Annotated in this window: 47 protein-coding genes, 1 tRNA gene and 1 pseudogene (1 of these 49 cut by a window edge); 24 read left to right on the top strand and 25 right to left on the bottom strand. The window is 72.9% G+C overall.

Translation table 11 applies throughout. The features are described from left to right. On the top strand, positions 1 to 477 hold the 3' end of the coding sequence (locus ACH4F6_RS25725) for a carbohydrate kinase family protein (protein ID WP_397962691.1). It extends 633 nt beyond the left edge of the window; 477 of the gene's 1,110 nt are visible here — the last part of the coding sequence; the start codon falls outside the window, past its left edge; the stop codon is at positions 475 to 477. A 230-nt stretch (positions 478 to 707) separates the two neighbouring features. Here the strand turns inward: ACH4F6_RS25725 and ACH4F6_RS25720 are convergent, their stop codons facing one another. Continuing rightward, entirely contained in the window at positions 708 to 1,502 is a 795-nt protein-coding gene (locus ACH4F6_RS25720; protein ID WP_397962690.1) for a methyltransferase, read from the bottom strand. Between the two features lie 290 nt (positions 1,503 to 1,792). Between ACH4F6_RS25720 and ACH4F6_RS25715 the strand changes: the two genes are divergently transcribed. Then, entirely contained in the window at positions 1,793 to 2,920 is a 1,128-nt protein-coding gene (locus ACH4F6_RS25715; protein ID WP_397962689.1) for a magnesium and cobalt transport protein CorA, read from the top strand. 12 nt (positions 2,921 to 2,932) lie between these two features. Here ACH4F6_RS25715 and ACH4F6_RS25710 read toward each other — a convergent pair whose 3' ends face one another. The 3 genes from ACH4F6_RS25710 to ACH4F6_RS25700 all read right to left on the bottom strand — a co-directional run bounded on the left by ACH4F6_RS25710 (position 2,933) and on the right by ACH4F6_RS25700 (position 4,434). Beyond that, entirely contained in the window at positions 2,933 to 3,367 is a 435-nt protein-coding gene (locus tag ACH4F6_RS25710) for a CBS domain-containing protein (protein ID WP_397962688.1), read from the bottom strand. A 68-nt stretch (positions 3,368 to 3,435) separates the two neighbouring features. Then, positions 3,436 to 3,756, bottom strand: a complete 321-nt coding sequence (locus ACH4F6_RS25705; protein ID WP_397962687.1) for a hypothetical protein — start codon at positions 3,754 to 3,756, stop codon at positions 3,436 to 3,438. Positions 3,757 to 3,792: 36 nt separating this feature from the next. Continuing rightward, positions 3,793 to 4,434 carry a uridine kinase gene (locus ACH4F6_RS25700; protein ID WP_397962686.1) on the bottom strand — a complete coding sequence of 214 codons (642 nt, stop codon included), beginning with the start codon at positions 4,432 to 4,434 and terminating at the stop codon, positions 3,793 to 3,795. Between the two features lie 143 nt (positions 4,435 to 4,577). Here ACH4F6_RS25700 and ACH4F6_RS25695 point away from each other — a divergent pair, with 143 nt between their 5' ends. Continuing rightward, a complete protein-coding gene (locus ACH4F6_RS25695; protein WP_397962685.1) occupies positions 4,578 to 5,282 on the top strand; it encodes a DUF2293 domain-containing protein in 705 nt (234 codons plus the stop codon). A 278-nt stretch (positions 5,283 to 5,560) separates the two neighbouring features. Further along, on the top strand, positions 5,561 to 7,048 hold the full coding sequence (locus ACH4F6_RS25690) for a glutamate synthase subunit beta (protein ID WP_397962684.1): 1,488 nt from the start codon (positions 5,561 to 5,563) through the stop codon (positions 7,046 to 7,048). 224 nt (positions 7,049 to 7,272) lie between these two features. Here the strand turns inward: ACH4F6_RS25690 and ACH4F6_RS25685 are convergent, their stop codons facing one another. Beyond that, entirely contained in the window at positions 7,273 to 7,839 is a 567-nt protein-coding gene (locus ACH4F6_RS25685; protein WP_397962683.1) for a carboxymuconolactone decarboxylase family protein, read from the bottom strand. Positions 7,840 to 7,886: 47 nt separating this feature from the next. Between ACH4F6_RS25685 and ACH4F6_RS25680 the strand changes: the two genes are divergently transcribed. Then, positions 7,887 to 9,332: a PLP-dependent aminotransferase family protein gene (locus ACH4F6_RS25680; RefSeq protein ID WP_397962682.1), complete on the top strand. Its 1,446-nt coding sequence runs from the start codon at positions 7,887 to 7,889 to the stop codon at positions 9,330 to 9,332. Positions 9,333 to 9,675: 343 nt separating this feature from the next. Here the strand turns inward: ACH4F6_RS25680 and ACH4F6_RS25675 are convergent, their stop codons facing one another. The 3 genes from ACH4F6_RS25675 to ACH4F6_RS25665 form a co-directional block, all read right to left on the bottom strand. Then, the gene (locus ACH4F6_RS25675; RefSeq protein WP_397962681.1) at positions 9,676 to 10,488 is read right to left on the bottom strand and encodes an SAM-dependent methyltransferase; all 813 of its coding nucleotides are present in this window, start codon (positions 10,486 to 10,488) and stop codon (positions 9,676 to 9,678) included. 91 nt (positions 10,489 to 10,579) lie between these two features. Beyond that, on the bottom strand, positions 10,580 to 10,834 hold the full coding sequence (locus tag ACH4F6_RS25670) for a DUF397 domain-containing protein (protein ID WP_397962680.1): 255 nt from the start codon (positions 10,832 to 10,834) through the stop codon (positions 10,580 to 10,582). Then, positions 10,835 to 11,695: a helix-turn-helix transcriptional regulator gene (locus ACH4F6_RS25665; RefSeq protein ID WP_397962679.1), complete on the bottom strand. Its 861-nt coding sequence runs from the start codon at positions 11,693 to 11,695 to the stop codon at positions 10,835 to 10,837. A 261-nt stretch (positions 11,696 to 11,956) separates the two neighbouring features. Between ACH4F6_RS25665 and ACH4F6_RS25660 the strand changes: the two are divergent. The 3 genes and pseudogenes from ACH4F6_RS25660 to ACH4F6_RS25650 all read left to right on the top strand — a co-directional run. Next, positions 11,957 to 12,559 (top strand): annotated as a pseudogene (locus ACH4F6_RS25660) (ATP-binding protein); the annotation flags it as partial. Between the two features lie 470 nt (positions 12,560 to 13,029). Further along, positions 13,030 to 13,467 (top strand): hypothetical protein, encoded by a 438-nt coding sequence (locus ACH4F6_RS25655; RefSeq protein ID WP_397962678.1) that lies wholly within the window; start codon positions 13,030 to 13,032, stop codon positions 13,465 to 13,467. 438 nt (positions 13,468 to 13,905) lie between these two features. Further along, positions 13,906 to 15,879 (top strand): ABC transporter ATP-binding protein, encoded by a 1,974-nt coding sequence (locus ACH4F6_RS25650; protein WP_397962882.1) that lies wholly within the window; start codon positions 13,906 to 13,908, stop codon positions 15,877 to 15,879. Between the two features lie 57 nt (positions 15,880 to 15,936). On the opposite strand, the gene ACH4F6_RS25645 is transcribed toward ACH4F6_RS25650, so the two are convergent. The 4 genes from ACH4F6_RS25645 to ACH4F6_RS25630 all read right to left on the bottom strand — a co-directional run bounded on the left by ACH4F6_RS25645 (position 15,937) and on the right by ACH4F6_RS25630 (position 20,189). Beyond that, entirely contained in the window at positions 15,937 to 16,113 is a 177-nt protein-coding gene (locus ACH4F6_RS25645) for a hypothetical protein (protein ID WP_397962677.1), read from the bottom strand. Positions 16,114 to 16,403: 290 nt separating this feature from the next. Next, complete coding sequence (locus ACH4F6_RS25640) at positions 16,404 to 18,284, bottom strand: FUSC family protein (protein WP_397962676.1); 1,881 nt, start codon at positions 18,282 to 18,284, stop codon at positions 16,404 to 16,406. A gap of 203 nt (positions 18,285 to 18,487) precedes the next feature. Continuing rightward, entirely contained in the window at positions 18,488 to 19,309 is an 822-nt protein-coding gene (locus tag ACH4F6_RS25635) for a nucleotidyltransferase domain-containing protein (protein WP_397962675.1), read from the bottom strand. A 184-nt stretch (positions 19,310 to 19,493) separates the two neighbouring features. Next, a complete protein-coding gene (locus tag ACH4F6_RS25630) occupies positions 19,494 to 20,189 on the bottom strand; it encodes a uracil-DNA glycosylase (RefSeq protein ID WP_397962674.1) in 696 nt (231 codons plus the stop codon). Between the two features lie 166 nt (positions 20,190 to 20,355). Between ACH4F6_RS25630 and ACH4F6_RS25625 the strand changes: the two genes are divergently transcribed. Beyond that, positions 20,356 to 20,622, top strand: coding sequence for a DUF6343 family protein (locus ACH4F6_RS25625; RefSeq protein ID WP_397962673.1), 267 nt, complete (start codon positions 20,356 to 20,358; stop codon positions 20,620 to 20,622). 18 nt (positions 20,623 to 20,640) lie between these two features. Here ACH4F6_RS25625 and ACH4F6_RS25620 read toward each other — a convergent pair whose 3' ends face one another. The 4 genes from ACH4F6_RS25620 to rpsA all read right to left on the bottom strand — a co-directional run bounded on the left by ACH4F6_RS25620 (position 20,641) and on the right by rpsA (position 24,437). Continuing rightward, a complete protein-coding gene (locus ACH4F6_RS25620; protein WP_397962672.1) occupies positions 20,641 to 21,021 on the bottom strand; it encodes a tetratricopeptide repeat protein in 381 nt (126 codons plus the stop codon). Between the two features lie 50 nt (positions 21,022 to 21,071). After that, a complete protein-coding gene (gene coaE / locus ACH4F6_RS25615) occupies positions 21,072 to 21,701 on the bottom strand; it encodes a dephospho-CoA kinase (protein ID WP_397962671.1) in 630 nt (209 codons plus the stop codon). Positions 21,702 to 21,756: 55 nt separating this feature from the next. Then, on the bottom strand, positions 21,757 to 22,695 hold the full coding sequence (locus tag ACH4F6_RS25610) for a PAC2 family protein (protein ID WP_397962670.1): 939 nt from the start codon (positions 22,693 to 22,695) through the stop codon (positions 21,757 to 21,759). Between the two features lie 251 nt (positions 22,696 to 22,946). Next, the gene (gene rpsA, locus ACH4F6_RS25605) at positions 22,947 to 24,437 is read right to left on the bottom strand and encodes a 30S ribosomal protein S1 (RefSeq protein WP_097255253.1); all 1,491 of its coding nucleotides are present in this window, start codon (positions 24,435 to 24,437) and stop codon (positions 22,947 to 22,949) included. A gap of 381 nt (positions 24,438 to 24,818) precedes the next feature. Here rpsA and ACH4F6_RS25600 point away from each other — a divergent pair, with 381 nt between their 5' ends. Together ACH4F6_RS25600 and hrpB are read left to right on the top strand one after the other, a co-directional pair. After that, positions 24,819 to 25,682 carry a class I SAM-dependent methyltransferase gene (locus ACH4F6_RS25600; RefSeq protein WP_397962881.1) on the top strand — a complete coding sequence of 288 codons (864 nt, stop codon included), beginning with the start codon at positions 24,819 to 24,821 and terminating at the stop codon, positions 25,680 to 25,682. 116 nt (positions 25,683 to 25,798) lie between these two features. Next, positions 25,799 to 28,354 carry an ATP-dependent helicase HrpB gene (hrpB, locus tag ACH4F6_RS25595; protein WP_397962669.1) on the top strand — a complete coding sequence of 852 codons (2,556 nt, stop codon included), beginning with the start codon at positions 25,799 to 25,801 and terminating at the stop codon, positions 28,352 to 28,354. Between the two features lie 178 nt (positions 28,355 to 28,532). Here the strand turns inward: hrpB and ACH4F6_RS25590 are convergent, their stop codons facing one another. Then, positions 28,533 to 30,302 carry a lytic transglycosylase domain-containing protein gene (locus ACH4F6_RS25590; RefSeq protein ID WP_397962668.1) on the bottom strand — a complete coding sequence of 590 codons (1,770 nt, stop codon included), beginning with the start codon at positions 30,300 to 30,302 and terminating at the stop codon, positions 28,533 to 28,535. A gap of 338 nt (positions 30,303 to 30,640) precedes the next feature. Here ACH4F6_RS25590 and ACH4F6_RS25585 point away from each other — a divergent pair, with 338 nt between their 5' ends. After that, positions 30,641 to 31,480 carry a DUF4184 family protein gene (locus ACH4F6_RS25585; RefSeq protein ID WP_397962667.1) on the top strand — a complete coding sequence of 280 codons (840 nt, stop codon included), beginning with the start codon at positions 30,641 to 30,643 and terminating at the stop codon, positions 31,478 to 31,480. Here the strand turns inward: ACH4F6_RS25585 and ACH4F6_RS25580 are convergent. Together ACH4F6_RS25580 and polA are read right to left on the bottom strand one after the other, a co-directional pair. After that, on the bottom strand, positions 31,467 to 31,814 hold the full coding sequence (locus ACH4F6_RS25580) for a hypothetical protein (protein ID WP_397962666.1): 348 nt from the start codon (positions 31,812 to 31,814) through the stop codon (positions 31,467 to 31,469). The genes ACH4F6_RS25585 and ACH4F6_RS25580 overlap by 14 nt on opposite strands. Positions 31,815 to 32,007: 193 nt before the next feature. Next, a complete protein-coding gene (polA, locus tag ACH4F6_RS25575) occupies positions 32,008 to 34,734 on the bottom strand; it encodes a DNA polymerase I (protein WP_397962665.1) in 2,727 nt (908 codons plus the stop codon). 245 nt (positions 34,735 to 34,979) lie between these two features. Between polA and ACH4F6_RS25570 the strand changes: the two genes are divergently transcribed. The 9 genes from ACH4F6_RS25570 (at position 34,980) to ACH4F6_RS25530 (ending at position 45,009) form a co-directional block, all read left to right on the top strand. Then, on the top strand, positions 34,980 to 37,259 hold the full coding sequence (locus ACH4F6_RS25570; RefSeq protein WP_397962664.1) for an FdhF/YdeP family oxidoreductase: 2,280 nt from the start codon (positions 34,980 to 34,982) through the stop codon (positions 37,257 to 37,259). Positions 37,260 to 37,323: 64 nt separating this feature from the next. Continuing rightward, positions 37,324 to 37,812, top strand: a complete 489-nt coding sequence (locus ACH4F6_RS25565; RefSeq protein WP_397962663.1) for a hotdog fold thioesterase — start codon at positions 37,324 to 37,326, stop codon at positions 37,810 to 37,812. A gap of 120 nt (positions 37,813 to 37,932) precedes the next feature. Further along, positions 37,933 to 38,364 (top strand): hypothetical protein, encoded by a 432-nt coding sequence (locus tag ACH4F6_RS25560; RefSeq protein ID WP_397962662.1) that lies wholly within the window; start codon positions 37,933 to 37,935, stop codon positions 38,362 to 38,364. Positions 38,365 to 38,600: 236 nt separating this feature from the next. After that, on the top strand, positions 38,601 to 39,083 hold the full coding sequence (locus tag ACH4F6_RS25555; protein ID WP_397962661.1) for a hypothetical protein: 483 nt from the start codon (positions 38,601 to 38,603) through the stop codon (positions 39,081 to 39,083). A 186-nt stretch (positions 39,084 to 39,269) separates the two neighbouring features. Further along, the gene (locus ACH4F6_RS25550; protein ID WP_397962660.1) at positions 39,270 to 40,502 is read left to right on the top strand and encodes a branched-chain amino acid ABC transporter substrate-binding protein; all 1,233 of its coding nucleotides are present in this window, start codon (positions 39,270 to 39,272) and stop codon (positions 40,500 to 40,502) included. Positions 40,503 to 40,613: 111 nt separating this feature from the next. After that, a complete protein-coding gene (locus tag ACH4F6_RS25545; RefSeq protein WP_397962659.1) occupies positions 40,614 to 41,546 on the top strand; it encodes a branched-chain amino acid ABC transporter permease in 933 nt (310 codons plus the stop codon). Positions 41,547 to 41,551: 5 nt separating this feature from the next. Then, entirely contained in the window at positions 41,552 to 43,378 is a 1,827-nt protein-coding gene (locus ACH4F6_RS25540; protein WP_397962658.1) for a branched-chain amino acid ABC transporter permease, read from the top strand. Between the two features lie 6 nt (positions 43,379 to 43,384). After that, complete coding sequence (locus ACH4F6_RS25535) at positions 43,385 to 44,296, top strand: ABC transporter ATP-binding protein (protein WP_397962657.1); 912 nt, start codon at positions 43,385 to 43,387, stop codon at positions 44,294 to 44,296. After that, entirely contained in the window at positions 44,293 to 45,009 is a 717-nt protein-coding gene (locus ACH4F6_RS25530) for an ABC transporter ATP-binding protein (RefSeq protein ID WP_397962656.1), read from the top strand. The genes ACH4F6_RS25535 and ACH4F6_RS25530 overlap by 4 nt, the downstream gene beginning before the upstream one ends. An 86-nt stretch (positions 45,010 to 45,095) precedes the next feature. Here the strand turns inward: ACH4F6_RS25530 and ACH4F6_RS25525 are convergent, their stop codons facing one another. Next, positions 45,096 to 45,752: an ANTAR domain-containing response regulator gene (locus tag ACH4F6_RS25525; RefSeq protein ID WP_397962655.1), complete on the bottom strand. Its 657-nt coding sequence runs from the start codon at positions 45,750 to 45,752 to the stop codon at positions 45,096 to 45,098. Positions 45,753 to 45,851: 99 nt separating this feature from the next. On the opposite strand from ACH4F6_RS25525, the gene ACH4F6_RS25520 reads away from it, so the two are divergent. Together ACH4F6_RS25520 and ACH4F6_RS25515 are read left to right on the top strand one after the other, a co-directional pair. Beyond that, positions 45,852 to 45,926, top strand: a tRNA-Leu gene (locus ACH4F6_RS25520). 105 nt (positions 45,927 to 46,031) lie between these two features. Beyond that, on the top strand, positions 46,032 to 46,817 hold the full coding sequence (locus tag ACH4F6_RS25515) for a helix-turn-helix domain-containing protein (protein ID WP_397962654.1): 786 nt from the start codon (positions 46,032 to 46,034) through the stop codon (positions 46,815 to 46,817). 1 nt (position 46,818) lies between these two features. Here the strand turns inward: ACH4F6_RS25515 and pyk are convergent, their stop codons facing one another. Then, on the bottom strand, positions 46,819 to 48,249 hold the full coding sequence (gene pyk, locus ACH4F6_RS25510; RefSeq protein ID WP_397962653.1) for a pyruvate kinase: 1,431 nt from the start codon (positions 48,247 to 48,249) through the stop codon (positions 46,819 to 46,821). Between the two features lie 436 nt (positions 48,250 to 48,685). On the opposite strand from pyk, the gene ACH4F6_RS25505 reads away from it, so the two are divergent. Further along, entirely contained in the window at positions 48,686 to 50,491 is a 1,806-nt protein-coding gene (locus tag ACH4F6_RS25505) for a bifunctional metallophosphatase/5'-nucleotidase (RefSeq protein ID WP_397962652.1), read from the top strand. Here the strand turns inward: ACH4F6_RS25505 and ACH4F6_RS25500 are convergent. The 4 genes from ACH4F6_RS25500 to ACH4F6_RS25485 all read right to left on the bottom strand — a co-directional run bounded on the left by ACH4F6_RS25500 (position 50,488) and on the right by ACH4F6_RS25485 (position 56,637). Further along, positions 50,488 to 51,936 carry a lysine N(6)-hydroxylase/L-ornithine N(5)-oxygenase family protein gene (locus ACH4F6_RS25500; RefSeq protein ID WP_397962651.1) on the bottom strand — a complete coding sequence of 483 codons (1,449 nt, stop codon included), beginning with the start codon at positions 51,934 to 51,936 and terminating at the stop codon, positions 50,488 to 50,490. The genes ACH4F6_RS25505 and ACH4F6_RS25500 overlap by 4 nt on opposite strands. Continuing rightward, positions 51,933 to 53,291: a pyridoxal phosphate-dependent decarboxylase family protein gene (locus tag ACH4F6_RS25495; RefSeq protein ID WP_397962650.1), complete on the bottom strand. Its 1,359-nt coding sequence runs from the start codon at positions 53,289 to 53,291 to the stop codon at positions 51,933 to 51,935. The genes ACH4F6_RS25500 and ACH4F6_RS25495 overlap by 4 nt, the downstream gene beginning before the upstream one ends. Positions 53,292 to 53,650: 359 nt before the next feature. Beyond that, positions 53,651 to 56,131 (bottom strand): aminopeptidase N, encoded by a 2,481-nt coding sequence (pepN, locus tag ACH4F6_RS25490; protein WP_397962649.1) that lies wholly within the window; start codon positions 56,129 to 56,131, stop codon positions 53,651 to 53,653. A gap of 164 nt (positions 56,132 to 56,295) precedes the next feature. Continuing rightward, the gene (locus ACH4F6_RS25485) at positions 56,296 to 56,637 is read right to left on the bottom strand and encodes a chorismate mutase (RefSeq protein ID WP_397962648.1); all 342 of its coding nucleotides are present in this window, start codon (positions 56,635 to 56,637) and stop codon (positions 56,296 to 56,298) included. Between the last annotated feature and the right edge of the window lie 205 nt (positions 56,638 to 56,842).

Here is a 56,842-nt window from a genome sequence, read left to right as displayed (position 1 = left end):
AGCCGCGACGAGGCCTGTCTGCTGACCGGGCTGCCGGACGGGGCGGACGCGGCGGCCGCGCTGAGCCGCCACGTTCCGCTGGTGGTGGCCAAGCAGGGCGCGGACGGCGCGCTGGTGGCCCGCGACGGCGCCGTGACCGGCCGGGTCCCCGCCGTTGCCGCGACGCCCCGGGACACCACGGGCGCCGGTGACGCTTTCACGGGCGCGTTCCTCGCCGCCCTGCTCGCGGGCGCCGGGCCCGGCGTCGCGGCGGCCGAGGGCTGCCGGGCGGGCGCGCGGGCGGTGGAACGGGTGGGCGGCAGACCGTCCGCGGCCGCGGACGCGGAGGTGCCGGCGGCGGACTTGTCCACGCCGACCGGCGGCAGCGGGGCGACGACGGCGCGGCCGAGGCCCGGCGACCGCACGGCACCGGTGACCGGGCCGGCGGCCGGCGCCGGCCGCCCGGCGCCGAGGACGGACCCCCGTCCCGCGGGCTGAGCCCGCCGGACGGCGGCACTCCTCGGACGGCCGGGGAACGACGCGGCGGCCGCGGCGACACGGCCGGTCCCGGACCACGACGTCACCGGGTGCCGGGCGACGACGTGCCCCCGGATGTCCGCGGGCGGCTGCACGCCGGCGGAGGGTGTCGACGCGACGGGCCCCTCCCGCTCGAGCGGAGCGGGGAGGGCAAGGTGCGCCGGCCCCGCGTCGGCTCCGGACGACGGGCCCTAGTTCTTGCGCCCCCACGCCGAGATCATCGGCGCCGTCGCGAGGTCCATGCCGCCGGAGGCGACGTTGGCGAGGTGCCGGTCGATGTCCTCGTCGGTCGCCAGTCCGGCGGCCACGAGGTCGCCGCGGATCTGTCGGACCGTCGCGGATTCCAGGGCGGCGCAGGCCGGCGAGGCGACCGGGAAGTAGGCGTCGGCCTCGACGCGGAGCAGTCCGGCTTCGCGGAGCAGACGCGGGAGCCTGCGGCCGTAGGAGAGGTCGGCGCCCCGGTCGGCGAGGAGCTTGCGGAAGCCGTGCCGGAGCCGGTTCGCCAGTTGCTGTTCGGGGCCGTGCTCCTCGGGGCACGGCAGCGGCTGCAGGGCGGGGTCGGCGTCCTCGACGAGGAGCCGTCCGCCGGAACGCAGCGCACCGGCCATCGAGCGCAGCGCCCTTTCCCGGTCCGGTACGTGGACCAGGACGAGCCGGGCGTGCACCAGGTCGAAGCCCTCTCCCGGCGGCTCCTCGGCGCCGACGTCGTGGACGCGCACCTCGACCGGCGGGCGGGCGGCCGGGGCCAGCCGCGAGGTGTCGATGTCGGTCGCGACGACCTTGCCGGTCGGCCCGACCTTCTTCGCCAGCCAGGACACCACGGAGGTGCCGCCCGCACCGACCTCCCAGCAGCGCCAGCCGGGTCCGACGCCGAGGCCTTCGAGGTGCCGGAACGTCGTGGGGTCGAAGAGGTCGGCGAAGGCGTCGAAGCGTTCTCCCGCCTCGTCCCGCCGGTTGTCGAGGAGGTACCCGTCGGATCGCGTCATGTCACGATCATCCCAGTTCTCCCTTTTCTCGCAGGGGGGTGACGCGGCCGGTGCGCCCTCACCGCGGGCGGTCGGGGGAACCGGCCCGGCGGGAGAGGGCGTCGAAGGAGCCGGACGCGGAAGACATGGAGGCTCCTGTCGCGGGCAGACCCCAGTCAGGCCGTCCACAGGCGGGAACAAAGCGGAAGGCGCCCTTCCCACAGGCTGCCGCACGGCGTGCGCGGGCCTGGCAGACTGGCGCGCCGGGGTGCGGGAACGCGCCACGAGGAGATCCACCCGAGGAGATCCAGATGACCATGGCGGGGAATCTGCGGAAGGTCACCGGCCTGAGCACGGTCGGCGGCCTGCGCAAGATGGCGCGGCTGGCCCGTCGGCGGACGCGGGTCGACCTGAGCCATCCCGCGCGCTCCCCGCTGGGTTCCTCCGTGGTGAGCTGCGTGTCGTACCAGGACGGGGCACGGGCCCCGGTCGGCGGGGATCTGACCGACACGGTGGAGCGGGTGCGCAAGAGCGGCCAGGGCTTCGTCTGGCTCGGCCTGCACGAGCCGACGAACGAGGAGTTCGCGGGCGTCGCCGAGCTGTTCGACCTGCATCCGCTGGCGGTGGAGGACGCGGTCGAGGCCCATCAGCGTCCGAAGGTGGAGCGGTACGGCGAGACGCTGTTCGCGGTGTTCAAGACGGTCTGCTACGTCGAGCACGACCAGCTCACGGCGACGAGCGAGGTGGTCGACACCGGCGAGATCATGGTGTTCGTCGGCCGGGACTTCGTCATCTCGGTGCGGCACGGCCGCCACGGGTCGCTCGGTCCGCTGCGCGAGGAGCTGGAGTCGGACTCCGCGCAGCTCGCCAAGGGCCCGTCGGCGGTCCTGCACGCGATCGCGGACCATGTCGTCGACGAGTACCTCAACGTCCTGGAAGCCGTGCAGGCGGACATCGACCAGGTCGAGATGGACGTCTTCACGCAGAGCGGCGCACGGGCCGACCCGGGGCGCATCTACCAGCTCAAGCGTGAACTCCTGGAGCTGAAGCGGGCGGTGGTGCCGCTCGGACGCCCCCTGCTGGACCTCGCCGACCGGCCGATGCGGGTGGTCGACACGCAGATACAGGCGTACTTCCGGGACGTCTCCGACCACCTCATCCGGGCCACCGAGCAGATCGCGGCGTTCGACGAACTGCTCAACTCGATCCTTCAGGCGCACCTCGCGCAGGTCACGGTCGCGCAGAACGAGGACATGCGGAAGATCACCGCCTGGGCCGCGATCGTCGCCGTGCCGACGATGGTCTGCGGGGTGTACGGCATGAACTTCGACCACATGCCGGAGCTCCACTGGAGATACGGCTACGGCATGGTCATCGGGGTGATATCCGTCGCCTGCCTGGTGCTGTACCGCGGTTTCCGGCGCAACGGCTGGCTCTGAACGGCCGCGCCGTCAGTGCCGGGCGGTGCCGGTCCTGGCGTAGACGCCCTGGGCCCATGCGGCCATCTGGTCCTCGCTCAGGTGCCGGGCGAGGTCGGCCTCGCTGATCATGCCCACCAGGCGCTTGTTCTCGATCACCGGCAGCCGGCGGATCTGGTGCTCCTCCATCTCGTGGATCACCTCGTCGATGTCGGCTCCGGCGTCGATCCAGCGCGGTGTGCCCTGGGCCAGCTGACCGGCGGTGATCTTGGCGGGGTCGTGGCCCATGGCCACACAGCCCACCACGATGTCCCGGTCGGTGAGGATGCCGCAGAGCCGCTCGTTCGTGTCGCTGATGGGCAGGGCGCCGACGTTGAGTTCGCGCATCAACTGGGCGGCGCGGTCGAGTGTTTCGTGGGCGGGGATCCACTGGGCGCCCCGGTGCATGATCTCTCCGGCGGTGGTCATGGGGTACCTCCCGGTGCCGGCCTGCCGGCGCGACGCCGAGCGCGCCGCCGTCCCGGCCGCCTGCGGTCTCACATCCCGGTGTCCTTCATTTTCGTCGGGCGGGCCGGGGGACGCACCTTCGCGGCCGGCCCTCTCGTCCCGGGCGTCCTCTCACGCCGAGAAGCCCACGGCCTCCGCGGCACGACGCGGATGATCACACGCGCCTCGTCGTCCCGCTCCGCGGGCGGATCGACGCCGAGGCGCTCGTGGGAGAGCTCGTGCGGGAGCCGCCTCTCCTCGTCCGGGACGACCCCGGCGGTGCCGCGGACCTCGACGGAGGCGAAGTCCTCGCCGTCGAGGAGGGCGCGGACAGGGGCGTCGGGGGCGGAGGCCCGCGAGGAGATCGTCACGACTCGGGCCGCGTGCAGCGGGGGTGCGGGGCCGGCTCATCCCCTCCACGCCGGATGCCGGGGGTCGTCGGCGCGGACGAGGACGTCGGCCGAGGTCACGGGGTCGGTCTCCCGGGCGTAGCGCTCGAAGGCGGGCAGTGTCCAGTGGTCGTCCTCCGGGGTGCGGCGGCGCAGGGCGGCCGGGGAGAGCAGGACGTGGACGGTCAGGTCGAAGGGGAACCAGTGGCGCAGCAGGAGGGGGCCGTGGAGCAGGAGGACGCCTCCGGGCGGGAGGTGGACGTACGGGCTGCGGGTGGCGCGGTCGGTGAGGGGGTCGCGGAGGTCGGGCAGGATCCGGCCGTCGCCTCCGGGGTCGAGGGGGCCGAACACCTCGCGCCACAGGGCGCCGGTGTCGAACCAGCCGTCGTAGTAGGCCTCCACGTCGTGGTGGCCGTGTTCGAGGCGGAGGGAGGCGGGGCGCAGGAAGCCGTGGGTGTCGACGACCCGAGCGGGGCGGCCCCGCACGCGCAGCGCCTCGGCGACGCGTCCGGCGAGGTCACCGGGGCGGGCCGCCGGAGCGCCGTCGAAGGCGACACGCGGCCAGGGGCTGCCGTCGTCCGGCGTCAGGTCGCGCAGCCGGTCGGCGAGGGAATCGCCGAGCCGTTCCCAGGTGATCGCTTCGAGTCGCACACGGCCCATGATGCGTCAGGGGCGGGCCGGTCGCGGCGGCGGGGGAACGGAGCGCGGACCGTGAGACGGGCGGAGGAGGACGACCCGGACGCCGGGACCGGGCTCCGGGACGGACACGTGGCGCCGGGCCCGCCGGGGGGAATGCAGTCCCCATGCCGGCCCCCGCGACTCCCCTGCCCCCTACGGGTCTCCTCGTCGTCCAACCGCTGCGGCGGAGGCACTGTGCCGGCTGCCGGCGCGGGCCGTTGCCGATGCTCGTCCTGGAGGACGGCGCGCCTCGCTGCCTCGACTGTGCCGACCTGGGGCACCTGGTGTTCCTGCCGCGCGGAGACACGGCGCTGACGCGCAGGTCGCGCGAGGAGAGCACGCTGTCGGTGGTCGTCGTCCGGTTCAACCGGCGCAAGGGGCGTTACGAGCGGCAGGGCGTCCTCGTGGAGGAGGCGGGGCTGGCACGGGCCGAGGCGCGGTGCCTGGCGGACGCCGAGGCGAGGCGGCGGCGCCGGGCGCGGGACGCGCGGTGGCGGGCGGCGCGGGACGCGCGGTTCACGCAGGCGTTCGCGGCGGAGATCCTGCGGCTGTTCCCCGCCTGCCCGGCGGACCGGGCCCGTGAGATCGCCGCGCACGCCTCGGTGCGGGGCAGCGGGCGGGTGGGGCGCAGCGCCGCCGGGCGGGCGCTGTCCGAGGGGGCGGTCGTCTCCGCGGTCGTGGCGTCCGTGCGGCATCTGGACACGCCGTACGACCGGTTGCTGATGAGCGGGGTGCCGCGGCACACGGCCCGGGGGCGGATCATGCCGGGCGTGGAGACGGTGCTGAGGCGGTGGGGGTGGGTGGCGGGGATCGGTTCCGCCGGGGCGTGAGCCGCCGGAGGCCGGGGAAGGCGCCGACGGCCGGGGAGGAAGCCGGGTGGCGCCGGGAGCGCGCCGCGGCGGTGCCGGGGAGGCGCGGAAGCGGTTGTCGGGCACCGCGGTGGCCCCCCGGACCGCCCCCTCCTCCGGCCTTCGGCGGCCGGTTCGGTCCCGCCTTGCGGGAAAGCGCTGTCCACACTCGGCGTGAGGGGTGGGCGAGACGTATCGTGGCCGCAGGAGCGCCGCCCGACGACGCACGGCTCGCCGCACGCGTACGAAGGAACACGGCCATGGCCGATCCCAAGGGATTCATGTCCACGCCCCGCCAGGAGTGGCCACGCCGGCCTGTCGGGGAGCGGGTCCGGGACTGGGACGAGGTGTACGTCCCCGGAGCGTTGCTCCCCATCATCAGCAAGCAGGCGGACCGCTGCATGGACTGCGGCGTCCCCTTCTGCCACCACGCCTGCCCGCTCGGGAACCTGATCCCCGAGTGGAACGACCTGGTGTCGCGGGAGGACTGGCGGACGGCGAGCGAACGGCTGCACGCGACCAACAACTTCCCCGAGTTCACCGGACGCCTGTGTCCGGCGCCCTGCGAGGCCGGGTGCGTGCTCGCCATCAACCAGCCCGCCGTCACCATCAAGAACGTCGAGGCGGCGATCGCCGACCGGGCGTGGGAGGAGGGCTTCACGCCGCCGCGGCCGCCGGACCGGCTGACCGGGCGGACGGTCGCGGTGATCGGCTCCGGGCCCACCGGCCTGGCCGCGGCGCAGCAGCTGTCCCGGGCCGGGCACACGGTCGCCGTGTACGAGAAGGACGACCGGATCGGCGGGCTGATGCGGTACGGCATCCCCGCGTTCAAGATGGAGAAGCACCATCTTGACCGGCGCATCGACCAGATGCGGGCCGAGGGGACCAAGTTCCGTACGTCGACCCAGGTCGGGCGGGACGTCATGGCCGCCGATCTGCGGGCGCGCTACGACGCCGTCGTGATCGCCACCGGGGCGACCGCCTGGCGGGAACTGCACGTGCCGGGGCGCGAGCTGACCGGCATCCACCAGGCGATGGAGTACCTGCCGCTGTCCAACCGGGTCTGCGAGGGGGATCTGGAGGCGTCGCCGATGTCCGCCGCCGGCAAGCACGTCGTGATCGTGGGCGGCGGCGACACCGGGGCGGACTGCCTGGGGACGGCCGTACGGGAGGGTGCCGCGTCCGTGACCCAGCTGGACATCTACGCCCAGCCGGGCGCCGAGCGCGACGAGGACACCGATCCCTGGCCGACGTACCCGAAGATCTACCGGCTGTCGGCCGCGCACGAGGAGGCGGGCGCCCTCCGGACGGCGCCGGCGGCGGACGCGGACGCACGGCTGTTCGCGGCGTCCACGCTCCGGTTCACCGGCGACGAGAACGGTCACGTCCGCTCCCTGCACCTCGTCGAGGTCGACGCGCGGCGCCGGCCGGTGGCGGGCACCGGCCGGACGCTGCCCGTCGACCTGGTGCTGCTCGCGCTCGGCTTCTCCGGGCCCGACCGGGAGGACGGGCTGGTAGAGCAGTTGGGGCTCGCGCTGGAGCCGCGCGGCACGATCGCGCGGGACGCCGGCTTCGCCACGAACGTGCCCGGCGTGTTCGCGGCGGGGGACGCGGCGCGCGGGCAGTCGCTGATCGTGTGGGCGATAGCGGAGGGGCGGGCGGTGGCGGCAGCCGTCGACCACCACCTGACGGGGAGTTCCCGGCTGCCGGCGCCGATCGGGCCGTACGACCGTCCGATGCGCGCGTAGGGCGCAGCGGCGAGGCCGGCGCCGGGCCGGTGGAACGGCCGCGGCTGCCGGCGCCGCGGCAACTGCGGTACCGGCGTGGCTGCCGGCGCCGCGGGCAACCGCTGGTGCCGGCGCGGACCGCGGGGGCCGCGGGGGCCGCTCGCGCGTTGCGGTGGGGGCCGCTCGCGCGTTGCGGCGCGGACTGCGGGCCGCTCGAGCGTGGCGGCGCGGACCGGCCGGTGGCGTCAGCCGCGCTCGTCGGTCCCCGCCACCTTGGCCGTCGCCAGGGCCACCCGGTTCCAGGTGTTGATCGTGCAGATCAGGGCCAGCAGCCGGGCGAGTTCGCCGTCGTCGAAGCGGGCCGCGGCCTCGGCGTAGACCGCGTCGGGGACGCCGCCGTCGGCCACGAGCGTGACCGCCTCCGTGAGGGCGAGGGCGGCCTGCTCCTTCTCGGTGAAGAAGTGACGGGCCTCGCGCCAGACGGCGACCAGGTGCAGGCGGTCCTCGCTCTCGCCGGCCTTGCGGGCGTCGTTGGTGTGCATGTGCAGGCAGTACGCGCAGTGGTTGAGGTGGGAGGCACGGATCTGGACGAGTTCGACGAGTGCCGGGTCGAGGCCCTCACGGGCGGCGGCGTCGAAGCCGACGAGGGCGCGGAAGGCCTTGCGGGCGGACCCGGCGAAGTCCAGACGGGTCCGCCCGGCCTCGGCGTCGGCGATCGCGGCGGCGGATCCCGCGGGGGTGGTGGAGGCCGTGCGGGTCGCGGTGGTGCGGGCGTCGGCAGTGGTCGTCGTGTCGCTCGGGTGCGTCGTCATGCGGACCAACCTATGGACCCGACAGACCGCCTGTAGGGTGCATTTCCATGGGGGAATCATGGGTCAGTTCCGCGGAGCGGATCGGTGCCGACCTGCTGCTGGAGCTGTCCGGGCCGGGTGGACGGCGGGCCGCCCTGACCCGGGCGCTGCGGGAGGCGGTGCGCAGCGGGAGGCTCGCCCCGGGCGCCCGGCTGCCGCCGTACCGTTCGCTCGCCGCCGACCTCGGGGTCGCGCGCAACACGGTGGCCGACGCCTACGCGGAGCTGGTGGCGGAAGGCTGGCTGACGGCCCGTCAGGGATCGGGCACGCGCGTCGCCGAGCGGGCCCGACCCCTGCGACACGCCGCACGGGTGCCCAAAAAGGCGCCTCCACGCGCGCGTGGCCCGCTGCACGACCTCCGGCAGGGCACTCCGGACGCGTCGGCGTTCCCGCGCGCGGCCTGGCTGGCGTCCTACCGGCGCGCCCTGCAGCAGGCGCCCAGCGAAGTGTTCGGGCCGGGTGACCCGGCCGGGCGCCGCGAGCTGCGGGAAGCCCTCACCGACTACCTGGCTCGCGCGCGCGGCGTGCGCACCGCGCCCGAACGCATCGTCATCTGTTCCGGCTTCGCGCACGCGGTGCGTCTGCTGTTCGGGCAGGGCGGCGGCGGGGTGCTGCGCGGTCCGCTGGCCGTGGAGGCGTACGGCCTCGGCCACCACCGGGAGCTGCTGGCGGCGGCGGGCGTGCGGACGGTTCCGCTCGCCCTGGACGCGGACGGGGCGCGCGTCGGCCTGCTGGAGCGCGAACGGGGCGTGCTGCTCACGCCGGCGCACCAGTTCCCGACCGGCGGTCCCCTGCACCCCTCGCGCCGGGCCGCCGTGATCGACTGGGCACGCGCGCGTGGCGCGGTGGTGCTGGAGGACGACTACGACGGCGAGTTCCGCTACGACCGCAAGCCCGTCGGCGCCGTCCAGGGACTCGACCCCGAGTGCGTGATCCACATCGGCTCGGTCAGCAAGAGCCTGTCCCCCGCCCTGCGGCTGGGCTGGATGGTGCTGCCGGAGCGGTACGTCGAGGGGGTGCTCGCCGCCAAGGGCGACCGGGAGGCCTGGGCGAGCGTCCCGGACCAGCTGAGCCTGGCCGACTTCATCGTCTCGGGGGCGTACGACCGTCATGTGCGACGCATGCGGCAGCGGTACCGCCGGCGGCGGGACCGGCTGGTCGGGGCGCTCGCCGAGCACGCGCCGCACATCGAGGTCACCGGCGTCGCGGCGGGACTGCACGCGGTGCTGCGGCTGCCGCCGGGCACCGAGCGCTCCGCGGTCAAGGCGGCCGCCTGGCAGGGCATCGCCCTGGACGGCCTGGACGCCTTCCGCCATCCCGCGACGGCCACGGCGGCGGCGGACGGGCTCGTGGTCGGCTACGCGACCCCGTCCGAGCACGCCTACGGGGCGGCGCTGGACGCCCTGTGCGGGGTGCTGCCCCCGGACCCGGAGGCCGGCCCGGCAGCCGAGTGACCCGCGTGACCGGCGGCTCCGCCCGACGGGACCGGTCCCGGGACCCGGCTGCGTGAGACGAGCCCCGGCCTCGGACGACGGCCGGTGCGGAACCCGCCCGAGGACGAGCGCTCGGATCGTGCGGGAGGACGAGCCGCCCGGCGCCCCGCAGCCTGCCGCCGGCCCCGTCCCTCGCCGGTCATCGCCGTGAACCGTCCGGTGGGCGCCCCGCGGCGGATGTGGCCCTGACCGTGGCCCGGCACGGCACGGCCCGGGGCGGCCCGGCACGGCCCGGCACGGCGGACCGACGACAGGTCGTCGGTCCGCCGCCCCGGACACCGGGGGATCCGCCCGGACCCCCGCTTCAGCGCTTCCTTCCCACCGCCCCGTACCCCGGGATCACGCCGTCGTCCTGGCCCGGTACCGGGTCGCCCAGTTCCGGATGCCAGTCGGGGACGACCGCGACGCCGGGCTCGACCAGGTCGAGGGCGTCGAAGAAGTGGGCGAACTCCTCGCGGGAGCGCAGTGCGAGCGTGACGCCGACGGCCTTCAGCTTCTCCGTGGCCGCCGCGGACTCCTCCGGGGTGAAGTCGGCGGTGGCGTGGGTCATCATCAGGTAGCTGCCGGAGGGGAGTTCGGCGAGCAGCCGGTCCACCAGCTCGTGCGCGCCGTCCGCGTCGGAGACGAAGTGCAGCAGCGCCACCAGCGACAGGGCGATCGGCCGGTCGAAGTCCAGGATCCTCCTGGCCCCCTCGACGATGGTGGCCGGGTCGCGGACGTCCGCCTGGAGGTACTCCGTGACGCCCTCCGGCGTGCTGCGCAGCAGGGCGGCCGCGTGGGCCAGCACGATCGGGTCGTTGTCGCAGTAGACCACGCGCGCGTCGGGCGCGATCCGCTGGGCGACCTGGTGGAGGTTGGGTTCGGTCGGGATGCCCGTGCCGACGTCCAGGAACTGCCGGACGCCGTTCTGCGCGAGCCACCGCGTGGCCCGGTGCATGAAGGCGCGGTTGACCCTGGCCATGACCGGGACCCGCGGGTCGAGGGCCAGCATCTGCCGGCCCATCTCCTCGTCGACGGGGTAGTTGTCCTTGCCGCCCAGGTACCAGTCGTACATCCGGGCGGGATGGGGCTTGCTGGTGTCGATCTCGACGGCGGCGGTCGGGTCCTGCCCGGTCATGAGGCACTCCGTAAGGCACAAGAGGTAATCAACTGTGGAGCCAATTCAGTAGCAGTGCAAAGAAGTCCGAACTCAAAGAAGGACGATCACGTCAGGAGAGCAGGAAGTCCGCCTTCCCCGCCTTCGCACCCTCGATGAAGGCCGTCATCTCGTCGCTGGTGTAGATGAGCGCCGGGCCGTCCGGGTCGGTGGACTGACGGACGGCGATCCGGCCGTCGGCGAGCTTCATCGCCTCGAGGCAGTTGCCGCCGTTGCCGCCGCTCCACGGCTTGTGCCAGCCTTCGCTGCCCAAGTCCCGCGCGGGCATGCCGTTGTAGACCCGTTTGCGCGGCTTGATGCGATCCATTCACAGCTCCTTGCGGAGATCCCGGAGGATCTCCTTCGTGCGATGTGCCGTAGCGGCCTGCGCCGCCATGCGGTCCATGACCTCGAGGTGGGTCGCCACCTCGGTGCGCGCGTCGAGGTAGACGGCGCCGGTCAGGTACTCGCTGTAGACCATGTCCGGAAGCTCCGGCATGGCGAATCGGAACAGCACGAAGGGCCCGTACGTGCCGGGGTGCGGCCCCGCGGAGAACGGGGCGATCTGCAGCGTCACGTGGGGCAGCTTCGTGGCTTCGAGCAGTTTGTCGATCTGCGCGCGCATCACCTCCGGACCGCCGACCGGGCGGCGCAGCACGGTCTCGTCCATCACGACCCACAGCCGGGGCGCGTCCTGACGGGTGAGCAGTTCCTGGCGCCGCACGCGCAGGTCGACGAGGCGCTCGATGTCGTCCGGCCGGGTCTGGCCGACGGCACCCGACCGCAGGACCCCGCGCGCGTAGTCCTCGGTCTGCAGCAGACCGGGGACGAAGTGGGGCTCGTACTGGCGGATCAGGGCGGCCGCGCCCTCCAGGCTGACGTGCATCGAGAACCAGCCGGGCAGGACGTCGTGGAAACGCTGCCACCAGCCGGGCCTGTTGGCCTCCTCGGCCAGCTGCACGAAGCCCTCGGCCTCCTCGTCGCTCACCCCGTAGGCCTTCAGCAGCAGCTGGAGGTAGGGGATCTTGAGGGCGACCTCGGCCATCTCCATGCGGCGGACCGTGGCGGGTGCGACGCGGAGGATGCGGGCGGCCTCCTCGCGCTTGAGCCCGGCGCGTTCCCGCAGGTCCAGCAGGCGCCGGCCGAGGACGACCTGCCCCACCGTCGGCGCGGACCGCGGTTCGCTCACGCTCCACCTCCACGAAGAGCCCTGCCGGGGCGGCCCGTCGGTGCCGGGCTCCGGTCACGAGAAGACTGCTGACACACAGCCATGCGGCGCCATGCGAAGACCGGTCCGAAGTTCCGTACGCGTGAGTACGGAACTTCGCTGATCCCAACTGGCGCCGCTCGACATGCTGTTGCGAGCAGTGTGCCATGGCGCTTCACCGCGTCACACAGCACTCTGCATTTTTCAGAGTGACACTTGCCAAGTGTTCATGGCGGGGAGATAGTGGCAGGCGTGATTCCGTCCGCGCCCTTAGGAACAGACGCCGCCGCAGGCCTCCCCCAGGGTCTCGGTGCCGATGGGGGTAACCCCGCTCCGGCGCATTCCAGAGTGGGGGAGGCGGCAGGCCCCGGCCGGGCCGCCGCCGAGCGCCGGTTCCGGTTCGAGCTGGCCGCCCATCCGGGTTCTCCCGCACAGGCGAGACGTCTGGCACGGGCCCGGCTGACCGGCTGGTCGGTGTGCGAGGACACCTGCGACACGGCTGCCCTGGTCATATCCGAGCTGGTCACCAACGCCATCGTGCACACCGCGAGCGGCACCGTCGTCTGCGAGCTGCGCGACGGCGGCGACCTCGTGCGCATAGCCGTGCGCGACGAGGGCTGCGCTCCGGGTGAGCCGCACCCGTCCCCCCAGCGGCCCGAGGAGGAGCACGGGAGGGGGCTGTTCCTCGTCGACGCCCTCTGCCAGGCGTGGGGCGCCCAGGAGTACGGTCCCGGACTGCTGGTCTGGGCCGATCTGGCCCGCGGGGGCGAGGTCGCGCGCGGCCACGCCGAGTCCGAGGACGGCCTCGCCGTGTCCCTCGCCGACCTGTCCGAGCCCTGCGACGACCTCACCGCGTCCGACCCCGGCCTCACCCCGTCCCACGACGGCCCCACCACCTCCCGTGACGGCCTCGCCGCGTCCCGCGCCGGTCTCGTCGCCCAGCGGGGCGGTCGCGCCGTGTCCCACGACGGCCTCACCGCTCCCCGTGACGACCTCGGCTGGGGCTCCCCCCCGAAGCCGGGGCCGGCCGGCGGCTCGGACGACGAGGACGACGACGCCGACCACGCGCACCACGCCGACCAGGCGCACCGGGGCGCGGAGACGCAGGGGCCGGCCCACGGTCCGGCGGCGCGGGCGCACCACGCCCCCGGGTCCGGCGGCCCCCTGCCGCGGGTGGGTCCGCAGCGGCATCGCGGCCCGCAGACCGGCGTTCCGGCGACGCCGGCCGAAGCCGGTCGCGCCCCCGACACCCACGGCGAGACGCCCGCCCGGCGCCCGCGTCCGGGGACCGTACGGGATCTGGACCGGGACTCCGCGTGAGTGCCGCGCCCCGCCGGGGCCCGGGGCTCACCCTCGACACGCTCGTCCGTCTCCGGCGCGACCCGGGCCACGACCCGGCGCCCCGCCGGCTCGTCGTGCCCGACGGCATGACGGCCCCCCTGGGCTGCGACGCCGTCGCCGTCCCGGTCGGACTCGGCCCGCTGCTCATGCCCCACCTGCCCCGCGTCGGCTGCGTCTACGCCGACGAGACGCACTGGTGGTGGCTGGTCCCGGCGGACTCCGACTACGCCCTGGAATGGCCGGCCCCGGCGCACTACGCCCCGGGCGCGACCGTGCCGGACGCCCCGCACGGCCTCGCCCTGGTCCACCGGCCGGACGGCACGCTGCCGTACACCCCGCCGATCCCCCTCTACCTGGCGGTGTGCCGCCTCACGGGCGCCGCGCCCACGTGGACCCGCCCGATCAGCGCGTGACGCGCCGAGCGGCCGGGCGCCCCCCGGTCGCCTCGGCACGCTCCGATGCGCGGCCGCGGCATCCGCACGCCCCCGCGACGCACGGGGCGCCCGCGCACGCGCCGGCCGCGTGCGCGTCGACCGGGCGCCGCGCGCGCCGGCGGACCGTCCGCCGTCCGGGCCGCCCGGACCCTCTCCCCGCCGTCCCGCCCCTCCCGTAGGACGTACCGCGCGAGCGCGTCCCGGGGGCGTTCCCGGCGGCGTCCCCGGCGCACGCCCGCGCGCGGCCGCCGCCCCGCTCTGCGCTCTGCCCTGCCGCAGCCCCGCCAGCGATAGTGGCCACTCGTCCACGACCGGGGGAGGCCGAGGGTGCGGAAGGCGCCGAAACAGCAACGACCTGACGAGCGTGAGGTGTCCGAGTCGGAGCGGCTGCTCTTCGGGGGTCCGCTCCGCTACGACATGGGCTGGAACCAGCACCGGGACGCCTTCCTGGAGCTGAGCTTCCGCGCCATGGTGACCCGGCTGCCGTCCCTGCTGGCCGTCAGCCTCCGCCTGGCCCGGCAGGCCGACCCGCGGGCCGCCCGGGTGGTGTTGGCGGCGGAGGCGGGCCAAGGCGCGACACAGGCGGTGAGCCTGCTCGCGGTGAACTCCGTGCTGGGCCGGCTGGTCGGCGACGGCTCCATCGACGAACGGCTGCGCGGCGCCGTCCCCGCCCTGTCCGCCATGGCCGTCGTGCTGCTCCTGGGGGCGGTGCTGCGGGCCGCGTCCACGTACGCCACCGGGCGGCTGGAACCCAAGGTGGAGCGGGTGGCGACCGAGCTGTACCTGGAACGGGCGGCCGCCGTGGAGCTGGCCGCGATCGAGGACCACGCCTTCCACAAGCTGCTGGACACCGCGCAGTACGGCGCCCAGTCGGCCCGCCGGATGATCATGTACGGCACGCGGGTGGTGAACGCGGTGATCTCGCTGGCGGCGGCGGCCGGCGTGCTGACCGTCCTGCACCCGCTGCTGCTGCCCCTGCTGGTGACGATGACGCTGCCCAGCGCTTGGAGCGCCCTGACGAACGCCCGGCGCCGGTACGAGTCGTTCCACACCTGGGTGCAGCACGTGCGCGCGGGTCACCTCATCGCCGACCTCCTCACCGAGCCGGCGGCGGCGCCGGAGATCCGGGTGCACGGGGTGGGCCCCTTCCTGCTGCGGCACTTCCGCTCGATGTCGGAGACGGCGGAGGCGGAGCAGGCCCGGCTGGCCCGGCTCGCCGCCCGCACCGGGCTGTTCGCTGCCGCCTGGACGGGCCTGGCGACGGTGGCGACGTACGCCACGCTCGGCGGACTGCTGATCAGCGGGACGATGGCGCTGGCGGTGGCGGGCACGGCCGTGATCGCGATCCGCAGCGGCTCCGCGAGCCTGAACACCCTCGTCCTGGAGCTCAACCAGCTCCACGAGGAGGCGCTGTTCGTGGGCGACCTGCAACGCCTGTACGTCGAGGCGGCCGAACGGGCGATCCCGCGGGGCGGCGGCCCGCTGCCCGAGGACCCCCGGGAGATCCGCTTCGAGAACGTCACCTTCGGCTACCCGGGCGAGTCCGCCCGTCCCGCCCTCGAGGACGTCACCCTCACGCTGCCCCTCGGCCGGATCATCGCGCTCGTCGGCGAGAACGGTTCGGGCAAGACGACGCTGGTGAAGCTGCTGGCCGGGCTCTACAGGCCGGACCGGGGGCGGATCCTGTGGGACGACGTCGACGCGGCGGACGCCGACCGGCACCTGCTGGCCGAACGGATCGCGATGGTGGCGCAGGACTTCAAGCGGTGGCCGTTCACGGCCCGGGTCAACGTCGCCGTCGGCCGCTCGTCCGTGCCGATGACCGAGGAACGGCTGGCGGACGCGATCGGCGAGGCGGGCGCCGACGAGGTGGTCGCGGACCTGCCGCGCGGCCTGGACACCCTGCTGGCCCGCCACTTCAGCGGCGGGCACGAGCTGTCGGGCGGGCAGTGGCAGCGGCTCGGCATCGCGCGGGCGGCGTACCGGCGCGGCCGCATCCTGATCGTGGACGAGCCGACGGCGGCCCTGGACGCCCGGGCCGAGCTGGAGGTCTTCGAGAAGATCCGCGCGCTGGCCGACGGCGGCCAGACGGTCGTGCTGATCACGCACCGGCTGGCGTCGGTCCGCCACGCCGACCTGGTGCACGTCCTGGACCAGGGCCGGCTGGTGGAGACCGGCACCCCGGACGAGCTGCTGGCGCGAGGCGGCGTCTACGCCGAGCTGTACGCGCTCCAGGCGGAGCAGTTCACGAGCCCGCCGGCGCCCCGGACGGCGTCGGAGCCGGCGCCCCGGACGGCGTCGGAGCCGGCGCCCCCGTCCACCACCCGGACCGCGGCCCGGGGGACGGCCCCCGCGGCGGCCCAGGCGCTGCCCGCCTCGAAGGCGGGCTGACCGGCCGGAGCGTCGGCCGGAGCCGCCGGCGGGTCCGCGGTGCCGTCGGCCGGCGCGTCAGTCCACGGCGTCGCCGCCCCGGACGATCACCAGGAACGTGTCCGTGGCGAGGTCCATGACCACCTCGGCGGCCAGCCCCTCCATGCGCCGCGCGTGCGCGAACTCCTCCGCGGGCCACGACCCGCGCGGCCCGCCTGCGGGAAAGCGTTCGAGCACCGTTCGCCCGTTCACCATCTCGCACCTCCAGAAAGCGTCGTTCGTGTAGGAGTTAACGCTTCCCGGCCCCGGATCGCCTCGCCCGGTGACGGTACTGAGACACAGTTGACACCTCAACGGCGCGGATGGTGAGGTACCGGTCACCTTCCGCACATCACGGCTACGTTCCGCGCCGCGATCCGTACGTCAGGTGATCACGTCGCTCTCGCGTGAGGCGCGGCGCGCGTCCTGTGCCGGATGTGTCGCCGCACCCCGCGCGTGGGCCGGCCCGCCGCACGACGTCCCTCGCGGGGGCGCGGCCCGGCGTTCTATCCGGCGAGGGCGCGCCCGGGGATCTCCACCGGCGGGACCGCCCGCTCCCGGTGCGCGGCCAGCTCCGCGAGGAGTTCCGTCAGGAGGGCGCTGTGGCGGTGGCCGAGCCGTCCGGTGTCGTCGAGGTGGACGGCGCAGGCGGTGGTCGTGTCGACGAGGCGTTCGAGGAGCGCGGCGACCTCGTCCGTGCCCTCGGTGCGGCGGGCGAGGGCGGGCAGTTCGGCGGCGGCGAGGGAGATGGCGGTGCGGGCCTCGGCGAGGGTGCGGTAGGCCTCGCGGCGCAGGGTCCAGCGGGCGGCGCGGTCGCCGGAGCCGTCGAGGACGTGGACGAGGTAGGCGTGCGCGGCGGTCGCGGCGGCGGCGAGCCGGGCGCGCACGTGCCCGCCGCGCTCCCCCGGCATCGGCAGGTGCCCCGCGATGAGCACGATCGCGCAGGCCAGCAACGTCTCCCCGATCCGGCTGACGGAGGCCTGCGGCTCACCGCCCACCATCACCAGGGCCAGGACCAGGACGGTCACGACCGTGGTCTGGGCGGCGAAGTGCCGCGTGGAGACGGGGATGAGCGCCCCGCACACCGCGACCAGTGCCACGAGCCCTTCCGGCCGGGGCAGCACGGCGGCGAAACCCGCGAAGAGCAACGCCCCCAGCACGGTCCCCGCGGCCCGGCACAGCACCCGGGACACCAGCGGCCCGAGGTCCGGCTTGACCAGGAAGACGGCCGTCGCGGGCAGCCAGTACCAGTGCGTGTGCTGCCCGTACCAGTGGGAGTGGTGCAGGGCCTGCGCGACGGCGGCGCCCGCCCCGAAGCTCAGGCCGACCCGCATCCCGTACTCCCGCCCGCCGACCCCGAGGGCGGTGCGGACCACGTCCCCGGCGCTCCGCCGCCGTGTGTGCAGGTCGCCCCCGCCGCCCCGGTCGAAGGCGTCGGCGGCCCGGAGCAGGGCGTCGTCGAGGGCGCGCAGGGCGGGCGCCGACCGCGAGGGCGCGGGCAGCGGCCCGCACGGCGTGTGCTCCCGTACGGCGGCGGCGAGGCGCCGGGGCCCTTCGGAGGCCCGCCGGGAGACGGGCTCCCCGGCCCAGGCGAGGGCGGTCGCGGCCTCGGCGAGGGGCAGCGCGGCGGCGTACTGGGCGTGCAGCCGGCGTTCGGCGGCGGAGCTGGCGTGCCGGCGCAGGCGGGGCCCGGCGAGGGCGTCCTGCGCGTGGTCGAGGGCGGCGGTGAGGGCCGCGCGGCGGGCCGTCGCCTCCGCGGTGCCCACGGCGTCGAGGAGCCGGGCGACGGCCTCGTACACGCCGGCGACGGCGGCGCGTTCCCCGTCGAAGCGGAAGTCGCCGGCCCGTGCGCCGGGCGTGGGCAGGGCGAGGCGCAGGCCGAGCAGCCAGCCGGCTCCGGCGAGGAAGGCGAGGGCGCGCGCCCAGCCGGTCTCGGGGAGCGGCATGCCCGCCCCGATCGCCGCGCCGACAAGCAGCTGCGTGCCCGCGCTCGAGGCGACGGGCCCGATGGCGCTCATGCCGCCGGCGAGGAGCCCGAGCCCGGTGAGCACGAGGGTCAGCGCGACGGCTCCCAGGTGATCTCCCGCACCGGTTCCGGCGAGCAGCCCGCCCGCCCCGGCGAGGGCGGGTGTCCCGAGGCGCCGGACGGACGCCCGCCGGCTGCCCGGCCGGTCGTTGATCCCGGACAGCATGGCGGCGATCGCGGCGACGACGCCGAGCGTGGTGCGGCCGGCGAGCACGGACACGAGCAGCAACGGTCCGGCGGCCAGCGCCCCGCGCACCACCGCGTTCCACGGCACGGGCCCGCGCTGCGCCCGCAGGGCGTGGGCGAGCCAGGGCGGCAGAGCGGGGACCGTGCGAACGGCAAGGGTGGAACGCGGGGACACGGAGCTCCTGTCGGAACGAGGGCGGGGGTGCGCCTTCGGACGACGGCGGCCGGGGCTGTGTGCGGATCCTGCGACGGTGCTGCTGTGCTGTGCCTCCACGGTACGGGTCGATCCCGGAGAATGCGGAACGGTCGCGTTTCGGCGAGGTGACACTTCGCCGGGGTCCCGCGGTCTTTATGAACGCAACCCCTCCGGCCGGCCGTTCACGGGTGCTCCGGGCCGTCCGTGTGCTCCGCGTGCTCCGTCGAGCCTGTCGTGGCGGCCGCCGCCTCCACCGCGTCCTCGAAGAGCACCCGGGCCCGCTCCAGTGCCTCCGCGATGTCGCCGCGGCCCGCTTCCGCGACGAGGTCGTCGACGCCCCGCAGTCCGGCCCGCTCCAGGAGGCGCTTCTCGTTGGTCACCCATTCCCCGCGCGCGGCCAGGACGGCGTGCCCGGTCTGCGCGGCGGCGACGGCCAGGGCCCCCGCGGCCTCGGTCCGCCGGCCGTGGGGCGCGTGGTGGGCGGCGGCGTACCCGAGGGTGGCGCGCGCGGTGCCGTACCAGCGCTCGCACGCCGTCCGGCGCAGTCTCCCCGGGTAGGCGGGGGGCCGCGGGAGTTCGCCGCGCAGCACGCGGTTGACCGCCAGCTCGGCGACGACCAGGTAGCTCGGGATGCCCGCGAGGTGGAACAGCAACGGCTCCACCCGGAAGCGCCCCTCCTCGGCCTGCGCCCGTTCGTGCTCGACCACGTCGAGATCGCGGTAGTGGACGTCCACGCGCCGCCCGTCGATCGTCAGCCAGGCGCCCCCGTTGAAGACCCCGCCGCCCCATGCGCCGACCTCGCAGACCTCGCCCTCCCAGCCGACGGCGCGCAGGTCGGCGGGGTCGAAGGCACCGCGGTAGTAGACGGCCAGGTCCCAGTCGCTGCCGGGTCCTTCCGTGCCCTGGGCCCGGGAACCGCCGAGGGCGACGGCACGGACGGCGGGGAGGGCGGCGAGACGGTCGGCGGTGGTGGCGAGGAAGTCGGCGTCGGAGAGGGCGGGCATGAGCGCAGCGTACGGAGCGGCGGAGCCGGCCACCACGCGTTTTGGGGAGCCCTCCGCCGCCGTGACGGCCGACGGCGCCGGTCCGGCACGCTCCGGCGGCGGGCCGGCCGGTCACCCGCGCGACCGGCCGGCCCGCTGCGACCGCATCCAGCGGTGCGGGAGCACCGGGCGGGCGGCGGAGCGGTCACGTCAGGCCCGCCGCTGTCGCCGCACCGCGCAGCGCCTCCCGCAGCATCTCGGGAGTGAGCCGTCCGGTGAAGGTGTTGCGCTGGCTGACGTGGAAGCAGCCGAAGAGGTCGAGACCGTCCAGCGGCACCCGTGTCCCGTGGGCGAAGACGGGTCGTGGACGGGGCACCTGCCAGCCGGCCTCGGTGAGCGCGGGCAGCGTCGCCTGCCAGCCGAACGCGCCCAGGACGAGGACCGCGCGCAACGTCGGCCGCAGCAGCCGCAGCTCCTGGACGAGCCACGGCCGGCAGGTGTCCCGCTCCCCGGGGGTGGGCCGGTTGGCGGGCGGTGCGCAGTGGACGGGCGCGGTGACCCGCACCCCGCGCAGCACGAGGCCGTCGTCGGCGGACACCGACGTGGGCTGCGAGGCCAGGCCCACGTCGTACAGCGCTCGGTGGAGCACGTCTCCGGAACGGTCGCCGGTGAACATCCGGCCGGTGCGGTTGCCGCCGTGCGCGGCCGGGGCCAGGCCGACGATCAGCAGACGGGCGTCGGCCGGGCCGAAGCCGGGCACCGGCCGCCCCCAGTACGTCCAGTCGGCGAAGGCCGCCCGTTTGGTCCGCGCCACCTCCTCGCGCCAGGCCACCAGCCGGGGACAGGCCCGGCAGCCCGCGACACGCCGGTCGAGAGCGCTGAGGGCCTGCGGTGCGTCCATGCCTCCACCGTACGGCCGCACGGGACGGGCCCCGCCGCTCCCCCGCCTCCGCCGGATGTGCGCACCCGCGGGCACGGCCGCGGAGACGGCGTCGGGCCCGGTGCCGGCGCTCCGTGTGGGCGCCGTCCCGGACGAGGAGTACGTTTCAGGGAGGAGTGATGATCCGATGCGTACGGGCAATGAACCGGTGACAGCGCGCAGTGCGCTCAGGACGCGTCTCTGGCTGAGTGTGTGGGGGCTGCTCTGGGCGGTCTTCGGAACGGCCGCGTTCGCGCTCGCGGGCCGTCCGGGGTGGGCCGTGGCGTGCGGAGTGCTGTGGCTGGTGATCACCGTCGACCTGGCGGTGATCACCAGGCACATCCGGCAGGGGCCGCACTACCAGCCGGGCCGTGCCGTTCCGCCGTACCGGCCGCCGGAGCACCGCCGCCCTTGACGCCGTCCTCGACGCTCGTCAGGAGTCGAAGCGCGCCGCCTTCAGGTACTGGGGGTTGGGGTCCAGCGCGGCCGCGAGGCGGAAGTGGCGCCTGGCCTGGTCGCCCCGGCCCTGCCGCTCGTAGGTGCGGGCGAGCGCGAAGTGCGCGAAGGCGTTGTCCGGCTCCCGCTCGAGGACGATGGTGAACTCGAGTTCGGCGGGCCGGAGCTGCGCGGCGGCGAAGAAGGCCCGGGCGCGCAGCAGGCGGGCGGCGGTGTTCTCGGGGTGTGCGGCGATGACACCGTCGAGCAGCTTCACCGCGCCCCGCGGGTCCCGGGCGGCGAGCAGTTGCTCCGCGGCACGGAAGTCGATGACATGCGTCTCCGGAGTACGTCCGGTCGAACCGCTGGTATCGGGCACGGAAAAATCCTTCCCTCGCTGCCCGCGTTCAACGCGCGGAGCGGCGACCGCTATTCCTCCACCGGTCCGGGGGCGTCCCGGGGGGTGCGCGCCCGGTGTGCCAGATCGGCCCAGACGTCCTTGACGCGTCGTTCGAGGTCGGCGAGGGGTACGTCGTTGTCGATCACGATGTCCGCGATCTCCCGGCGCTGCTCGCGCGTGGCCTGCGCGGCCATGCGCGCGCGTGCGTCCTCCTCGGTCATGCCGCGCAGCCGGACGAGCCGGTCCAGCTGGGTCTCGACGGGGGCGTCGACGACGATGACGACGTCGTAGAGGGGGGCGAGTCCGTTCTCGGTGAGGAGCGGGACGTCGTGGACGACGACGGCGTCCTCGGGCGCGGCGTCCTCCAGGGCGCGGGAGCGGGCGCCGACGAGGGGGTGCACGATCCCGTTGAGGACGGCGAGCTTCTCCGGGTCGGCGAAGACGACGGAGCCCAGCCGGGGGCGGTCGAGGCTGCCGTCGCCGGCGAGGACGTCCTCGCCGAAGGCGTCGACGATCGCCGCGAGGCCGGGGGTGCCGGGCTCCACGACCTCGCGCGCGATGCGGTCCGCGTCGATCAGGACGGCGCCGCACCGGACGAGCAGCCGTGACACCTCGCTCTTGCCGGCGCCGATCCCGCCGGTCAGGCCCACCTTCAGCATGACGGGAAGCTTAGGGCCTGGCGCCGGCGCCCGTGCGGACGGCCCCGGGAGGGGCTCAGCCCTCCCCCTCCCGCTCCGCCAGGAACTTCTCGAACTCCCGTCCGATCTCGTCCGCCGACGGGATGTCCACCGGCTCGGCGAGCATGTTGCCGCGGGTCTCGGCGCCGGCCGCGGCGTCGTACTGGTGCTCCAGGCCCTGGACGAGGGAGGTGAGCTCCTCGTCGCCCTCCTGGATCTGGCGGTCGATCTCCGTCTGCGTGCGGTGTGCGTCCGTGCGCAGGGAGTGGGCGACGCCGGGCAGGACCAGTCCGGTGGCGGCCGTGACGGCCTCCAGGACGGTCAGGGCCGCGTCCGGGTACGGGGAGCGGGCGATGTAGTGGGGGACGTGCGCGGCGACACCGAGGACGTCGTGGCCCGCTTCCATCAGGCGGTACTCGACGAGCGCCTCGGCGCTGCCGGGGACCTGGGCCTCGTCGAAGGGGCTGCGGTGGCCGGGGACGAGGTCGGTGCGGTTGCCGTGCGGGGTGAGGCCCACGGGGCGGGTGTGCGGGACGCCCATGGGGATGCCGTGGAAGTTCACGGACAGGCGCACGCCGAGCCGCTCCACGATCTGCCGTACGGCCGCCGCGAAGCGTTCCCACTCCACGTCCGGTTCGGGTCCGGACAGCAGCAGGAACGGGGCTCCGGTGGTGTCCTGGACGAGCCGTACCTCGATGGCCGGCTCCTCGTAGCCGGCCCACCGGTCGCGCTTGAACGTCAGCAGCGGGCGGCGGGCGCGGTAGTCCACCAGCCGGTCGTGGTCGAAGCGGGCGACGACCTGGTGGGGCAGCGCGTCGAGGAGCCGGTCGACGATCTGGTCGCCGGTCTCGCCCGCGTCGATGTATCCGTCGAAGTGGTAGAGCATGACAAGTCCGGCCGACTCCTGGGCGAGCGCCATGTCGACGACGGCCAGCCCCTTCGGCTCCCATGCGTACAAACCCTGCGGATCAAGCACTTGGACCGCTCCTCCTCGTGTTCGTACTGCACAACGTGCCGGTGAGAGCGGGCATTCCCGTCCGACGGTCAAGATCGGACGACTTCGCACGGCCTCGTCGGGAGCGGCCTCGTCGGGAGGGAGCGGCGTCGGGGGGCGGCCCGCGCGTGAGGCGACGGCGCCTCCCGGGCACCCGCCCGCGGGCAGCACCGAGGGCCCGCACCTCGAAAGGTGCGGGCCCTCGGCTGTCGGCTAAGCCTCAGCGGCAGCGATCAGCTCTGGCCGCCGGCCAGCTTCTCGCGCAGCGCGGCGAGCGCCTCGTCCGAGGCCAGCGCGCCGGAGGTGTCGGCGCCCTCGGAGGAGTACGAACCGCCGGTCGCGGCCGGAGCGGCGGCCTCGCCACCCTCGGCGGCGGCAGCGGCGTCGGCCTCGCGGGACTTGATGACCTGCTGCTGGTGCTGCTCGAAGCGGGACTGCGCCTCGGCGTACTGGCGCTCCCACTCCTCACGCTGCTTCTCGTAGCCCTCGAGCCAGTCGTTGGTCTCGGGGTCGAAGCCCTCGGGGTAGATGTAGTTGCCCTGGTCGTCGTAGGACGCGGCCATGCCGTACAGGGTCGGGTCGAACTCGACCGAGGCCGGGTCGGCACCGAAGGACTCGTTGGCCTGCTTCAGCGAGAGGCTGATGCGACGACGCTCGAGGTCGATGTCGATGACCTTGACGAAGATCTCGTCGTTGACCTGGACGACCTGCTCCGGGATCTCCACGTGGCGCTCGGCCAGCTCGGAGATGTGGACCAGACCCTCGATGCCCTCGTCCACGCGGACGAACGCACCGAACGGAACCAGCTTCGTGACCTTGCCGGGCACGACCTGGCCGATCTGGTGGGTGCGGGCGAACTGCTGCCACGGGTCTTCCTGGGTCGCCTTCAGCGACAGGGAGACGCGCTCGCGGTCCATGTCGACGTCGAGGACCTCGACCGTGACCTCCTGGCCGACCTCGACGACCTCGGAGGGGTGGTCGATGTGCTTCCAGGACAGCTCGGAGACGTGGACCAGACCGTCGACGCCACCCAGGTCCACGAAGGCACCGAAGTTGACGATCGAGGAGACCACACCGGAGCGGACCTGACCCTTCTGGAGGGTCGTGAGGAACGTCTGGCGGACCTCGGACTGGGTCTGCTCCAGCCAGGCACGGCGGGACAGGACCACGTTGTTGCGGTTCTTGTCCAGCTCGATGATCTTCGCCTCGAGCTCCTTGCCCACGTAGGGCTGGAGGTCGCGGACACGGCGCATCTCGACCAGGGAGGCCGGCAGGAAGCCACGGAGGCCGATGTCGAGGATGAGACCACCCTTGACGACCTCGATGACGGTACCGGTGACGATGCCGTCCTCTTCCTTGATCTTCTCGATGGTGCCCCAGGCACGCTCGTACTGGGCGCGCTTCTTCGAGAGGATCAGGCGGCCTTCCTTGTCCTCCTTCTGGAGGACCAGGGCCTCGATCTCGTCGCCGACGGCGACGACCTCGTTCGGGTCGACGTCGTGCTTGATCGAGAGCTCGCGGCTCGGGATGACACCTTCGGTCTTGTAACCGATGTCGAGCAGGACCTCGTCCCGGTCGACCTTCACGATGACGCCGTCGACGATGTCGCCGTCGTTGAAGTACTTGATCGTCTCGTCGATCGCTGCGAGGAAGGCTTCCTCGTTACCGATGTCGTTGACCGCTACCTGCGGGGTGGTGGCGGTGGTCTCGGTGCTGCTCGTCATGTGGGAAAGGGCTCCGGTACGGACATTGAAGTCGTAGGTACTGCTTACGCCGGGAGCCCGTTTCGCTCTGCAGAAGCCGGACAGCCAAGGAAGCGCCTCACCGGCGAACCGGAGGTGACGCCTCGACAACCGAGGGGACATACAACAGATGCGAGCGCAGCCTGCTACGTCTGAGGTGCGCAGGCCCGCAGCGCAACTTGTAGCATACGGGGGCAGCCGGGCAGGGTCAATGCGCGAAGGCGCACACCCGGGGCGGATCGCCGCATTCCCGGCACACAACCTGTCTCCTGAGGCCGCGCAGGCCGCAGGAAGGCCCTGGGGTGACACGCCGGTGGCACCGCCGGGTGGGTTGCACGGAAGAGTACGACGAGGGAGCCCGTCATCCAAGAGTCCGTATCGTCCGAGCCGGCGTTCGAGCCGGAGGCCACCCGTCGCGACGCCGGCGTCGCGGAGAGCGCCCGGGCCAACCGGGGCTGGTGGGACCGCAACGCGGACGAGTACCAGACCGAGCACGGCACGTTCCTCGGCGACGACCGCTTCGTGTGGTGTCCCGAGGGCCTGGACGAGGTGGAGGCCGAGCTGCTCGGCCCGCCGGAGCGGCTCGCCGGCCGGGACGTCCTGGAGATCGGCGCCGGCGCGGCCCAGTGCTCGCGCTGGCTGGCCGCCCAGGGCGCGCGGCCGGTCGCCCTGGACCTCTCCCACCGCCAGCTCCAGCACGCCCTGCGCATCGGCGGGACGTTCCCGCTGGTGTGCGCCGACGCGGCCGCGCTGCCCTTCGCGGACGCCTCCTTCGACCTGGCCTGCTCGGCGTACGGGGCGCTGCCCTTCGTCGCCGACCCGGTGCTGGTCCTGCGGGAGGTGCGCCGGGTGCTGCGGCCGGGCGGCCGTTTCGTCTTCTCGGTGACCCATCCGATCCGCTGGGCCTTCCCGGACGAGCCGGGTCCCGAGGGCCTGTCGGTCTCCGCCTCCTACTTCGACCGCACGCCCTACGTCGAGCAGGACGACGACGGCCGCGCGGTCTACGTCGAGCACCACCGCACCCTCGGCGACCGGGTCCGCGACGTCGTGGCGGCGGGCTTCCGGCTGGTGGACCTGGTCGAGCCGGAGTGGCCGGACTGGAACACCTCGGAGTGGGGCGGCTGGTCGCCGCTGCGCGGGCGCCTGATCCCGGGCACGGCGATCTTCGTGTGCGAGCGGGACCAGCCGGGACCGGCCGGCGCCGTGCGCGGGCACGCACGCGCGTGAGGGCCCCGGGTCCGCCGACGCGCGCGGGGCCGCGTTCCGCCCGCAGGCGCGCGCACGCCGGGGCGTGATCCGCACGCGCGCGGGGGCGTGTCCCCGGGGCGTACGACACTGGGGGCGTGATCCGTGACGACGCCCTGGACGCGCTGCCCGTGCGGGCCGCCCTGCCCGCCCTGAACGACGCCCTGGACGGGCACGGGACCGCCGTCCTGGCCGCCCCGCCCGGCACCGGCAAGACGACGCTGGTGCCGCTCGCCCTGGCGGGGCTGCTCGACGCGGGGCCCGTGCGGCGGGTGGTCGTGGCCGAGCCGCGGCGGATCGCGGCGCGGGCGGCGGCCCGGCGGATGGCGTGGCTGCTGGGCGAGAAGGCCGGCGCGACCGTCGGGTACACCGTGCGCGGGGAGCGGGTCGTCGGGCGGCACACGCGCGTGGAGGTCGTCACGACCGGCGTGCTGCTGCAACGCCTCCAGCGCGACCAGGAGCTGAGCGGCGCCGACGTGGTGGTCCTGGACGAGTGTCACGAACGGCATCTCGACGCGGACACGGCGGCCGCCTTCCTGTGGGACGTGCGGGAGGCGCTGCGGCCGGAGCTGCGGCTGGTGGCCGCCTCGGCGACGACCGACACGCAGGGCTGGTCCCGGCTGCTGGGCGGGGCGCCGGTCGTCGAGGCCGAGGGGGCCGCGTTCGACGTGGGGGTGGTGTGGGCGCCGCCGGCCCGTCCGGTGCGTCCGCCGCACGGCATGTGGGTGGATCCGGCGCTGCTCGCCCACGTGGCGTCGGTGGTGCGGCGGGCGTTGGCCGAGCGGTCGGGGGACGTGCTGTGCTTCCTGCCGGGCGTCGGGGAGATCGCGCGGGTCGCGGGGCGGCTCGGCGACCTGGACGGGGTGGACGTGCTCCAGGTGCACGGGCGGGCGCCGGCGGCGGTGCAGGACGCGGTGCTGGCGCCCGGCGAGCGGCGCCGCGTGGTGCTGGCGACGTCGGTGGCCGAGTCGTCGCTGACGGTCCCCGGGGTGCGGGTGGTGGTGGACGCGGGGCTGGCCCGGGAGCCCCGGGTGGATCACGCGCGGGGGCTGAGCGCGCTCGCGACGGTGCGGGCGTCCCGTGCGGCGGCGCGGCAGCGGGCCGGACGGGCCGGGCGGGAGGCGCCGGGCGTGGTGTACCGGTGCTGGGCGGAGGCGGAGGACGCCCGCCTGCCGCGCTTCCCGTCCCCGGAGATCAAGGTGGCCGACCTGACCGCGTTCGCCCTCCAGGCGGCGTGCTGGGGTGATCCCGACGCCTCGGGGCTGGCGCTGCTGGATCCGCCGCCGGGCGGGGCGATGGCGGCGGCGCGCGGTCTGCTGACGGCGATCGGCGCGGTGGACTCCGCCGGCCGGGCCACGGAGCGGGGTGCGCGGCTGGCCCGGCTGGGGCTGCACCCCCGGCTCGGGCGGGCGTTGCTGGACGGCGCCGGGGCGGTGGGCGTGGAGCGGGCCGCGGAGGTGGTCGCCCTGCTGAGCGAGGAGGCCCCCCGGGAGTACGGCGACGACCTGGCCGCCGCCGTGCGCGCCGCCCGGCGCGGCAACGACGCGTACGCCTCGCGGTGGCGGGCGGAGGTGCGGCGGCTGCGGACCGTCGCCGCGGACCTCCCCGGCCCGTCCGCCCGTGACCGCCCGGCGACGGGGGCGGCCGTCGGGGCGTCGGCGGCCACCGCGGCGGAGGGCACGGAGGACGGGCGTGCCGGCCTGGTCGCCGCCCTCGCCTTCCCCGAGCGCCTCGCCCGGGCGGACGGCGGCTCCTGGCTCATGGTCTCCGGGACGCGGGCCGAGCTCCGGGACGGATCGGCCCTGCGCGGCGCCCCGTGGCTCGCGGTCGCGGTGGCCGACCGGCCCGTCGGCAAGGGGCACGCGCGGGTGCAGCTCGCGGCGGCCGTCGACGAGGAGGTCGCGCGGCTCGCGGCCGGCCCGCTGCTCGGCGTGCGCGACGAGGTCCACTGGTCGGACGGCGATGTCGTCGCCCGGCGCGTGGAGCGGCTCGGCGCCGTGGAGCTGGCGGTGCGGCCGCTGCGGGACGCCGACCCCGGGCTCGTGCGGGAGGCGCTGCTGGAAGGGCTACGGCAGGAGGGGCCGGCGCTGCTGCGGTGGTCGCCGGAGGCGGAGGCGCTGCGGCAGCGGCTGGCCTTCCTGCGGCTGCGCCTGGGGGATCCGTGGCCCGACGTGTCCGACGCGTCGCTGCTCGCGCGCGGGGCGGACTGGCTGGAGCCCGAGTTCGGCCGGGCCCGGCGGCGCGCCGATCTCGCGCGGATCGACGCGGGGGCGGCGCTCACGCGGCTGCTGCCCTGGGCGTCGGGTGAGGCGGCCCGGCTGGACGAGCTGGCGCCGGAGCGGATCACCGTGCCGAGCGGGTCCAGGATCCGGATCGACTACGCGAACCCCGAGCGGCCCGTGCTCGCGGTGAAGCTGCAGGAGATGTTCGGGCTCCAGGAGTCGCCGCGGGTCGCGGGGGTGCCGCTGCTGGTGCACCTGCTCTCCCCGGCCGGGCGGCCCGCGGCCGTCACCGCCGACCTCGCCTCCTTCTGGCGGGACGGTTACCGGGGCGTGCGGGCGGAGCTGCGGGGCCGTTATCCGAAGCATCCGTGGCCGGAGGATCCGGCGGGCGCCGAGCCGACGCGGCACACCAACGCGCGGCTGAGGCGGTGACCGGTTCCGGTTCGGCGCGGAGGGAGGGGCCGGGTCTCCCGGTGCGCCGGCCACGGTGACTGATGCGGCGTCAGGCGGGCTGCCCGTGGCGGCGGACGGGCGGGGGGGGAGACCACGTCGTGCACGGCGACGGCGCCCCGCTCCGGTGGAGGGGGGCGCCGTCGCCGTGCGAGGGCGGTTACGAGCCGGTCGTCGACGACTCGGACGGGCTCGGGGAGGCGCTGCCGGACGCGCTCTCCGACGGGCTCGGCGAGGGCGACGGGGCGGCCGTGACGGTCAGTTCGACCGTCAGGGTGGCCCCGCCCGTGGTGGTGATGCGCAGCAGGAAGGTGCCGGTGGTGTCGTCGGCGTACAGCTTGGGCAGCCGCAGCAGGCCGTCCGCGTCCGTCCGCAGGTCCGTGAGGGTGCGGACGGGGTTGCCGGCGGCGTCCTTGAAGTAGGGGCCCTTGTCGTTCGCGGTCGGGTCGTCGGCCGACGTGACGAGGGTGGCGGTGGCGGCGACCTTGTCCGCCGCGGCGCCCTTGTAGGTGGCCCTGACCTCGACGCGGTCGGTGAACTCGCCGCCCGCGGTGCAGGTCGGTGCGGTGCCGCTGGTGCGGGTGAGGGCGTCGGCGGCGCGGTCGGTGACGGTGGCCGTGTAGTCCAGGCCGGCCACCAGGCGGCCCACGACCGTGACGCGGACGGTGAAGGCGCCGGTCGACTCGCCCGCCTGGAGGGCGGGAGCGGTGGCGACGCCCTTGCTGTCGGTGGAGACGGTGGCGACGTTCTCGCCGCCGGCGAAGGTGGAGTCGGTGTCGCCGACGATGGTGAAGCGGATCCTGACCTTGCCGACGGCCTGGCCGGCCGCGGTCTCGGCCCGGGCGCTGATCCGCTGCGTGAACGCGTCGCCCGCCATGGCGGTGAGCTTCGCGGTGCCGGCGTCCTCGATGTGGTGGACGGTGTCGGTCGGCGTCGGCGCGGGCGTGGTGGGCGTGGTGGGCTTCGGAGGAGTGCTCGGCGCCTGCGGCGTGCCGGGCGCCTGCGGCGTGCCGGGCGTGGGGCTCGTCGAGGGCGTCGACGGCGACGGGAACGGGGACGACGGGGAGGCGCCCGTCCCGCCGGCGGTGCCGCTGTCGCTGCGGTCGGACGGCAGGGTGCCGGTGCCGTCGGGGACCTCGTGGGTGCCCTTGCGGTAGTACTCCAGCCACGACACGACGGTGTTGTAGTACTCCGTCGAGTTGTTGTAGCTGAGGATCGCCTTGCGCAGCCCGGAGTCGGTGGCCATGTCCCAGTCGTAGCGGCACAGGTAGTGGCCGGCGGCGAGGGCGGCGTCGTAGATGTTGTTGGGGTCCTTCCTGCCGTCGCCGTTGCCGTCGCGGCCGGCCCACGCCCAGGTGGACGGGATGAACTGCATGGGGCCCACGGCACGGTCGTAGGTGCTGTCGCCGTCGAAGGCGCCGTGGTCGGTGTCGCTGATGTGGGCGAAGCCGTTGCCGTCGAGGACCGGGCCGAGGATCGGCGAGATGGTGGTGCCGTCGGCGGTGACGTTGCCGCCGCGGGCCTGGCCCGACTCGACCTTGCCGATGGCGGCGAGGAGTTGCCAGGGCATGTGGCATCCGGGCTTGGTCCCGGCGAGCGCCGCGGCGGCCTTCTTGTAGGCGTCCAGGACGGTCGCCGGGATGCCGGCCTCGGTGTCGCCGCCGACGGCGGGCGTGGTGCCGGCGCTCTGACTCGGCGAGGGGACGGGGCTGTTCAGCGGCGGCAGGTCCGTGTAGTACGGCGAGTTGCCGGTGGCGCTGCCGTCGGCGGCCGTGTCGGCCGTCGGGGCGTCGGCGGCGGTCCGGCCGCCCGCCTGGCCGCCGGCCGTGACGTCGGATGCCTGGGACGCGGCGAGTGCCGCCACCGCCACCGCGGCCACGGTGGTGTTGACCGCCCCCTTGCGCAGCCTCCTGCCGAAATGCGCCGACATGAAGTGAACCCCTCCCGTGGACACCCGAGCGCCCGTCTGCCTCTGCCGTGCCCGCCCCTGCCGGGACGATGCGTGTCACTCGTCCTGTGGGGACGATCATCCCACCGTCGTGGTTGCGCTCTCCGGCGGTTCGCGCCGGTCTGTTCGCTTGTCGGGCCGTGCCCGCGAGCACGGCGACCCAAAGGACCCTACGACAACTTCTTTTGCACCGGCACCCGTTCGCACCCGGTATTCACCGCCCGGTCATCTCCGCCCGGCGCCGGCGGCCTCCCGCATACTGGTCGGGTCGTCGCACGTCCCGCCGGCCCGTCCGGCAACGTCCGCCCCCTGGAGCCCGGTTGCCGTTCACGTTGAGTCACGCCGCGGCCGTGCTGCCCGCCGTGCGCACCGACGGCACCGGCCGCGGACCGCTCGTGCCGGCCGTGCTGGTGGCGGGGGCGTTCTCGCCCGACATGACCTACTACGCCGCGAGTGCCGTGTCCGGGGCCATGGAGTTCGGGGACGTCACCCACTCCTTCGCCGGCGTGTTCACCGTCGACGTGCTCGTCGCCTGGGCCCTGGTGGCGCTGTGGCTGCTGGTGCGGGAACCGCTCGTCGCCCTGCTGCCGCGGCGCCGCCAGGCCCGCACGGCGACCCTGACGCGCTGCGGGGCGCCACGCGCGCGCGTCCGACCGTCGGCCCTGCTGCGCTGGTACGCGTCCGCGGTGCTCGGCGCGCTGACGCACGTGGTGTGGGACGCCTTCACCCACCTCGACCGGTGGGGCATGCGCCTGTTCCCCGTGCTCGGCGAGAAGGTGGCGGGCTCGCCTCTGTACTGGTACCTCCAGTACGGCGGGTCGGCCGTGGCAGCCGTCGTGATCGCGCTCTTCGTGACGTACGCGCTGCGCGGCACACCCGCCGCCGAGCCGGTCGGGGTGCCCCCGCTGTCGGTCCGGGACCGGTGGTGGGCCGGGGCGGTGATCGGCGGCTGCGCGCTCGTCGCGGCGGTGCGGCGGGCGACGCGCTGGTGGGAGTACTGGGGTCCCCGGGCCGAGCCGTACGAGCTGATCCCCACGGTGTGCTTCGGGGCGGGCGCCGGGCTGGTGCTCGGGGTGCTGCTGTACGCCGTGGGCGTGCGCGTGTGCCGCCCGGCCCCCCGGCCGCCCGTGCGGCACCCGGACGAGGTCAGCGTTCGCTGAACGGCTCGCCGGCCGGGGTCACCCCCGCGACGAAGACGGCGATGCGACGCGCCGGACGGGGTCTGCGGAACCGGCCGAGGCCGTCGAGCGCCAGGGCCAGGTAGCTGCGCGCGACGTCGAACCGGGACAGCGGGGCCAGCCGGCCGAGGCGTGCGGCGGCCGCGCGGACGGCCGTGCCGGGTGTCCCGGGGACGCGGGGGGCGGCGGCGCCGCGCGCGAAGGCGGGAAGCGGTCTTCCGAGGGGCGCCGCGTCGGGATCGACCGGCGTGCCGGGGGGCGCCGTGGCGTGCACGCCTGCGGTGGCCGTCCGGCGGTGAAGCATGCGTATACCCATGGCCGCATCCTGGCGGGCGGGGGCGGCCGGGGGCGTTTCGGCGGGGGCCACGTGGGTGAGGGCCCTTCGGGGGATGACCGGGAGTCACGGCCGGGCCCGCGGTGCGGGGGCGGCACCGCCGTCCCGCTCCCGCCCCGCGGCACCACCCCGAACAGCGCCCTCGCCGCACGCCCCGTTCGAACCGCCCGGGCCCCTAGTGCGCTGCCGACTCCCAGTCCGCCCCCACGCCCACGGACACGTCCAGCGGGGCCCTGAGCCGGACGGCTGCGGACATCTCGCGGCGGACGAGTTCCTCGGCTGCGGCGCGCTCGCCGGGGGCGATCTCCAGGACGATCTCGTCGTGGACCTGGAGCAGCATGCGGGAGCCGAGGCCGGCCTCCCGCAGCGCGCCGTCCACCTTGAGCATGGCGATCTTGACGATGTCGGCCGCCGTGCCCTGGATGGGCGCGTTGAGGGCCATCCGCTCGGCCGCCTCACGGCGCTGGCGGTTGTCGCTGTTGAGGTCGGGGAGGTAGCGGCGGCGCCCGAAGAGGGTGGCCGTGTAGCCGGTGGCCCGGGCCTCGTCGACCGCGCGCCGCAGGTAGTCCCGCACGCCGCCGAAGCGCTCGAAGTAGGCGTCCATCAGGGCGCGGGCCTCCGCCGCCTCGATGTTCAGCTGCTGGGACAGGCCGAACGCCGACAGACCGTACGCCAGGCCGTACGACATCGCCTTGATCTTGCGGCGCATCTCCGCGTCGACGGCGGTGGGCTCGACCCCGAACACCCGGGAGGCGGCGGTGGTGTGCAGGTCCTCGCCGGAGGTGAACGCCTCGATGAGGCCCTCGTCCTCGGAGAGGTGGGCCATCACCCGCAGTTCGATCTGGCTGTAGTCGGCGGTCATCAGGGACTCGAAGCCCTCGCCGACGACGAAGCCGCGCCGGATGGCCCGGCCCTCGTCCGTGCGGACGGGGATGTTCTGCAGGTTCGGGTCCGTCGACGACAGGCGGCCGGTCGCGGCGACCGTCTGGTTGAAGGTGGTGTGGATCCGGCCGTCCGCGGCGATGGACTTGATCAGGCCCTCGACGGTGACGCGCAGCTTCGCCTGCTCGCGGTGACGGAGCATGATCACCGGCAGCTCGTTGTCCGTCTGGCCGGCGAGCCAGGCAAGGGCGTCGGCGTCCGTCGTGTAGCCGGTCTTGGTCCTCTTGGTCTTCGGCAGGCCCAGCTCGCCGAAGAGGACCTCCTGGAGCTGCTTGGGCGAGCCCAGGTTGAACTCGTGCCCCGCGGCGTCGTGCGCCTCCTTCACCGCCTGCTGGACGGCGCCCGCGAACATCTGCTCCATGGCTTCCAGGTGGGCGCGGTCGGCCGCGATGCCGTGCCGCTCCATCCGGGCGAGCAGGACGGAGGTGGGCAGCTCCATGTCCCGCAGCAGGTCGGCGGCGCCGACCTCCTCCAGCTTGCCGCGGAAGGCCTCACCGAGGTCGAGGATCGCGCGGGCCTGCACCATCAGGGCCTCGGCCTCGGCGCCGTCGTCCGCGCCGAAGGCGAGCTGTCCGTCGGCCGTCGCGGCGGGGGTCAGCTCGCGGCCCAGGTACTCCAGGGACAGCGCTTCCAGGTCGAAGGAGCGGCGGCCCGGCTTGACCAGGTAGGCGGCGAGGGCGGTGTCCATGGAGACGCCGGCGACGCTCCAGCCGTGCTCGGCGAGGACGCGCATGGCGCCCTTGGCATTGTGCAGGACCTTGGGACGGTCCCCGGCGGCCAGCCAGGCCGCCCACGCGTTCTCGTCGGCCTCGTCCAGCTCCGACGGGTCGAACCAGGCGGCCGCCCCTGCGGCCGCGGCGAGCGCGACCTCGGCGACCGAGCCGGCGCCCAGCGCCCAGCTGTCGACCGTGGCGACGCCGAGCGTCTGCGTGCCGTGCTCGGCGAGCCAGCCGGCCAGCTCGCCGGTGCCCAGCACGGCGCCGTCCACCTCCACGCCGCCGGCGGCCGCCGGGACGGCCTCGGCCTCCTGGCCGCCCGGGTCGACGGCGAGGAGCCGCTCGCGCAGCGAGGGGTTCCTGATCTCCAGGGTGTCCAGGACCATCGCGACGGCCGTGCGGTCGTACGGGGCGCGCTCCAGGTCGGTGACGCCCTTGGGCAGCTCGACCGTGCGGACCATCTCGGTGAGGCGGCGGTTGAGCTTGACGGCCTCCAGGTGGTCGCGGAGGTTCTGCCCGGCCTTGCCCTTGACCTCCTCGACGCGCTCGACCAGCTCCGCGAACGAACCGAACTGGTTGATCCACTTCGCGGCCGTCTTCTCACCGACGCCGGGGATGCCCGGGAGGTTGTCCGACGGGTCGCCCCGCAGCGCCGCGAAGTCGGGGTACTGGGCGGGCGTCAGCCCGTACTTCTCGAGGACCTTCTCCGGGGTGAAGCGGGTCAGCTCGGAGACGCCCTTCGTCGGGTACAGCACGGTGACGTGCTCGCTCACGAGCTGGAAGGAGTCCCGGTCACCGGTGACGATCAGCACCTCGAAGCCCTCGGCCTCGGCCTGGGTGGCGAGCGTGGCGATCACGTCGTCGGCCTCGAAGCCCTCGACCGCGAACCGCGAGACGTGCATCGCGTCGAGCAGCTCCCCGATCAGCTCGACCTGCCCCTTGAACTCGTCCGGCGTCTTCGCGCGGTTCGCCTTGTACTCCGTGAACTCCTCGGACCGCCAGGTCTTGCGGGACACGTCGAAGGCGACCGCGAAGTGCGTGGGCGCCTCGTCACGCAGCGTGTTGGCCAGCATCGACGCGAAGCCGTAGATCGCGTTCGTCTGCTGCCCCGTCGCGGTCGTGAAATTCTCCGCGGGCAGCGCGAAGAACGCGCGGTAGGCCAGCGAGTGCCCGTCCATGAGCATCAGGCGCGGCCGCTCGCCGCCGGAGGTCTTCTCGGTCTTCTTCGATGCTGTTTCTGCCACGCCCCCGATCCTGCCACGCCCCACCGACACTCCGGCCCGGCCCGCGACCACGGCACCGGCACGGATCGCGTCACCCGCTCCCGCCCTCCGGCGGGAACGCACCGTGACAGCGGACGCAACCAATGCTCACGAGCCCCGTGCGCCCGGCCGTTCGCACCGTCGACGCAGCGTGCGACCATCGGGAACGAAGGTCAGACGGACGTCGGAGTGACACAGGCCACCCGCGCCAGCGAAGGAGCCCCGCGATGGCATCGAAGCCGCCCAAGGCCGACCCGGTCCAGGACGCGCCCCGGGTCGCCGAGCCGAAGCACGCCGCGGCGGGCCTCCCCGCCATCGGCCACTCCCTGCGGATCGCCCGGCAGCAGATGGGAGTGAGGCGCACCGCGCTGACCCTGCTGCGCGTGAACCAGAAGGACGGCTTCGACTGCCCCGGCTGCGCCTGGCCCGAGCCGGAGCACCGCCACGCCGCGGAGTTCTGCGAGAACGGCGCGAAGGCGGTGGCCGAGGAGGCGACGCTGCGCCGGGTCACCCCGGAGTTCTTCGCCGCGCACCCGGTCGCCGACCTGGCGACCCGCAGCGGTTACTGGCTGGGCCAGCAGGGCCGCCTGACGCACCCCATGTACCTCCCCGAGGGCGCGGACAGGTACGAGCCGGTCTCCTGGGACCGCGCCTTCGGCATCATCGCCGAGGAGATGCAGGCCCTCGCCTCCCCTCACGAGGCCGTCTTCTACACCTCGGGCCGCACCAGCAACGAGGCGGCGTTCCTCTACCAGCTCTTCGCCCGCGAGCTCGGCACCAACAACCTGCCGGACTGCTCCAACATGTGCCACGAGTCGTCCGGGTCGGCCCTGTCGGAGACGATCGGCGTCGGCAAGGGCAGCGTCCTGCTGGAGGACCTCCACAGGGCCGACCTGATCATCGTGGCCGGCCAGAATCCGGGCACGAACCATCCGCGCATGCTGACCGCGCTGGAGAAGGCGAAGACGAACGGCGCGAAGGTGATCAGCGTCAACCCGCTGCCGGAGGCGGGCCTGGAGCGCTTCAGGAACCCGCAGACCCCGAAGGGCCTGGCCGCGGGCGCCGCGCTCACCGACCTGTTCCTGCAGATCCGCATCGGCGGCGACCAGGCCCTCTTCCGTCTCCTCAACAGGCTGCTCCTGGAGACGGACGGCGCGGTCGACGAGCGGTTCGTCGCCGAACACACGCACGGCTTCGAGGACTTCGCCGAGGCGGCCCGCGCCGCCGACTGGGAGGAGACGCTCACGGCGACGGGCCTCACGCGCGCGGAGATCGAGGAAGCCCTGCGCATGGTGCTGGCCTCGGAGCGCACGATCGTCTGCTGGGCGATGGGCCTGACCCAGCACAAGCACTCGGTGCCGACCATCCGCGAGGTGGTCAACTTCCTGCTGCTGCGCGGCAACATCGGGCGCCCGGGCGCGGGCGTGTGCCCGGTGCGCGGCCACTCGAACGTGCAGGGCGACCGCACGATGGGCATCTTCGAGCGCCCCGCTCCGGCCTTCCTGGACGCCCTGGAGAAGGAGTTCGGCTTCGCGCCCCCGCGCGAGCACGGGTTCGACGTCGTGCGGGCCATCCGCGCGCTGCGCGACGGCGAGGCGAAGGTGTTCTTCGCGATGGGCGGCAACTTCGTGGCGGCCTCTCCCGACACGGAGGTCACCGAGGCGGCCGTGCGGCGCGCCCGGCTGACGGTGCACGTGTCGACCAAGCTCAACCGCTCGCACGTCGTGACGGGCGCGCGTGCGCTGATCCTGCCCACCCTCGGCCGCACCGAGCGCGACGTGCAGGGCGGCCGCGAGCAGTTCGTGACGGTCGAGGACTCGATGGGCATGGTGCACGCCTCGCGGGGCGGCCTGGAGCCGGCGAGCGGGCACCTGCTGTCGGAGCCGGCGATCGTGTGCCGGCTGGCGCGCCGGGTGCTGGGCGACGACAGCAAGGTGCCGTGGGAGGAGTTCGAGAAGGACTACGCCGCGATCCGGGACCGCATCGCGCGGGTGGTCCCCGGCTTCGAGGACTTCAACGCGCGCGTGGCGCGTCCCGGGGGCTTCGCCCTGCCGCACGCCCCGCGCGACGAGCGCCGCTTCCCGACGGCGACCGGCAAGGCCAACTTCACCGCGTCGCCGGTCGAGTACCCGAAGCTGCCCGAGGGCCGCCTGCTCCTGCAGACGCTGCGCTCGCACGACCAGTACAACACCACGATCTACGGCCTGGACGACCGCTACCGGGGCATCCGGGGCGGCCGCCGGGTGGTCCTCGTCAACCCCGAGGACGCGCGGGCGCTCGGGCTGGCCGACGGGACGTACGTCGACCTGGTCGGCGAGTGGAGGGACGGCGTGGAGCGGCGGGCGCCCGGCTTCCGGGTGGTGCTGTACCCCACGTCCCGCGGCTGCGCGGCCGCCTACTACCCGGAGACCAACGTCCTGGTGCCGCTGGACGCCACGGCGGACGTCAGCAACACCCCGGCCAGCAAGTCCGTCGTGGTGCGTCTGGAACAATCGGCGACCGACTGAGCGTTTGCTCAGCCGGTGCGGCAAGGTCCTGCCGCGCCGGTCACGACGAACGGAGCAGGGCGCCATGGGCGAGCAGCAGCACGTGAAGTTCCCGCAAGAGGTCCTCGACGAGTACGCGGCGCTCGGCGTCGACCTGCCGGCGCTCTTCTCGGCGGGGCACCTGGGCACGCGCATGGGCGTGCAGATCCTGGAGGCCTCGGCGGACCGGGTCGTGGGCACGATGCCGGTGGAGGGCAACACCCAGCCCTACGGGCTGCTGCACGGCGGCGCCTCCGCGGTGCTCGCGGAGACGCTCGGCTCGGTCGGGTCGATGCTGCACGGCGGCAGTTCCAAGATCGCCGTCGGTGTCGACCTCAACTGCACCCACCACCGCGGGGTCCGCTCGGGCCTGGTCACGGGCGTGGCCACGCCCGTGCACCGGGGCCGCTCGACGGCGACGTACGAGATCGTCATCAGCGACGAGGGGGGGCGCCGGGTGTGCACGGCCCGCCTCACCTGCCTGCTGCGGGACGTGAACCCGGGCGACAAGGAACGCGTGAACGGGGCGAGTTGAGCCGACGGGGACGCCGCGGGCCCCGGGCGGGCCCCGCTTCGGGTCCCCGCCCGCCGCATGCGGCCCGCCGGCCCGCTCCCGCCCGTTGAACCCGTCCTCGCCGCGCCGTAGCGTCGAGGCATGACGGCAGGAGGAGGTCCGCGGTCGCGGGCGGCGCTCGGGCGGTTACCGGTGCTCGCCGTGCTGACCGGCGGACTGCTCGCCGGGTGCGGGACGGGGGCGCAGGGCGCGGCGACGCCCGGCGCACCGTCCGCCCCGGGCTCCGTCTCCGGCTCGCCGTCGCCCGGGGCCGCGCCCCCCGAGGTCCTGTGCGCGCGGATCGTCGGGTACTGGTCGCGGGAGGTGCTGGACGGCACCGCGTACGGCGACTACCAGTCGATGGGGCTGTCCGACGGCCAGTACGAGATCCTCAGGGACGTCGTGGACGCGGCCCGCGCGGAGCGGGAGAGGGCGGGCCGCCACGAGGCCGAGGAACTGATCGACCGGGAGACGCGCACCGCCTGCGCGCGGCGGTACCGCGGCGGCGCCCCGACCGAGGGGCCCTGGCGGTGAGCGGCGTGGGCCCCGTCGAGCCGGGCGAGGGCACGCGCGCGTGGGACGCGCCCGCGTCCGACGCCCGACCCCCTCGTGAACTCCCCCTCGGGCGGGCGGCGTCGTGGTGCGCCCGGCACCGCCGCGCGGCCCTCGTCGCGGGCGCCGCGGCCGCTCTCCTGGCGGGCGCCGGATACGTCCACGTCACCCGTCCCCAACCGCCGCCACCCGACCCCGCACCGTTCCCGTCGCAGGTCGTGGCGATCGCCTACCTGGGCACGCAGGAGCCGCCCGAGGGCGCCGCGGGCAGGAGCTTCCGCTTCGGCGTCGAGGTCGTCACCCAGGCCGGCCCTCCCGTCACCGTGGCGCGGATTTCCCAGCCGTACGCCGGACTTTCCGTCTCCGTCGCGCCCTCTCCGCCATTCCGCGGAAGCCCCGGTTCCGCCAAAACGGTTGCCATCACCATGCAAGTGACTGATTGCGCGCGCACGCCGCAGCACGCCGGACTGCCTTTCCTGGATGTAACTCTACGTAATACGCGCGCAATGGAAGACCACAGTTTCATTCTCGGCGATCGCTATGCGCACGACCTCTCGGAGGCCCTGCAGGTAGCCTGCAGCAACGAGTTCGCGTCATCACCAAAGACGAAGAACACTACTGAAATCGCGGTCGCGCTTCCTGCGAGTTCTCACTATGCGGACCGGGCGAATCGGTCTGAATTCAACTCATCCACCCACTGAGTACCGCTCTGCATTACGCCGCGTCATAACAAGAGAGTCACAGCATCGGTCAGACCCTCCTCCACGTTCCCTGCACACGCTTAGAGTCACGCCCAGTCACCGCGCCATCGGATTCGAAGTCATTTCGTCCCAGCGCTCGACTCGACCCCCCGACCAGGAGGGGCCGTGCCAGGGAAAGGACTGATCGTGCGTCAACGTTCGCTCATCGCCATCACCGCCGCGCTGGCGGCGGGAGCACTCACCCTCACCGCCTGCGGCTCGCGCGACGATAGCGGTGGCTCGGACTCCGAGGGCAGCGGAGGCACCACCGTCGTCATCGGTGTCGACGCGCCGCTCACCGGCGACCTGTCCGCGCTGGGCCTCGGCATCAAGAACTCCGTGGACCTCGCCGCCAAGACGGCCAACAAGGAGAAGACCGTCGAAGGCGTGACCTTCAAGGTCGAGGCCCTCGACGACCAGGCGCAGCCCTCCTCGGGCCAGCAGAACGCCACCAAGTTCGTCGCCAACGACGACGTCCTCGGCGTCGTCGGCCCGCTGAACTCCTCCGTCGCCGAGTCGATGCAGAAGGTCTTCGACGACGCCAAGCTCACCCAGATCTCGCCGGCCAACACCAACCCGGCCCTGACCCAGGGCCCGAAGTGGCAGACCGAGAAGGCCCGCACCTACAAGTCGTACTTCCGCACCGCGACCACGGACGCCATCCAGGGCCCGTTCGCCGCGCAGTACGTCTACACCACCGCCAAGAAGAAGAAGGTCTTCGTCATCGACGACAAGAAGACCTACGGCGCCGGCCTGGCCGCCACCTTCACCGAGGAGTTCAAGAAGCTCGGCGGCCAGATCGTGGGCACCGAGCACATCGACCCCGACACCAAGGACTTCTCCGCGGTCGCCACCAAGGTGAAGTCCTCCGGCGCGGACGTCGTCTACTACGGCGGCGAGTACCCGCAGGCAGGCCCGCTCAGCAAGCAGATCAAGGCCGCGGGCGCCAAGATCCCCCTGGTCGGCGGCGACGGCATCTACAGCGCCGACTTCATCAAGCTCTCCGGCACCAGCGGCACCGGCGACCTCGCCACCTCCGTCGGCGCCCCGGTCGAGAAACTCCCCTCGGCCAAGGAGTTCGTCGCCAACTACAAGACCGCCGGATACAAGGAGGCCTACGAGGCGTACGGCGGCTACTCCTACGACTCCGCCTGGGCGATCATCGAGGCCGTGAAGAAGGTCGTCGCGGACAACGACGGCAAGCTCCCGGACGACGCCCGCGCCAAGGTCACCGAGGCCGTGCAGAACGTCTCCTTCGACGGCGTGACCGGCAAGGTGTCCTTCGACGAGTACGGTGACGCGACCAACAAGCAGCTCACCGTCTACGCCGTCGAAGGCGGTCAGTGGAAGGCAGTGAAGTCCGGCACCTACACCGGCTGACCCACACCCGCACCCATCCATGAGCCGCGCGGGGCGCTGCACCACACGCGCCCCGCGCGGACTCACATCCGGTCACATCCTCGACAATCCGAACGTCTCGGAGGACATGCGGTGAACGAACTGCCGCAGCAGCTGGTCAACGGCCTGCTACTGGGATCCATGTACGGGCTGGTCGCCATCGGCTACACGATGGTCTATGGCATCGTCCAGCTCATCAACTTCGCCCACGGCGAGATCTTCATGATGGGCGGTTTCGGCGCCCTCACCATGTACCTCTACGTGCTGCCCGACGGCACGTCGATGTGGGTTGCGCTCCCCCTCATGCTCGTCGGCGGCATCATCGTCGCCGTGCTCGTCGCCGTAGGGGCTGAACGATTCGCCTACCGCCCCCTGCGCACGGCACCACGCCTCGCCCCCCTCATCACCGCCATCGGCCTCTCCCTCGCCCTCCAGCAGGCGGTGTGGGCCTGGTACCCGGACGCCCGGTCCGCCATCACCTTCCCCCAGATCGAAGGCGGCCCCTTCGAGATCGGCAGCGTCACCATCCAGACCGGTGACCTCTTCCTGCTGATCGCCGCCCCGATCAGCATGGCGATCCTCGCCTACTTCGTCATGAAGACCCGCACCGGCCGCGGCATGCAGGCCACCGCACAGGACCCCGACACCGCCAAGCTCATGGGCATCAACACCGACCGCATCATCGTGGTCGCCTTCGCCCTCGGCGCCGCGTTCGCCGCCATCGGAGCCGTCGCCTACGGCCTCAAGTACGGCGAAGTCCAGTTCCGCATGGGCTTCATCCTCGGCCTGAAGGCCTTCACCGCGGCCGTCCTCGGCGGCATCGGCAACATCTACGGCGCCATGCTCGGCGGACTCGTCCTCGGCGTCGCCGAAGCACTCTCCACCGCCTACATCTCCGACATCCCGGGCATGGAACAGTTCGGCAGCCAGTCCTGGGCCAACGTCTGGGCGTTCGTACTCCTCATCCTCGTGCTCCTGTTCCGGCCACAGGGCCTGCTCGGCGAGCGCGTGGCGGACAGGGCGTGACACCGATGACCACACAGACCACCGCACCGCAGACGCCCGACGAGACCACGGGCACCCCCGCCCACAGCCTGGTGGGCATCCCGCCGCACCTCGGCCGCGCCCTCGCCACCGGCGGCGGCGTCCTGACCATCGTCTCCACCTTCCTCGCCTGGACCTGGACCGCCGCCTTCCCCGGCGACCTCACCGTCTACGGCTACCCGGGCGGCCTGCAGGTCCTCGTCCTCATCGGCGGCGCCCTCACCACGCTCTTCGGCCTCGCCTCCTACGGCACCAAGGGCCTGCGCTGGCTCGTCCCCGCCGGCGCCGACAGCGCGCTCAAACTGGCCGCGCTCGGCACCTTCGCCACCGCCTGGTACACCGTCCTCGCGATCAGCTCCAAGCTCGGCGGCCTCGTCAACCTCGAACCCGGCGCCTGGATCGTCGCCGTGGTGACCCTCGCCGCACTGACCGGCGCACTCGCCCTGCCCTTCCAGCGACCGCAGACCGAACCCGCCGACCCCGAGGACAGCGCCTGGGAGCAGTACCGCCACAACCGGCGCAACAACTGGACCGTCGTCAAAGCGGCCTTCGCCACCGGCCCCGTCGCACCGGCCCGCAAGCTGCCCGCCTACGCCGAGATCCTGATCATCGTCGCGGCCCTCGCCCTCGGCCTGACCGTCTTCACCTACGGCATCGGCACCGAATACGACGAACTGTTCATCGGCTTCCTGATCACCGCCGGCTTCGGCTTCGGCGCCGCCGCCAAAGCCGGACTCGTCACCCGGATCTCCGCACTCACCGCCAAGCACCGCAACGTCACCATGATCGGCGCCTTCGTCGCAGCCGCCGCCTTCCCCTTCACCCAGTCCGACGACCAGTACGCCACCATCGGCGTCTACATCCTCATCTTCGCCACCGTCGCCCTCGGCCTGAACATCGTCGTCGGCCTCGCCGGCCTCCTCGACCTCGGATACGTCGCCTTCCTCGGCGTCGGCGCCTACACCGCGGCCATGGTCTCCGGCTCCCCCTCCTCCCCCTTCGACATCCACCTGCCGTTCTGGGCCTCCGCCCTCCTCGGCGCCGCCGTCGCCATGGTGTTCGGCGTCATCATCGGCGCCCCCACCCTGCGACTGCGCGGCGACTACCTCGCCATCGTCACCCTCGGCTTCGGCGAGATCTTCCGCATCACCGTCCTCAACCTCGACGGCACCTCCGGCCCCGACATCACCAACGGCTCCAACGGCATCTCCTCCGTCCCGAACCTCGACATCCTCGGGTTCGACTTCGGCCAGGAACACACCTTCCTCGGGTTCACCATCGCCCGCTTCGCCAACTACTTCCTGCTCATGCTGCTCATCACGCTGGTCGTGGTCGTCGTCTTCCGACGCAGCGGCGACTCCCGCATCGGCCGCGCATGGGTCGCCATCCGCGAGGACGAGACCGCCGCCCTGGCCATGGGCATCAACGGCTTCCGCGTCAAACTCATCGCCTTCGCCCTCGGAGCCGCCCTCGCCGGCCTCGCCGGCACCGTCCAGGCCCACGTCACCTACACCGTGACCCCCGAGCAGTACCAGTTCGCCCACGTGGTCCCACCGAACTCGGCATTCCTCCTCGCCGCAGTCGTCCTCGGCGGCATGGGCACGATCAGCGGACCGCTCGTGGGTGCCGCCCTGCTCTACCTCATCCCGGCCAAGCTCCAGTTCCTCGGCGACTACCAGCTCTTCGCCTTCGGACTCACCCTCGTCCTGCTGATGCGCTTCCGCCCCGAAGGCCTCATCCCCAACCGGCGCCGCCAGCTCGAATTCCACGAAGAGGCCGAAGCACCCGCAGTCCTCAGCAAGACAGGGGCCTGACACACCATGACTACCGACACCACCACCAAGGACACCGCCCCGGGCGCCACCGCCCCCGGCCAGACCGTCCTCGACGCCCGCGGCGTCACCATGCGCTTCGGCGGCCTCACCGCCGTACGCAACGTCGACCTGACCGTCAACAGCGGCGAGATCGTCGGACTCATCGGCCCCAACGGCGCCGGCAAGACCACCTTCTTCAACTGCCTCACCGGCCTCTACATCCCCACCGAAGGCGAAGTCCGCTACAAGGGCCAGGTCCTGCCGCCCAAATCCTTCAAGGTCACCGCCGCCGGCATCGCCCGCACCTTCCAGAACATCCGCCTGTTCGCCAACATGACGGTCCTGGAGAACGTCCTCGTCGGCCGCCACACCCGCACCAAGGAAGGCCTCTGGTCCGCACTCCTGCGCGGACCCGGCTTCCACAAGGCCGAAGCCGCCTCCCGCGCACGCGCCATGGAACTCCTCGAGTTCGTCGGCCTCGACGCCAAAGCCGAACACCTGGCCCGCAACCTCCCCTACGGCGAACAACGCAAACTCGAGATCGCCCGCGCCCTCGCCAGCGAACCCGGCCTGCTCCTCCTCGACGAGCCCACCGCCGGCATGAACCCGCAGGAAACACGCGCCACCGAAGAACTCGTCTTCGCCATCCGCGACATGGGCATCGCCGTCCTCGTCATCGAGCACGACATGCGCTTCATCTTCAACCTCTGCGACCGCGTCGCCGTCCTCGTCCAAGGCGAAAAACTCGTCGAAGGCGACAGCGCCACCGTCCAGGGCGACGAACGCGTCGTCGCCGCCTACCTCGGCGAACCCTACGAAGACGCACCCGGCAACGAGGAGGTCACGGAGGTCGAGGCCGCCGAGGCACACGCCGAGCCCACCCCGGACGCCGCGCCCGGCAAGGAGAACGACCGATGACCGCACTGCTCGAAGTAGAGGACCTCCGGGTCGCCTACGGCAAGATCGAAGCCGTCAAGGGCATCTCCTTCAAGGTCGACGCCGGCGAGGTCGTCACCCTCATCGGCACCAACGGCGCCGGCAAGACCACCACCCTGCGCACCCTCTCAGGACTCCTCAAGCCCGTCGGCGGACAGATCAAGTTCGACGGCAAGTCACTGAAGAAGGTCCCCGCCCACAACATCGTGTCGCTGGGACTCGCCCACTCCCCCGAAGGCCGGCACATCTTCCCGCGCATGACCATCGAGGACAACCTGTACCTCGGCGCCTTCCTGCGCAGCGACAAACCCGGCATCGAGAAGGACGTCCAACGCGCCTACGACCTCTTCCCCATCCTCGGAGAGCGCCGCAAACAGGCCGCCGGCACCCTCTCCGGCGGTGAACAGCAGATGCTCGCCATGGGCCGCGCCCTCATGTCCCAGCCCAAACTGCTCATGCTCGACGAACCCTCCATGGGCCTCTCGCCGATCATGATGCAGAAGATCATGGCGACCATCGCCGAACTCAAGGCCCAGGGCACGACGATCCTCCTCGTCGAACAGAACGCCCAGGCCGCCCTCTCCCTCGCCGACCACGGCCACGTCATGGAGATCGGCAAGATCGTCCTCTCCGGCACCGGACAGGACCTCCTCCACGACGAGTCCGTCCGCAAGGCCTACCTCGGCGAGGACTGAACCAGAACCCACGCTCGACAACGACGAGGCCCGCACCCCCTCCTCCGGGAATGCGGGCCTCGCCGCCACATCAGCCGCCGAACCGCTCAGCCCTTGGACGCCTTCTTCTCCTCCGCGTCCTGAATGACCGCCTCCGCCACCTGCTGCATCGACATCCGCCGATCCATCGACGTCTTCTGGATCCACCGGAACGCCGCCGGCTCCGACAACCCGTACTCCGTCTGCAGGACCGACTTCGCCCGGTCCACCAGCTTGCGCGTCTCCAGCCGCTGGGTGAGGTCCGCGACCTCCTTCTCCAGCTCCTTCAGCTCCGTGAACCGCGAGACCGCCATCTCGATCGCCGGAACGACGTCACTCTTGCTGAACGGCTTCACGAGGTACGCCATCGCACCGGCGTCCCGCGCACGCTCCACGAGATCACGCTGCGAGAACGCCGTCAGCATCAGCACCGGCGCGATCCGCTCCTCCGCGATCTTCTCCGCGGCCGAGATACCGTCCAGCTTCGGCATCTTCACATCGAGAATCACCAGGTCCGGACGGTGCTCACGGGCGAGCTCGATCGCCTGCTCGCCGTCGCCGGCCTCACCGACGACGCTGTAGCCCTCCTCCTCCAGCATCTCTTTGAGGTCGAGCCGGATCAGGGCCTCGTCCTCGGCGATGACGACACGGGTCGTCAGCGGAGGCACGTGCGACTTGTCGTCGTCGGGCGCGTCTACGGGCTGGGGCGACTCGGGGGCGGTCACTTGGGCTCCTCGTTCAGGGCAGGGGTACTGCTGACAAGAGCCTACCTAGCTGCGGTAAGGTAGTGGGCACGGAGTCGGGGTTGACCTTCGATTCCCTGGGCCCCGGTAGTCCAATTGGCAGCAGACGATGGTCTCAAACACCATACAGTGTGGGTTCGAGTCCCACCCGGGGCACCTTCCTTGAATTCCAAGGTTGACAATCCGAAGCGGATGTCCACGTTCTCGTGAACATCCGCTTTCTCGTGGGCGCACCTGAAATTCGTCACACACAGTATCCACATGTATTTTCACAGCGCTGAAGTTCGGCAAAGAGCAGTCACGCTGTTACGGAACGGGGCGCGGAACGCCGACGTGGCGCGCCAATTCAACGTTCCACTCGGCACGGTCAGCTACTGGAAGCACATAGACCGTGCGAAGAGCGGCGAGTGTCCCGGGCGGACTCACCCCCCGTGTCCCCGCTGCGAAGGCCAGCTGGACACATCGGCCTACGCCTACCTGCTCGGCCTCTACCTCGGCGACGGCCACATCATCCAGAACCGCGCCATGCGAGCGCCCAGCCTCTCCGTCAGCTGCGCGGATGCGCACCCCGGGCTCATCGACGAGTGCGAGAAGGCCATGCGATCAGTCCTCCCCGGAAACTCGGTCAGCAGGGTCCGCCGAAAGGGCTGCCGGGAGGTGAAGGTGTACTCCAAGCACCTCTGGTGCCTCTTCCCCCAGCACGGCCCCGGCAAGAAGCACGAGCGCCGCATCGTGCTCGAACCCTGGCAGCAGGTCATCGTCGACGCTCACCCCTGGGGATTCGTCCGGGGCCTCATTCACTCCGACGGCTGTCGTATCACCAACTGGACGACCCGCGTGGTCGCCGGCGAGCGCAAGCGCTACGAATACCCCCGGTACTTCTTCGCCAACGTCTCCGACGACATCCGCCGCCTCTTCACCGACACCCTCGACAGACTCGGCGTCGAGTGGACGCACTGCACGCGCAACGGCAACCCGTTCAACATCTCCGTCGCCAAGAAGGCCTCGGTCGCTCTCCTCGACGCCCATGTAGGCCCCAAGTACTGACCTACTTGTCGTCCTCCCCGATGTGGTGCACCCGTACGAGGTTCGTCGAGCCGGAGACGCCGGGGGGTGAGCCGGCGGTGATCACGACCACGTCGCCCTTCCGGCAGCGTCCGTGGCGCAGCAGCAGTTCGTCGACCTGGTCGACCATGGCGTCCGTGGAGTCGACGTGGGGGCCGAGGAACGTCTCGACGCCCCAGGTGGCGCTCAGTTGGGAGCGGGTGGCCGGTTCGGGGGTGAAGGCGAGGAGGGGGATGGGTGAGCGGTAGCGGGAGAGGCGGCGGGCGGTGTCGCCCGACTGGGTGAAGGCGACGAGGAAGGTGGCGTCGAGGAAGTCGCCGATCTCGGCTGCGGCGCGGGCGACGGCGCCGCCTTGGGTGCGGGGTTTGTTGTTGTCGGTGAGGGGTGGGAGGCCTTTGGCGAGGATGTCCTCTTCTGCGGCTGCGACGATTTTCGCCATGGTGCGGACGGTTTGGACGGTGTATTTGCCGACGCTGGTCTCGCCGGAGAGCATGACGGCGTCGGTGCCGTCGATGACGGCGTTGGCGACGTCGGAGGCTTCCGCGCGGGTGGGGCGGGAGTTGCCGATCATGGAGTCGAGCATCTGGGTGGCGACGATGACGGGTTTGGCGTTGCGCCTGGCGAGTTTGATGGCCTTTTTCTGGACGATGGGGACCTGTTCGAGTGGCATTTCGACGCCGAGGTCGCCGCGGGCGATCATGAGGCCGTCGAAGGCGGCCACGATGTCGTCGAGGTTTTCGACGGCTTGGGGTTTTTCGATTTTGGCGATGACGGGGAGGTGGCGGCCTTCTTCGTCCATGATGCGGTGGACGTCGAGGATGTCGTTGCCGGTGCGGACGAAGGAGAGGGCGATGACGTCGAGGCCGGTGCGCAGGGCCCAGCGCAGGTCGTCTTCGTCTTTTTTGGAGAGGGCGGGGACGGAGACGGCGACTCCGGGGAGGTTGAGGCCTTTGTGGTCGGAGATGATGCCGCCTTCGAGGACTCGGGTGTGGACGCGGGGGCCGTCGACGTGGGTGACTTCGAGGGTGACTTTGCCGTCGTCGACGAGGATGCGTTCGCCTGGGGTGACGTCGGTGGCGAGGCCGGGGTGGGTGGTTCCGCAGTGGTGGCGGTTGCCGGGGACGCCTTCTTCGACGGTGATGGTGAAGGTGTCGCCGTGTTCGAGGAGTACGGGTCCTTCGGTGAAGTGGCCGAGGCGGATCTTCGGGCCTTGGAGGTCGGCGAGGATGCCGACGCTGCGGCCGGTTTCGTCGGCGGCTTTGCGGACGTGTCGGTAGCGCTCCTCGTGTTCGGCGTGGGTGCCGTGGCTGAGGTTGAGGCGGGCTACGTCCATTCCGGCTTCGACCAGGGCTTTGATCTGGTCGTAGGTGTGGGTGGCGGGTCCCAGGGTGCAGACGATTTTCGCTCGGCGCATGGTTCGAGCCTATGACTTACCGCCGGGTAGGGAATTGGTTGGGGGTGTCTGCTCAACGTCCTGTGGGTGAAGGATTGTTGACAGGAGTTGAATTGTGCGGGCAGGTGCTCCGATGAGCACGTCGGCGGGTTCTGGTTTTCCTCGATCGGGTGAATTCGTGGCTGCGGGGGGGCGCGTATGAGGCGTTCGTGGGGTGGGGGGCCGGTGGTGGGGGTCGGCGTCGGGGTGGTGGGTGCGGGGGTGTCCGCCGTGGCTGTGGGCGTGGGTGGCTTGTGTCCTGCTCTGGTCGGTCTTCGGTGGTCATGGGGTGGGGGTGTGTGGGTGAGGTCATCAGATCGAAACCTGGGGGGCCTGTTCTGTTCGTCATGGCCGGGTCAGAATCTACGCGCGTTATCTACGCGCGTCGTTGACCGTCGTCCTCCGAGGGGTGCTGGACATGCCGTTGAACCGCCGGAAGTTTCTGAAGAAGTCCGCCGTGACCGGGGCGGGGGTGGCGGTCGCGGGCGCGGCGGCGGCTCCGGCGGCGCAGGCGGCTCCGGCGGGGAGGCCCGCGAAGCCGGCGAAGCGGTACGCGTTCACCGTGCTGGGGACGACGGACCTGCACGGCAACGTCTTCAACTGGGACTACTTCACGGACGGCGAGTTCGACGACAAGGCGCACAACGACGTCGGTCTGGCGAAGATCTCGACCCTGGTGAACCAGGTCCGTGCGGAGAAGGGGCGGCGGAACACGCTGCTGATCGACGCCGGCGACACGATTCAGGGCACGCAGTTGTCGTACTACTACGCGAAGGTGGATCCGATCACCGCCAAGGGTGGTCCGGTGCATCCGATGGCGCAGGCGATGAACGCGATCGGGTACGACGCGGCCGCGCTGGGCAATCACGAGTTCAACTACGGCATTCCGGTGCTGCGCAAGTTCCAGGAGCAGTGTCGTTTCCCGCTGCTGGGCGCCAATGCGTTGGACGCCGTGACGTTGCGGCCGGCGTTCCCGCCGTACAGCATGCACTGTCTGCGGACTCCGCACGGGCGGGACGTGAAGGTGGCGGTGCTGGGTCTGACGAATCCGGGGATCGCGATCTGGGACAAGGCGAACGTGCAGGGGAAGATGACGTTCCCGGGTCTGGAGGAGCAGGCGGCTAAGTGGGTGCCGAAGCTGCGGTCGATGGGTGCGGACGTGGTGATCGTGTCGGCGCACAGCGGGTCGTCGGGGACGTCGTCGTACGGTGACCAGTTGCCGTACGTGGAGAACGCGGCGGCTCTGGTGGCGGAGCAGGTGCCGGGGATCGACGCGATCCTGGTGGGTCACGCGCACTCGGAGATCCCGGAGTACTTCGTCACCAACAAGGAGACCGGCGAGCGGGTTGTGCTGTCGGAGCCGCTGAAGTGGGGGCAGCGGCTGACGCTGTTCGACTTCGAGCTGGTGTGGGAGAAGGGTCGTTGGGCGGTCGAGAAGGTGGGGGCGCGGGTCCTGAACTCCAACGCGGTGGAGGAGGATCCGAGGATCGTGAAGCTGCTGGGTGACGAGCACGAGAAGGTCGTGGCGTACGTCAACCAGGTGGTCGGGACGAACGCGGTGGAGATGCGGTCGGCGGAGGCTCCGTACAAGGACGTGCCGATCATCGATCTGATCAACCACATCCAGGCCGACACGGTGAGGGAGGCGCTGGCGGGTACGGAGTACGCGGCGCTGCCGGTGTTGTCGCAGGCGGCGGCGTTCTCGCGGACCGCGGTCATTCCGGCGGGCGAGGTGACGATCCGGGACGTGGCGGGTCTGTACGTCTTCGAGAACACGCTGGAGGCGCGTCTGATGACGGGTGCGCAGATGAAGGCGTACCTGGAGTTCTCGGCGAACTACTACGTGCAGACGGCGCCGGACGCGGTGGTGGATCCGGCGGCGCTGACGAACGCGAACGGTACGCCGGACTACAACTACGACGTGGTCGGTGGTCTGACGTACGAGATCGACATCGCGAAGGCGGCGGGTTCGAGGGTCTCGAACGTGCGGTTCGAGGGGGCGCCGCTCGCGGACGACCGGCAGTTCGTGTTCGCGGTGAACAACTACCGGGCCAACGGCGGCGGTAACTTCCCGCACGTGGCGTCGGCGAAGGTGCTGTGGGCGAACTCGGACGAGATCCGCAACACGATGATCGCCTGGGTGAAGGCGAAGGGGTCGATCGATCCGGCGGAGTTCGCGTCGGTGGACTGGAAGCTGACGCGGAACGGTACGCCGGTGTTCTAGGGGTGTGCGGTGGGGGGCGGTGGGAGCGGTCGGCCTGCCGCCCCTTGTCGTTGCCGGGGGTGTTCGGCGAGGGGGGTGAGGGGGTGTGGCTGCGGGTGGAGGCCGAAGGTGGTGAAGGCGGTTCGGGTGGGCAGGGGGTAGGTCTCCTTGCCGGTGAGGGTGTTGAGGATGTGGGCGCTGCGCCAGGCGGCGAGGCCGAGGTCGGGGGCGCCGACGCCGTGGGTGTGGCGTTCGGCGTTCTGGACGTAGACGGTGCTGCCGGTGGTGGTGATGGCGGGGTCGAGGTCGAGGCGGAAGTGTTCGTCGATGCGGGGGCGTCGGCTGTTGTCGCGGTGGAGGTGGGGGTCGAGGTGGGTGAGGAGGGTGTCGAGGGGGCGTTCTCGGTGGCCGGTGGCGAGGACGACGGCGTCGGTGGTGAGGCGGCTGCGGGTGTTCTGCTGGAGGTGTTCGAGGTGGAGGTCGATGGTGGTGCCGGTGTGGTGGGCGGTGCGGACGTGGACGCCGGGGGTGAGGACGGCGTCGGGCCAGCCGCCGTGGAGGGTGCGGTGGTAGAGCTCGTCGTGGATGGCGGCGAGGGTGGTGGCGTCGATGCCTTTGTGGAGTTGCCACTGGGTGGGGAGGAGGCGGTCGCGGACGGGTTCGGTCAGGGCGTGGAAGTAGCGGGTGTAGTCGGGGGTGAAGTGTTCGAGGCCGAGTTTGGAGTACTCCATGGGGGCGAAGGCGGGGGTGCGGCCGATCCAGTGGAGTCGTTCGCGGCCGGTGGGGCGGTGGCGGAGGAGGTCGAGGAAGACCTCGGCGCCGGACTGTCCGGAGCCGACGACGGTGATGTGGCCGGCGGTGAGGAGGGTGGTGCGGTGGTGGAGGTAGTCGGAGGCGTGGACGACGGGGATGCCGGGTGTGTCGACGAGGGGGCGGAGGGGGTCGGGGACGTGGGGTTCGGTGCCGATGCCGAGGACGATGTTCTTGGTGGGGGTGCGGTGGAGGGCTTCGGCTTGTCCGTCGGCGTCGAGCAGGGTGTGGTCGACTTCGAAGACCTCGCGCCGGGGGTTCCAGCGGATGGTGTCGACCTGGTGGCGGAAGTGGAGGCCGGGGAGGTGGTCGGCGACCCAGCGGCAGTAGGCGTCGTATTCGGCGCGCTGGATGTGGAGGCGCTCGGCGAAGTAGAAGGGGTAGAGGCGGTCGCGGCTCTTGAGGTAGTTGAGGAAGGTCCAGGGGCTGGTGGGGTCGGCGAGGGTGACGAGGTCGGCGAGGTAGGGGACTTGGATGCGGGCGCCGTCGATGAGGAGGCCGGGGTGCCAGTGGAAGGCGGGGTGTTGTTCGTAGAAGACGGCGTCGAGTTCGGTGAGGGGCTGGGCGAGGGCGGCGAGGGAGAGGTTGGCGGGGCCGAGGCCGATGCCGACGAGGTCGCGGGGGGTGTCGTGGTCGGGGGGCGGGGGCGTGGTCATGCGGGGGTGTGTCCTTCCACCAGTTTCAGCAGGGTGGTCAGGTCGTCGGGGCGGGTGTGGGGGTTGAGGAGGGTGGCTTTGAGCCAGAGGCGGCCGTCGAGGTGGGCGCGGCCGAGGACGGTGTGGCCGGCGCTGAGGAGGCGGCGGCGGGTGGCGGCCACCGCGTCGTCGGGGGCGCCGGTGGGGCGGAAGAGGACGGTGCTGAGGGTGGGGTGGTCGTAGAGGTCGAGGGCGGGGTGTCGCCGGACGAGGTCGGCGAGGGTGCGGGCGTGGGCGCAGACCTGGTCGACGAGGGCGCCGAGGCCGGTGCGGCCGAGGGTCTTGAGGGTGACGGCGATCTTGAGGATGTCGGGGCGGCGGGTGGTGCGCAGGGAGCGGCCGAGGAGGTCGGGGAGGCCGGCCGCGGTGTCGTCCGTCGCGTTGAGGTAGTCGGTGGGGTGGTGGAGGGCGGTGAGGTCGGTCGGGTCGCGGACGGCGAGGAGGCCGGCGGCGGCGGGCTGCCAGCCGAGTTTGTGGAGGTCGAGGGTGACGGTGTGGGCGGCGTCGAGGCCGGTGAGGCGGTGGCGGTGGCGGTCGCTGAAGAGGAGGGCGCCCGCGTAGGCGGCGTCGATGTGGAGGCGGGCGCCGTGGGCGGCGCACAGGGTGGCGATGTCGGGGAGGGGGTCGATGAGGCCGGCGTCGGTGGTGCCGGCGGTGGCCGCGACGAGGTGGGGGCCGGGGAGTCGGGTGAGGGCGGCGTCGAGCGCGGCCGGGTCGAGGGTGCCGGCGGGGGCGGGGACGGCGACGGGGTCGGGGAGGCCGAGGAGCCAGGCGGCGCGGGGCAGGGAGTGGTGGGCGTTGGTGCCGTGCAGGAGGCGGAGTGCGGGTCCGTGCCGTTCGCGGGCGAGGAGCAGGGCGAGGTGGTTGGATTCGGTGCCGCCGGTGGTGACGAGGGCGTCGGCCATGCCGGCTTCGGCTGCGAGGGCGCGGGTGACGAGGGTTTCCAGGGTGGAGGCGGCGGGGGCCTGGTCCCAGGAGTCGAGGGAGGGGTTGAGGGTGCTGGCGGCGAGGTCGGCGGCGGTGGCGACGGCGAGGGGTGGGCAGTGCAGGTGGGCGGCGCACAGGGGGTGGGCGGGGTCGGCGGCGCCTTCGGCGAGGGCGTGGACGAGTGCGGCGAGGGCGTGCGGGTCGCCGTGGTCGGGGAGGACGTCGCCGACGGCGTCGCGCAGGCGGTCGGCGACGGTGGTGGGGCCGCCCGCGGGGAGGGGGCCGTTGCGGGCTCGGGTGCCGGTGCGGAGGGCGTCGAGGACGGTGTCGAGCAGCGGTCCCAGTGCGTGGGGGCCTTCGGGTCCTGAGGCCAGGGGTGGCGTGCTCATGGGGCTCCTCCGGGGCGGCGCGGGGAGTCCCAGTTTGTCGGGGGTTGCGGTGAGGTGCCCGTGAAGTGGGGGGATGTGGACCCGAAAGTGGGTTGTGGGGTGGTGTGTTGGGGGGTGCGGGGGGTGTTGGGGGTGGTGCGTGGGGGGTGGCGCGGGGGGCGCGGGGGGTGGGGGGCCGCGATGTGGGGGGCGCTGGGTGTGGGGCGCGGTTCGCGGGGAGCGCGAGGTATGAGGGGCGTGGGGGCGCGGCGCGGGGGGCGCGGCGCGGGGGGGGGCGCGGCGCGGGGGGCGCGGCGCGGGGGGCGCGGCGCGGGGGGCGCGGCGCGGGGGGGGGGGGGGCGCCGCCGCCCCCCGGGCGTTTAAGGGGTGGGCCCGCGGCGCGCGCGCCTCCGGGCGGGGGGGGGGGCCACCCGCGTGCGGCGCAGCGCCGGGATCGGGTCGCCCTCGTGCAGGCAGGTCTCGCCCAGGGCGAGGTTCTCGGAGTCGACCGCGTACACGGGGAAGGCCCAGCGGCCGGCGGCTTCGGCGATGGCCGGGCCCCGGCGGGCGGCGAGGGCGACCACGTCCTGGTAGAAGCGCGGCACGTAGTCCCGTACCAGACCGGCCTGTTCGGGCTGCCAGAAGCCCTGGGCGGTGGCGGTGAACAGGTAGTTGGAGAGTTCGTCGGCCTCGAACATCGCCGTCCAGGCGGTGCGCTTGGCGTCCGGGTCGGGCAGGGCGGCCCGGCAGCGCGCGGCGCCCTCCTGGCCCGTGGCGGAGGGGTCGCGCTCCAGTTCGTCGGCGATGGCCCGCTCGTCGGTGGCGCCCAGGACGGCGAGGCGGGCCAGGACGCGCCAGCGCAGGTCGGGGTCGAGTTCGGGTCCGCCGGGCACGGTGCCGTCGGCGAGCCAGGCGGCGATCGTGTCGGGGTGGGCGGCCACGTCGATGAAGTGGCGTACGGCGATCAGGCGCAGACCGGGGTGGTCGCCGTCCTCCGTGCGGCGGATGAGGTCGCGGCAGAGGGACGACAGGGTGGCCAGGGCCGCGGGACGCCGGTCGGGGCTCAGGTAGCGGTCGGCGACCTGGGCGGTGGCGAAGGCGAGGACGCCCTGCACGACGGCGAGGTCGGTCTCGTGCGGGAGGTGGGCCCGGGCCGTCTCCAGGTAGGCGGTGGGCGGGAGTTCGCCGTCGCGGACCGCGTCGCGCAGGGCGTTCCAGACGACGGCCCGGGTCAGCGGGTCGGGCAGGCCGGACAGGCCGGTGCGGACGGTGCCGGACGACGTCGCGTCGAAGCGGACCTTGGCGTAGGTGAGGTCGCCGTCGTTGAGGAGGAGCAGTGCGGGGCGCTTGCCGATGGGGCGCGGCTCCGTCTGCGGCAGGTCGAGGTCGAGGCGTTCGCGCAGGATGAGGCGGCCCTCGTCGGGGAGGTCCTGGTCGTAGAGGCCCACGGCGATGCGGTGCGGGCGGCTGCCGGCGCGGTCGACGGTGAGGGCGCAGGTGCCGGCGTCCGCGGTGATCGTGGGGGTGAGGGTGTCGACGCCGGTGGTGCGCAGCCAGGCGTCGGCCCAGGCGTGGACGTCGCGTTCGGTGGCGTCGGCGAGGGAGTCGATGAAGTCGGCGAGGGTGGCGTTGGCGAACTTGTGGCGGGCGAAGTGGGTGTTGATGCCGGCCAGGAAGTCCTTCTCGCCGAGCCAGGTGACGAGCTGGCGCAGTGCGGAGGCGCCCTTGGCGTAGGAGATGCCGTCGAAGTTCAGGAGCGCGGAGGCGGTGTCCTCGACGTTCTCCGGGGCGACGGGGTGGGTGGAGGGCCGCTGGTCGGCGTCGTAGCCCCAGGCCTTGCGGGCGACGCCGAAGTCCACCCAGGTGTCGGTGAAGCGGGTGGCCTCGGTGAGGGTCTGGTAGCCCATGTACTCGGCGAAGGACTCGTTCAGCCAGATGTCGTCCCACCACTTGAGGGTGACCAGGTCGCCGAACCACATGTGGGCCATCTCGTGGGCGATGACCATGGCGCGGGTCTGGCGTTCGGTGTCGGTGACGGCGGAGCGGTAGACGAACTCGTCGCGGAAGGTGACCAGGCCCGGGTTCTCCATGGCGCCGGCGTTGAACTCGGGGACGAACGCCTGGTCGTAGGAGTCGAAGGGGTAGGGCTCCTCGAACTTCTCGTGGTAGCGGTCGTAGCACTGGCGGGTGATCTCGAGGATCTCGTCGGCGTCCGCGTCCAGGTAGGGGGCGAGGGAGCGGCGGCAGTGGATGCCGAAGGGGAGGTCGCGGTGCTCGGTGCGGACGGAGTGCCAGGGGCCTGCGGCGACGGCGACGAGGTAGGTGGAGATCAGGGGGGTGGGTGCGGCCTGCCAGCGGCCCTCGCCGAGGTGTTCGGTGACGCTGTTGGAGAGGACGCTCCAGCCGTCGGGGGCCTTGACCGTGAGGTCGAAGACGGCCTTCAGGTCGGGCTGGTCGAAGGCGGCGAAGACGCGCTGGACGTCTTCCATGAACAGCTGGGTGTAGACGTAGGTCTCGCCGTCGGCGGGGTCGGTGAAGCGGTGCATGCCCTCGCCGGTGCGGGAGTAGCGCATGCTCGCCTCGATGCGCAGTTCGTGTTCGCCGGCGGTCAGGCCGTTCAGGGGCAGCCGGTTGTCGTCCAGGGTCTCCGGGTCGAGGGGCTTGCCGTCGAGGGTGACGGAGCGCAGTTCGGCCGGCCTGAGCTCGACGAAGGTGTCCGCGCCCGTGCGCGCGGCGAACCGGATGACGGTCAGGGACTCGAAGGTCTCGTCACCGGTGGTCAGGTCGAGCTCGATGGTGTAGCGGTGGACGTCGAGGAGCTGGGCACGGGTCTGCGCTTCGTCGCGCGTCAGTACGGACATGCAGGCCATGCTGCCTGATGCTGGGGGCGGGGCACAGGGGCGGATCGGTACGTGGTTTTTGTCCTTTCGGTGGGGGTGCGGGTGGGGGTGGGGGCGGGCGGGGTCGGGGTGCGGGCGGGGTGGTGGTGCGGGGTGGTGGTGCGGGTGGGGCGGGGTGCGTTTTTTCAGGACGGTGTGCCGTGGACGGCGTCCTCGGCGATGCGCTCGTGGTGGCGGATCACCTCGGCGATGATGAAGTTGAGGAACTTCTCCGCGAAGGCCGGGTCCAGCTTGGCGCTCTCCGCGAGGGCGCGCAGGCGGGCGATCTGACGGGCCTCGCGGGCCGGGTCGGCTGCGGGGAGCTGGTGGCGGGCCTTGAGGTGGCCGACCTGCTGGGTGGCCTTGAAGCGTTCGGCGAGCATGTGGACTACGGCCGCGTCGATGTTGTCGATGCTGTCGCGCAGGCGGGCGAGTTCCTCGAGGACGGCGGGGTCGACGGCGTCGGGTTCGTTGTGGCTGGTGGTCATGGGGGTTCACCCTAGTGGCTCGGGGGGTGGGGGTTGTTCGTCGGCGGTCGCGGTGGGCGTGGTGGAGGTGGGGGCGGTGGGGGTTCCGGGGTTTTTGGCGGTGGGCGGCTTCCGGTGGGTGCCTGCGGGTGGGGGGTGGGTCGGGGTCGTGGGGGGGGGGGGGGGGCCCCCCGCGCGGGGGGGGCGCCGGCCACACGCCCCCCCC

The sequence above is a fragment of the Streptomyces sp. NPDC017936 genome (assembly GCF_044328485.1).
In the GTDB taxonomy this organism is placed as follows: Bacteria; Actinomycetota; Actinomycetes; order Streptomycetales; family Streptomycetaceae; genus Streptomyces.
This window is presented reverse-complemented; position numbering and strand designations above follow the sequence as displayed.

Coding starts and splice junctions, on each gene's coding strand:
- ACH4F6_RS25720 (WP_397962690.1), bottom strand. CDS start 1,502: ATGACGCGATCCGACGGGTACCTCCTCGACAACCGGCGGGACGAGGCG.
- ACH4F6_RS25715 (WP_397962689.1), top strand. CDS start 1,793: ATGACCATGGCGGGGAATCTGCGGAAGGTCACCGGCCTGAGCACGGTC.
- ACH4F6_RS25710 (WP_397962688.1), bottom strand. CDS start 3,367: ATGACCACCGCCGGAGAGATCATGCACCGGGGCGCCCAGTGGATCCCC.
- ACH4F6_RS25700 (WP_397962686.1), bottom strand. CDS start 4,434: ATGGGCCGTGTGCGACTCGAAGCGATCACCTGGGAACGGCTCGGCGAT.
- ACH4F6_RS25695 (WP_397962685.1), top strand. CDS start 4,578: ATGCCGGCCCCCGCGACTCCCCTGCCCCCTACGGGTCTCCTCGTCGTC.
- ACH4F6_RS25690 (WP_397962684.1), top strand. CDS start 5,561: ATGGCCGATCCCAAGGGATTCATGTCCACGCCCCGCCAGGAGTGGCCA.
- ACH4F6_RS25685 (WP_397962683.1), bottom strand. CDS start 7,839: ATGACGACGCACCCGAGCGACACGACGACCACTGCCGACGCCCGCACC.
- ACH4F6_RS25680 (WP_397962682.1), top strand. CDS start 7,887: ATGGGGGAATCATGGGTCAGTTCCGCGGAGCGGATCGGTGCCGACCTG.
- ACH4F6_RS25675 (WP_397962681.1), bottom strand. CDS start 10,488: ATGACCGGGCAGGACCCGACCGCCGCCGTCGAGATCGACACCAGCAAG.
- ACH4F6_RS25670 (WP_397962680.1), bottom strand. CDS start 10,834: ATGGATCGCATCAAGCCGCGCAAACGGGTCTACAACGGCATGCCCGCG.
- ACH4F6_RS25650 (WP_397962882.1), top strand. CDS start 13,906: ATGGGCTGGAACCAGCACCGGGACGCCTTCCTGGAGCTGAGCTTCCGC.
- ACH4F6_RS25645 (WP_397962677.1), bottom strand. CDS start 16,113: ATGGTGAACGGGCGAACGGTGCTCGAACGCTTTCCCGCAGGCGGGCCG.
- ACH4F6_RS25635 (WP_397962675.1), bottom strand. CDS start 19,309: ATGCCCGCCCTCTCCGACGCCGACTTCCTCGCCACCACCGCCGACCGT.
- ACH4F6_RS25630 (WP_397962674.1), bottom strand. CDS start 20,189: ATGGACGCACCGCAGGCCCTCAGCGCTCTCGACCGGCGTGTCGCGGGC.
- ACH4F6_RS25625 (WP_397962673.1), top strand. CDS start 20,356: ATGCGTACGGGCAATGAACCGGTGACAGCGCGCAGTGCGCTCAGGACG.
- coaE (WP_397962671.1), bottom strand. CDS start 21,701: ATGCTGAAGGTGGGCCTGACCGGCGGGATCGGCGCCGGCAAGAGCGAG.
- rpsA (WP_097255253.1), bottom strand. CDS start 24,437: ATGACGAGCAGCACCGAGACCACCGCCACCACCCCGCAGGTAGCGGTC.
- ACH4F6_RS25590 (WP_397962668.1), bottom strand. CDS start 30,302: ATGTCGGCGCATTTCGGCAGGAGGCTGCGCAAGGGGGCGGTCAACACC.
- ACH4F6_RS25580 (WP_397962666.1), bottom strand. CDS start 31,814: ATGGGTATACGCATGCTTCACCGCCGGACGGCCACCGCAGGCGTGCAC.
- ACH4F6_RS25570 (WP_397962664.1), top strand. CDS start 34,980: ATGGCATCGAAGCCGCCCAAGGCCGACCCGGTCCAGGACGCGCCCCGG.
- ACH4F6_RS25565 (WP_397962663.1), top strand. CDS start 37,324: ATGGGCGAGCAGCAGCACGTGAAGTTCCCGCAAGAGGTCCTCGACGAG.
- ACH4F6_RS25560 (WP_397962662.1), top strand. CDS start 37,933: ATGACGGCAGGAGGAGGTCCGCGGTCGCGGGCGGCGCTCGGGCGGTTA.
- ACH4F6_RS25540 (WP_397962658.1), top strand. CDS start 41,552: ATGACCACACAGACCACCGCACCGCAGACGCCCGACGAGACCACGGGC.
- ACH4F6_RS25535 (WP_397962657.1), top strand. CDS start 43,385: ATGACTACCGACACCACCACCAAGGACACCGCCCCGGGCGCCACCGCC.
- ACH4F6_RS25530 (WP_397962656.1), top strand. CDS start 44,293: ATGACCGCACTGCTCGAAGTAGAGGACCTCCGGGTCGCCTACGGCAAG.
- ACH4F6_RS25515 (WP_397962654.1), top strand. CDS start 46,032: ATGTATTTTCACAGCGCTGAAGTTCGGCAAAGAGCAGTCACGCTGTTA.
- pyk (WP_397962653.1), bottom strand. CDS start 48,249: ATGCGCCGAGCGAAAATCGTCTGCACCCTGGGACCCGCCACCCACACC.
- ACH4F6_RS25505 (WP_397962652.1), top strand. CDS start 48,686: ATGCCGTTGAACCGCCGGAAGTTTCTGAAGAAGTCCGCCGTGACCGGG.
- ACH4F6_RS25500 (WP_397962651.1), bottom strand. CDS start 51,936: ATGACCACGCCCCCGCCCCCCGACCACGACACCCCCCGCGACCTCGTC.
- ACH4F6_RS25495 (WP_397962650.1), bottom strand. CDS start 53,291: ATGAGCACGCCACCCCTGGCCTCAGGACCCGAAGGCCCCCACGCACTG.
- pepN (WP_397962649.1), bottom strand. CDS start 56,131: ATGTCCGTACTGACGCGCGACGAAGCGCAGACCCGTGCCCAGCTCCTC.
- ACH4F6_RS25485 (WP_397962648.1), bottom strand. CDS start 56,637: ATGACCACCAGCCACAACGAACCCGACGCCGTCGACCCCGCCGTCCTC.